Here is a 57671-nt window from a genome sequence, read left to right on the forward strand (position 1 = left end):
CACCGTTTTTCTCGAGACCTGATGCGTTAGCAAACTCTGCTGTTGCGATCTGGCCAAGGAGCTTGGTCTGTCCATTTGAATAGGTTGCGTAAATTGTTCCGTCCTTGCTGACTGTTACACCGTTCATCTCACCAACGGAACGACCTGTCTTAAGACTGTCCTTATCACCCTTTACTGCTCCAACTGTAGATGTTGCCATGGTGTTGTAGTTAGTTGTTGTGGAAAGATCCAGGTTAACATTTGTGAATCCGCCCATGAGGTCAACACCGTTTTCAATAAGGCTTTCCTTAACGAAACGAAGAGGTATCTTTTCTGTAGGAGTTTCAATAGCACCGGTCTTTTCGTTATAGGTCATGGTAATTGAGTTATTAACAACCTGTAATGTGCCGTCTTCCAAGATGTGATATGTAAGGTTCTCATAATTTGTAGCTCCGGGATCCGGTGTATAGTTGTAAACATCTGAGAAGAAATCCTTTGTCAGTGTAGCATCATAGATTTCTGATACATATCCGGTTCTCGGAATATTCTCATACAGAGTTGAATCATCGATATTATTGGTAAACGTAGCTGTGGTTGGAGTCAGAGTAAATGAAGTATCTAAATCTACTTCTCTTGTTGATTCTGTGATTGAGAAAGGCCCTGAGAAGTCTGCTGTATTTCTTGTTCCAACTGTAAGCGAGCTTCCATTTCCTGTAAGTGAATATGTAACATCATCATCTGTAGGAACAAATCCGAAAACTTCTTCCAATACAGTCTTCATTGCTGCTGTAAGAGAGCTTGTTGTTCCACTTGTCTCGATTGTGGTAGCTTTTCCTGTCTTAAGATTTATGTAGGAAATCTTACCCTGTGCAGCGCTCTTTGCATCAATAGCATATTTCTTGTCATTCTCATAAGATTCCTTATCGGCAGTGATTGGTTCCTTAACAGTAACTGTACCGCCCTCGGGATCAATTGTGTAGGTTGCGGAAGCAGAAGTTACAGTGGCAAAACCTAATGCAGTTTTCATATCAGCACTAAGGCTTGTGACCAAACCTGAGGTTGTAATTGTGTCGCTCTCACCTGTAGCAGTTGTAACTTTAACCTTGCTATTACCGGATTTTGCCAGTGTAATTCCTAAAGTAGCTGCTGTTTTAGTAGTAACCTGATATGGAGTAAAGGTAATTTTGCTAACGCCATCGTTTGAAATAGTGTAGGTTGGCTCTTTTCCACTATCAACCATTGCCTGTATGGTCGCTTCATCTATTCCAAACATGCTCACCAGCGCTGACTTCTTATCAGCATCAAGGGCATCCCAGGTTCCATTTTTAGGAACTACTATAGGTGTACCACCATCAGGCTTATAGTAAGAAATGTTCACTTCTGTTGAGCCTGATACATAGTAAGGAGCAACTGTTCCTGCTTCAGGGGTACCGGATGTAACAGGGTAAATTGTAAGATTTCCATCATTATCAATCTCATAATAATCCGTAGCGGTTGCTCCTGCAGCATCATTTCCATAAACATTTACAAGAAGTGACGGGAAGTCTTCGTTTAATGTTGAAATAACTCCGGTTGTAGGGACCTTACTATACGCTGTTGCACCTGCTGCATTCTTAAAGGTTGTATACTGTGCACCTACTACCGCTGAATAATTTACAGTTGTAATCTCTTTTGTCCAGGGCTCACGAAGCTTATATGTCTCTTCTGTATAGTCAGGATTATCTGTGAAAATAACACGGCTCATCTTATCTGCGCCTATTGTATTTCCTTTAGAATCAAGGATGTCCTCGAGAGTCATGGTGTATGCATGTTCAACATCATCGATATCGCGAACAGCAAATTTTGCTGTGTAAAGATAACCAAGATTGTCGTAGAATTCCAGCGTAACTGTTTTTCCGTTATCGCTTGTTATGTTGGTATCGTGGGCGTCAATGTTTCCGCTTACAACTGCCTCAGTTGTTCCTTCCGGAGGATATGTCATGTTTTCGGCATTCATAATCATGAGCTTGCCAATACCGCCGTTAGTATTTACTGAAATCTCTCCGGTCTCAGGATCTTCCTGAGCTGACCAGCCGTATACGAAGTATCCGGTTGACTGCATTGCGAGGTTACCTGCACCATCTACATAAAAGGAACCATCTCTTGTAAACATTGTCTGATTACCATTGTTTACAACATAGAACGCATCTCCGGTAATACGCATATCAAAGGGATTATTTGTTGTCTCTGTTGCACCCTGTTGTGTGATTGCAGTTGCAATTGCGCCTGATTTCGCACCAAGACCAATCTGACGAGAATTGGTACCACCGGTTCTCTCGGTAGCTCTGGATGCACGCTGTGTAGTCTGGTACATCAAATCACTAAAGGTGATGGACTGTGATTTGAAGGATGTAGTGTTAACGTTAGCGATATTATTACCGATAACATCCATCTTGACCTGGTGGGTCTTAAGTCCAGCTACACCGGAAAAAAGTGATCTCATCATAAGGCATGTCCTCCTGATTAAACTAGAGGGGGACGGCACACATATTCTATTCTTTTGCGGAAATAAAAAGACATTTGGAAACGTAATTTGAATTCCTTCTGTCGGTCGGGAATTCGTGACCTCCTTAGACGCTCACCTTTTTTGTGAGTTTACGGGTATTATGCGAAATACCCTCGGTCCGGTCATTTTCTCTTTTTACTTACCACTTAAGTTTAGGGCTTATGCGATTACCGCTCCGTCTATATTGGTAAAAATGTTGCTGCCAGTTTCATGGCTATCCATCGCTGTCACTACTGTATTGCTCTTTACATTAACGATGAAGGCAAGCTGATCTACCAGGATGAGTGATTCGTTTATTCCTTTCGCATTGGCCTGATTCCTTGCGTTATTCAGGCGGTTCATCTGATCCTGTGTAAGCTCAATGTTACGGTCACTTAGTCTGTTGGAAGCGTGCTTTGAAAATCTGACACCTTCCCTGCTTTCTTCGATCTGAGAGAGGATTTTGCCAAAGCTTGCATTCTGCACTCCGGCACCGCCTCTGATCTTTTCGCCCTGACCAAGATACTGGTTCTGAACCTGTTCAATTGAAAGGAATCCGCTTGTATTATCTATTCTCACGGCTTACTCCTTTTCATAAACAAACACTAAGCCTAATTGCTTTGCCGATATATATTTCGGTTGCCTAATCAAATATTTAAGCTATTTTCACATTTTTTCTAAAATTTAATAATTTGTTATTCTTTCGTTTATTCGGCGGTCTCCGGATCACCTGCATCAGGATCATTTGTAATCTCATCGATCTTTGCTTCCTGATCTGCCTCCTGCTGTTTCTCATAGTCAGCCTGATTCTGTGCTGCTTCCTGAACAAGTTCCTGTGCTCTTGCATAATACTTTTCAAGCTTATCAATATCTGCCTGTTCCAGTAGAGCAATTGCATCCGCATCCATATTCTCGTAGAAGCTGTATGCTTTATAAATTGCTTCAGCATCCGTGAATACCATGTTTTCATAAACAGGGAACTTATCCATAAGTGCCGTAAGATCATCAACCTGATCGTGGATCTCAACAAAGTGGCTGTCTGCAACTGAGCTGACATCTTCCATCTTGTAATCGGTGCCATCGATATTGAGGTATGCTTCGCCGCTCTTATAGGTCACATAATCAACCTTGCCCTGTACCTGCTGTCCTGCTTCGTTAGAAACGATAACAGTTTTTCCTACAAGATCTGATGCTCTTGACATTGAGAACGCTTCAGCCATATTGGACAGCTGCTCAACCTGTGTGAAAGTAGCATACTGATTGATATATTCCGTGTTTGAAGTCGGCTCAAGCGGATCCTGGTATTTCATCTGCGCACAGAGAATATTCATAAAAGCATTTTTATCATATCCCTGATTGGCTGCCGCTTTTGTATCGCTTGTCTTAGCTTTTGTATCAACTAGTTTACCGTTTTCAACTACTGCATTTACACTCATTTAGTTACCTCCGCCTCATGTTACGCTGAGAAGTCTACTGAGTTACCGTTTATTGCCATCATTTCAGCTGTAAGCTTATCTTCTTCCTCGATTTCGCCAAGCTCTTCAAGTGCAAGATCATCAAGTCTTATTCTTCTCATTGGCTTTCTGATGGATTCCTGTGCATCAGCATCATCTTCTCTCTGGCTCTGGCTGTCATTAAGGGCCTGATCAAAAGCTCCTGCATTAACTGTAACTTCTACTGCCGTAACCTTTACGCCCTGTTCATTTAGTTTTTCCTGAAGCTGTTGAATCTGGCTTTCAATGGCCGCTTTTACATCTTCATTCTGAGTGAGGAACTTTGCTATTACACTTCCTTCCTTAGCTGCTTCAATAATGACATTCACATTACCGAGACTTGCTGGATGAAGTTGAAGTTCCATTGTGGTTGTATCCGGCTTTACATTCATTTTGATGTACTCGGTTATCTGATCCATAATCTCTTGAGTGTTAGCCCTTGCCATCTGCCCATAGCTCTCGGTCTCCACTACTTCAAATAGGGATGAGGATATCCGGTTCATCACTTGATTGTAAATTGACCCTTCTGTGTTTTCCTGCTTCTTGTTTTCACTATGATGCTCTTCGTGCTGTTCCTCGGTCTCTACAGTAATCTTAAAATCAGGAGTTAACTCATCAGTCTCTTCAGGTATCACTTCGAAATTATTATTATCTGTGGTCTTCTGAACCTCAGTGGCTGTCTGGCTGACTTCCTTAACCAAACCATCTCCGGTAATATCAAGTCTTACTCCTTCAGTAGCTTTGTCATTCCCGGCAACACCCGGAATGTTTACAGGTGCCTTTTCATCAGCGCTTTCAATGGTGAACTCTTCCTTAGGCATTTTCTCACTTAATGCTTCATTGAAGTTCTCAAGAGCTGAGCTAAGTCCCTCTTCAGTAAGACCAAATTCCTGCATGAGATCCTGTCTTGTAGTATCTACCGCATCCTGCATGTTCTGCACATTGAGATATAGATCAGCATTGGTAACGATTGCCATTACGTCATTCGCTCCCGTAAGCTGTCCTACAATCTGTGTGAGGTTCATGGGATCAAGTATTGCTACTGTTGTAAGTCCAAGGGTTGCCATCGCGTCCTGAATATCTTCGATATCAACTCCAAGTGCATCTGCAAGTTCTTCAAGTAATTGTCTGCTGCTCTCAAGCATTGCCTCCTGAAGCGCATCATCTGCTTCCTCTGCGATAACAACTACTGCTGACTCGCCCTCAGTATTTTCTTCCGTTTCAGCTATTACCTGAGTGTTTTCCTCTGCCTCTTCCGTAGCATTTACAGAAGCTACAGCTTCCTCATTTGTCACGTTTTCTTTACCGGTATTCGTTTCAGTTGTTTCTTTGGTAACAGTGGTAGCGGCTTTCTCAGTAGCTGCGGTTTGATTATTCTGAGCATCAAGCTCTTTTGCTGCCTTTGATTTTTCGTAGGTGGCACTTACATTCTTTGTGACTGCACCAGTTGCTGAAAGGGTTTTTGCTACATCATTGGAAATCTCTGTGGAACGTTTCTGAGTATTGGCATTCAAAAGCGCCTTCTGAAAATCAGCAGTCTGATTCTGCGAAGCATCAATTCCTCTTGCTGTAGTGGTATTAACGTATGCATTTATGTTGTTAATACCCGGAATCGCGTTATTAATCAAATCCTGTTCCTCCTTTCTTTATTATTTCAGGCTGCGCCCATAGCTTTACACAAAATATATCGGCCACATAGGAAAAAAATTAACCCATGTGGCCGAGAAATATTAAAAAAATATAAACCCCTCATCCGGCACTTCGTGCCACCTTCCCCCAGAGGGGGAAGGCTTTTGTACAGCATAAAGTGTATCACTTGCCTTCCCACAAAGAGGAAGGCTTTTGTACAGCATAAAGTGTATCACTTGCCTTCCCACAAAGAGGAAGGCTTTTGTACGGCATAAAATGTATCACTTGCCTTCCCACAAAGAGGAAGGCTTTTGTACGGCATAAAACGTATCACTTGCCTTCCCACAAAGGGGAAGGCTTTTGTACGGCATAAAACGTATCACTTGCCTTCCCACAAAGAGGAAGGCTTTTGTACGGCATAAAACGTATCACTTGCCTTCCCCCTCTGGGGGAAGGTGTCGACAAAGTCGACGGATGAGGGCAAAATCAATTACTTACCCCTGACACAGTTGCCTTATGGGTTGCGGGTTCCATGTAATCGGTGACTTTTCCGGCATATTCCTCAGTCATCTTATCCAAAATCGCACCACGATTTTCAGCACTCATCTTACCAAGTATTCGCGAGATAAGTCTGACAGCATCACCTGTATCATTTTCAATCATTGCATCAAATATAGCTGCTGCTTCCTTAGCCTTCATGGACGAATAAGCCTTTACATATTGTTCAAGCTCAACGTCATCAGCCTCTCCCTGAATAATCTGGGCATAAATCTGTGCCGCTACATCAGGTTCGATCTCTTCGTAATACCTGCGATATTCCTCAACAGCAGGAGCATTATCAGCATAAACGACATTTTTATAGAAGTCCTCTTTTTCCTGCTCAAGCTTCGACTGATTCTGTTCAAATGGCTGCAGCCTTGTTATTTCTGTCTGAAGCCTCTCGTTTTCTTCCTGAAGTGTATTGTTTTCCTCCATTTCCTTTCGGAGCTCATTCTCAAGTCTCTTGATATAAAGATTCGCTTCATCAAGACTGTTTGCAAGCTGCTCATCAACAGGATTGACCAGTGGTTCTGCTGTCTCAGCCTCCTTCTTGGAAGTCGGTGTATAGCTACCCTCCGGCAGTATCCTGTTAATTCCGGGTATATCTCCAATAATCGGAGCAAGGACATGCGATCCAAAGCTTCCGAAATCAAGTTTGATCAAAAGCCCCATGATTATGAGCCAGATCAGGATTATGAAAAAGGTAACAACAAGCGTTGCCACTCCGCCTCCATCATCGCCATTCAGCTCAGCATTTCGCTCGGCAAGCTCGGCTTCCTTCAGCTTCGCAGCTTTTTTCTGCTCCTTAAGTTCCTGACGCAGCGCTTTTCTCTCTTCTTTTAATTTTTTTCTAGCCTCTTTATCGGGATCAACTGGTTTTGGTAATACTGAGGCTTCTTTTTCTTCCTTAGCTGCTTTTTCTGCCATTAATTCCCCTCTCTGGTTCGTCTGGTATATGTGAAGCTGGATCTTTCATCTACTTCCTTAGCCTCAGCTTCCTTCTCTTCTTCCATGAATTGCTCAAAGGATCTCTCTTTTAGCCTCTCCTGCATCTTTCTCTCTTGGACAGCCCTTGTCAGTTTCATTCTGGCCACTTCGGTTTTAGCTCTGTAGGCATCAACTTTGACTTCCTGATCCTTTATTATGACATCCATCTGCTTTTCATAATAATTGTTATCCATGATAGCCTGAACATCCATAATACTGGCGCTACGAAGTTCATAGCCCTCCTGAATGAAAGCATCTCTTGTTTTTATATATTGATTCAGAATGTCCAGTTGGTCATTTAGCTCCTTCATCGCCTGAGCAAATTCCATCTTGACCTGCTCCTCCTGCTGAAGGCGCAGGTTAAGAACACCCTGAAGTCTATAGTTGAATCTTGCCATAGCCCCTCATCTGGCACTTCGTGCCACCTTCCCACCCAAGGGGAAGGCTTTTTGCTTAAAGTAAATTTCATTCTCTAAACATGTTCTCAAGCTGAGCAACGACTTCCTCGTAAGTAAACTTCTCATCCGTCTCCTGCATAAGGAACGCATTTACCGCATCGATTTTTGATACGGCATAATCAATGTTTTTATTCGCACCTGCTTTATATGCACCGATATTAATAAGATCCTCGGCATCGGAATATGTAGCAAGTACATTTTTAAGCTTTCCGGCTGCTCTTTTCTGTTCAGCCGGAGCAATAGCACTCATACATCTGGAGATGCTGGCGAGAACATCTATTGCAGGATAGTGGTTTTTCTGTGCCAGTTTTCTGTTTAAAACTATATGTCCATCCAGAATACCTCTGGCAGTATCTGTGATAGGTTCATTAAAATCATCACCATCTACAAGAACGGTATATAATCCGGTAATGGAGCCCTTTCTGGACTTGCCCGCTCTCTCAAGGAGCTTTGGCATTTCAGCATAAACGCTCGGCGGATATCCTCTTGATACAGGCGGTTCACCACTTGCCAAACCTATTTCTCTTTGTGCCATTGAAAAACGTGTCAGGGAATCCATCATCAGAAGCACGTCTTTTCCCTTATCACGAAAATACTCAGCAATTGAAGTTGCCGTTTTAGCCGCTTTAAGTCTCTCAAGTGCAGGCTTATCAGATGTGGCAACAACTACTATTGACCTTTCCATACCTTCAGGTCCAAGGTCTCTTTCTATGAATTCGCGAACCTCTCTGCCTCGCTCTCCAATAAGAGCTATGACATTGATATCCGCATTGGTGTTTCTTGCAAACATTCCCATCAGAGTGGATTTACCAACACCGGAACCGGCGAATATTCCTATTCTCTGACCCTTGCCAACTGTAAGGAGTCCATCAACCGCCTTAACTCCCAGTGATAAAACATCCGATATCGGATCTCTTGTCATAGGATCCGGAGGCTGGTTCTCAACAGAATATGCTATTCCGTTTTCCAGAACAACTCCCTGTCCATAGCTGTGTCCGTCAATCCTTCCTAGTCCATCGAGAGTTTTACCAAGCAGACCTTCTCCCACATTAACACGAAGCGGCGAGTCTGTATTTTCAACAATACTGCCGCTTCCTATACCACTTATATTTTCATAAGGCATAAGAAGAACATGATTATCCTTAAAACCTACAACCTCAGCCATGGTCCCTCTTCCGGAAGGTCTTCCGGTTGATTCGCCATCCTTCTTTTTGGAATAGATATAACAGATATCCCCCATCTTAGCTTCCGGACCGGCTGATTCAATAGTAAGACCTACTACATTTACAACCTTACCACGGACCTTATAAAACACGTTGTTGGATATTCTTTTATATTTTGAATAATCAATAATTCCGTTTGCCATCAGCGTCTACTCCTGTCAAATGATAAGAGCTTTAACTTTCTTCCAAGTTCAGAGAGCTCCACGCCAAGAGAGCAGTCAAATACGCCACCCTCGGATTCTATTATGCATTCGTTTTCCTTAAGAAGCGGATCCTCAACTATTTCAAGAGTCGAATTCGGCGATGCCATTGCCTCCTCCAGATTGCTCTTTTCATCCGAAACGAGATCATAATCGTCCGAAGAAATATGCAGAATAATATCGGTACCGCTGTCCATCTTACTAAGAGTTGTTCTTATAAGATGAAGGATAATATCCTTGTTTTCCCTAAGTTCCACATTAAAAACATGTTCATATATCTGTGTGAGAACATCCACCATATCAGGCTCTATACTCGCAACAAGCTGTTGGAAATCAGACTGCTGTTTTTGCTTCTCTGCCTCAATTTCAGCTTCAGCATCAGCTCTCATTTTCTCGATTTCTTCAGCTGCCTGTCTGATTCCTTCCTCATATCCGGCTGCTCTTCCTTCTTCCATGGCCTGATTTCTGATTTCATCAGCCTGGGCTTGCGCATCATCGACAAGCTGTTTTGCCTGTTCCTCTGCCATTCTGATCTGTTCATCAATCTGGGCCTGAATCTCCTCGAGATTTATCTGAGGAACCTCCTGAGCCGGCGGCTCAGCTGAAGTCGGAATATCCATGTCAGGATTCACATCTTCTTCAGGAACGCCCATGCCCTGGTCAAAGCCTTCACCCTGATATCCCATACTATCTTCGGCAGCAACATTTTCATCATAGAGCCCTGATAGATTTTCATCCTGAGCACCATCAGGTATGCCATAGGCTTCATTCTCCGCAAAGCCCTGGTGATCCTCCATAGGAAATCCGGCGTTCTCATCGAAGCCTTCACCTATATTATCAAAAGCCTCACCAAAATTAGCGGCACCTTCATTCGATAAAAATTCGTCCTGAAAATCTTCAGAAAACTCTTGAAGCTCTCCCGGATCTCCGAAATTAGTATTGCCGATTATGTTCTGGTCATCATATGACCCTATCTGTTCAAATCCAAGGCCCTCTTCAAAGCCACTAAAAGCAGGCACTGGCTCACCTTTCTCCAATGCCTCCCTTCTTTTGGCTTCTTCAGCCTGATATTTTTCTATTTTCTTTTCAGCCAGTTCATTGTTATCTATGATGTGCTTGTCGTTCTCATCAACCTGATACCAACCGAACTTAAGCAAATTAGATTGATTAGACAACCAGGTCATCACCTCCGCCTCTGGAGATTACAATCTCACCGGCATCCTCAAGCTTACGGATGACATTAACAATCTTCTGCTGAGCTTCCTCAACATCCTTCATACGAACAGGTCCCATGAAGTCCATGTCCTCCTTGATCATCTGAGCAAGGCGCTTAGACAGGTTGTTGAAGATAGCAGTCTGTACCTGTTCGGTAGATCCCTTACATGCAAGACCAAGATCAGCATTATCAACATCACGCAGCACGCGCTGAATCGCACGGTCGTCCAAAAGCAGGATATCCTCGAACACGAACATCTTCTTTCGGATCTCATCAGCAAGCTCAGGCTGCTCGATTTCCAGAGTCTCCATGATATGTTTCTCTGTTGAACGATCAACAGCATTAAGTATTTCAACTACAGCATCTACACCACCGACAACCGTGTAATCCTGGTTAACGAGTGATGAAAGCTTAGATTCAAGTACTCTTTCAACTTCTTTGATTGTATCAGGACTTGTTCTGTCCATAGTCGCAATACGTCTGGCAACATCAGCCTGTCTCTCAGGCGGCAAAGCACCAAGTATCATAGCACTCTGAGCTGAGGACATATAGGACATAACAAGAGCAATTGTCTGCGGGTGCTCATCCTGAATGAACGTTAGGAGCTGTGAAGGATCTGCCTTTCTGATAAATTCAAAGGGCTTAACCTGCAGAGATGCTGTCAGCTTACTGATAACATCCATGGCCTTGTCTTCACCAAGAGCCTTCTCCAAAAGCTCCTTAGCATAGTTGATACCACCCTCAGCAATATACTGTTGAGCAAGACAGATTCCGTAAAACTCCTCAATAACCGCTTCCTTGATCTGAGGCGTAACACTTCTGGTATTGGCTATCTCAAGAGTAAGTTCCTCTATCTCGTCTTCCTTTAGGTGTTTAAATATTGCAGATGATTTTTCCGGTCCAAGGGCAATCAAAAGAATGGCTGCTTTCTGTGTTCCCGAAAGGTTCGCAGTAAGAGCCGGATCATAATTGCCTACAGGAGGCATCGCGGCGCCACCGGTACCACCATCTAGCTCGTCATCATCAAAATCTTCGCCATCAATAGCCATTGTAAATACTCCCCTCCGTGATTTTTAGGTAATTATAATTCATAGTCTTCCTTAAGCCAATTGCGAAGGAGTATCGCAGCCGCTTCAGGATTCTCTTCTATAAATTTCTCAATAAGCTTCATTGTCTCACTTCCCTCTTCCATGGTTATATCAGCAAGACCTTCCTCTTCCTCAATATATTCCTCGGGCTGTGATTCAAGTAGTTCTTCAACAGAAAGCTCTTCTGGGAGTTCTTCCTCCTCAGCTTCCTCAATCTCAATCTCTTCCTTCCTGGTTCTGATACTTCTCCAGATAACAAATGCAAGAAGTCCAAGGATAAGAAGAATAAGTATAGCCTGCAGTACATCCGTAAAGGTAAGACCTTTTCCCTCTGAATCAAAGAACTCAGGCTGTTCATAGGCTGTCATAGAAATATTGGCCGCTGAGATACCTGTTGCCTTCGCAACAATATTAATTGTGTCCTCGGAAACTTCCGTTTGTGTAACACCGGTATTTTCCTTGAACTCAGACCATGTCATATCATTATGATCTTCCGGCTTATAGTTATCTTCATTATAAACAACAAACTTAGTTGCAGTTACGGAAATAGTTGACTCCTCATAGTTGACCTTACCTGAAGGAGTATCAACCGTTGTGATTTCCTCGTTAGGAAGATAGTCCTTAGACTCTTCTTCAATCGTTGATGATGAATTCTCAGTATCCTGAAGCATATAAGAGGTTTCATCATCGTTGTTGGTATCCGTACCGGGAATTCCGCTGGTACCGTTTACATTATTAGCGTTATAGCTATCCTCATGACTCAAAACACCCTGTGTCTGACCTTCTGCAGGTGTATATGTATGAGTAGTCTTCTTGATATTTGAAAAATCAAGGATAAGGTTAGACGCTACCTCAATATCATTGTAAAGCTTTGTTCCCTGAAGAACTCTTATAACTTCGTTCCTGACCTGTTGCTCTGCCTTGGTCTTAGCTGTAAGCTGCGTACTTGCCAGACCTGCTGCAGAGGTTTCTTCTGCCCCTGAGAATAACAAGTTACCCTCGGTGTCCATGATAATAATCTTATCGGTAGTTGTATTACCAAGTGCATTGGCAGTTGCTCTAGCCAAAAATGCCGCATTATCTTCTGTAAATGCTTCCGGATCTTTAAGTCTTAAAAATACACTGGCTGAAGACTCTTCATTTTTTGATAAAAGAGTTCCGTCATTTACCGGTACATGAAGCTCAACCCTTGCACTTTCAATGGCATCAAAGTAATCTTCAAAATCTTTTGCAAGCTTAGTCTCTTTATAAGCAATATATTTCTTCTGCTTATCGGATTCTGTAGTTGAGAAACCACCGTCTAATACATTCTCTATGCTGTAGGTATCAGGCTGAATGTAGTTTGTTCCAAGCAAAAGAGAGGCTTTACTCTCTTCCGATTTCAAAACTTCGAATCTGAGATTATCCTCTGACTTTCGGTACTTGATTCCATTTTCATCAAATAGCTCAATAACCTGCTGAGCTTCCTTCATGGTCTCAACAGTTGCAACCTGTACATACTGAGGCTGATTATATACAGTGACCAGGATAATAATTACCAGGGCAACGCCCAGAACTCCTGCCCCAATAAGCGTCTTCTGTCTGATTGTAAAGCGATTCCACCACTCAAGGATCCTGTCCCTGAGCTCCAAAAGACGTTCTCGCATACTAAAATCCTCCCAAAACTTCTAAACCTACAACATCCCCTCATTTGTCACCTTCGGTGACACCTTCCACCCAAGGGGAAGGCATTATTATAATTACATAATCTCTATCAAATCTGCATCTGCATAATCTCTTTATATGCTGAAAGCATACGATCTCTGACAGCAACTGTGTACTGCAGCGCTGTCTCTGCCTTCTGCAGAGCAATAGCAAGATCGTGAGTATTATCCGTTTCGCCCAGAGACCATTTGATCTCCTCATTCTCGGCATCTGACAGGTATGCATTTGTCGTATTTACATTCTCTACAGCCCTTTTGAAAATATTGGAAAAGGAGCCATCATTACCAAACCTGTCCCCAAGTGGATTGGTAACCTTGGAATTAACCTTCTCTGCATTTCTGATTGCAGTTGAATGAACATTTCTTATCTGACTGATATCAATATCTGCCATTTATGCCTCCAAAATGAAGTTTAGCCCTGAGCTATTGAAAGCCCCTGTGACATTAGGTTCTTGCTTGAATTAAACGCAGTAGCATTGGCCTCGTAGCCACGCTGCGCATCTATCAGGTTTGTCATCTCTGTTACTATATCAACATTGGGATAAGTAACATATCCAAACTCATCCGCATCAGGATGTGACGGATCATATACCATCTTGTAATCTGTCCAGGTATCATCCCTTATGGAGGATACTTTTACACCTCTTCCACTGTAGTGATCCAATCTCTCATTGAGAATTTTGGAAAATGGCGTCTGCATACCCTTCTCCGAAAAGGTAACAACCTTTCTCGTATATACATCACCAGTCGCATCTCTGGTGGTATTTGCATTAGCAATATTCTGGGAAATAATGTCCATGCGGAAGCGCTCCGCTGTCATTCCCGAAGAGTTAATATTGAAGGAATCAAATAAATTACCAGTACTTATCATAGATTACTCCTTACTGCCCTCTCATGGCTGTCTGCAGATTGGAAAACTCTGACTTTATTCCAAGCATTACACCCTGATACTTAAGCTGGTTAGCTGCAAGAGTTACATTCTCGGTATCAATATCTACGTTATTGCCGTCCATTCTGTATGAAAAATTAGAATAGTCAGTATATGGTCTAGGCTTCAGTCTGTTGATCTTAAGTCCTGAAACCTTGGCATCCATGGTCTTGTACCTGGAATTGCCCAAAGCACGCTCAAGTTCCCTCTCAAATGCCACGTCCTGTCTCTTGTAATTAGGAGTATTTACATTTGCAATGTTATTAGATAAAACCTCATTCCTGATCCAGGAAGCATCTGCGGTTTTATCAAGTACATTAATGTAATCAAACGCGTTACTATTGATCATATTCTCCCCTCCGAACATAGTGAAGGCAGGTTAACCTTTTAACCCTTATTTACATATTAAGATGATTTTAATCAAATTACAAGCAATTTGCCAAAAATTATACTTGATATTGTGCTTTTCATTTCAGTCAAACACAAGAATTAGTTTTTGTATTAATGCATAAGGGATTTATCCATTAAGATAAATCCCTTCATCATCGTCCATCCTGCAAATAATATTTCGGATTAGCCATTATGTCTCATTACATCTGAGCTTTAAGTTTTTTAATTTCATCAAATACGACATCATTTAAAACTTTAATATATGTGCCCTTCATTCCGGATGATCTGGATTCGATGACACCCGCACTCTCAAATTTTCTGAGAGCATTCACGATTACGCTTCTGGTAATGCCAACTCTGTCTGCAATCTTACTTGCCACCAGAACACCCTCCATACCATTGAGCTCATCAAAGATATGAATGATTGCTTCCATCTCAGAGAATGACAATGTGCTGATGGCAGACTTAACAACCGCAAGCTTTCTGCTCTCCTCAGCGTTTTCCTCATTGACTGCTCTAAGCATCTCCAGTCCTACCACAGTAGTTCCGTATTCGCAAAGAATTATATCGTCAATATCATAGGGTTCATTGCACTTATACAAAAAGAGTGTTCCCAGTCTCTCACCCGCAATCTCAATCGGAGTTATGATAGCCTGGTATTTTCTCATATCGACATCTTCAAAGCCAAGTGTTTCCAGATTGACATTTTCTTTTGTTGATAAAACAGTAAGGAGTCTTTCATTGAGCATGGGATCTATAAAGCTTCCCACATCATCCACGAGCATTTCACCAAGGGAATCAACAGCTGAAGTTTCGCCTATTCCAAGTACCTTCCCTTTTCGGCTGATTACCAGCATGTTGGAATTTAGAATATCACAAAGAACTGTACAAATATCATTAAAAACCACCTTGCCGGAATTACTGTTGTGTAGAAGTTTCCCGATTTTTCTGGTTTTATCCAAAAGCTGTACGCTACTCATTAAAAAGTCTCCTTTTATCTGAAAATGCCCATAAGTTTACATAAATCTACTACAACTAACGTGATTGTAACACAAAATATACTTTACATCAAAGTGATTTGTGTATATTTTTATTAAAATTTAATGAATATTATCTACAAATCAAAATAAAGATAAAAATAGCGCAGACATATACAATATATCTGCGCTTAATCCCTCATCCGGCACTTCGTGCCACCTTCCTCCAGTGGAGGAAGGCTTTAGGGTATTATTCATCATCCTTATTGCGGTCGATTATGTTGCCACACTCAGGGTCGTTACATACAAGCTTGTTGTTCTTGATGAGCATGAGTCCCCCACATCTGGGACAAGTCTTCTTAGATGGCTTCTGCCATACCATAAAGTCGCAATCCGGGTTGTCTACACATCCGTAATATAGACGTCCCTTCTTCGTTCTCTTAAGAACAATATCCTTGCCACACTTAGGACAGGACACTCCGGTCTTCTCATAGTAAGGCTTTGTATTTCTGCACTCCGGGAAACCGGGACATGCAAGGAATTTACCATGAGGTCCATATTTGATAACCATGTTGCGTCCACAGTTTTCGCACACAACATCTGTTGCTTCATCCTGGATCTCAACCTTCTCTATTTCCTTCTGAGCCTTCTCTACTGCATCCGCAAGATCAGGATAGAAGTTCTCAACAATTGTCTTCCACTTAACATCACCTTCGGCAACGCCATCAAGCAGTGTCTCCATATTGGAAGTGAAGCTTACATCAACGATCTGAGGAAATGCCTCATTCATCATCTTGTTTACAGCCTCGCCAAGCTCTGTGACGTAAAGGTTTTTGTTTTCCTTGGTAATATAATGTCTTGCAAGAATTGTTGTGATCGTAGGCGCATAGGTTGAAGGTCTTCCAATGCCAAGTGCCTCAAGATCATGAACAAGTGAAGCCTCTGTATAGTGAGGAGCAGGCTGTGTGAAATGCTGCTTCTCTTCAAAGTCCTGAAGTTCAAGCTCTGATTTCTCATCAATTCTCTTAGCAAGAGTATTCTTCTCTATCTGATCATCTTCATCAGTATAAACATTCATGAAGCCGTCAAAAACAGTTCTGGAAGCAGCTACTGTAAAGCGATGTTCACCGGCATCAATTTTAACTGATGTTGTCTCATATCTTGCAGCAGCCATTCTGCTGGCCATAAATCTTCTCCAGATAAGCTGATACAGACGGAACTGATCGCGGCTGAGGAACTCCTTAACAGCCACAGGTGTGTTATTTACATCTGTAGGTCTGATAGCTTCGTGAGCATCCTGGATCTTAGCTCCCGCCTTAGCTCCCTGAACCTTCTCTGCGAGGTATTCATCGCCAAAAGCATTTGAAATATAATTAGCTGCAGAAGCCTGGGCTTCATCGGAAATTCTTGTTGAATCCGTACGAAGATATGTGATAAGACCTACTGTACCGGCCTTGCCCATATCGATTCCTTCATACAGCTGCTGCGCTGTGCGCATTGTCTTCTGAGTCGAGAAGTTAAGTGCTTTTGAAGCCTCCTGCTGAAGAGTTGATGTTGTAAAAGGAAGCGGTGCCTTCTTCGTGCGCTCACCCTTCTTAATCTCGGATATCTTAAACTTCTTACCCTTTAAATCCTTTAAAATTTCATCAAGTTCTGCCTTGGATGAAATATCTACCTTTTTGCCATCCTTACCATAATAATGTGCAACAATCGGTTTCTTCTCACCCTTAACCTTAAGATTTACATCAAGGGTCCAGTATTCCTGCGGGATAAATGAATTGATTTCATCCTCTCTGTCGCAGATGATTCTAAGAGCCACTGACTGAACTCGTCCTGCTGAAAGGCCTCTCTTAATTTTCTCCCACAAAAGAGGTGAAATCTGATATCCCACCATTCTATCAAGTACTCGTCTAGCCTGCTGAGCATCAACGAGATTCATATCTATATCTCTGGGGTGCTTCATAGCCTCTTTAACTGCCGACTGTGTTATCTCATTAAATGTCACCCTTGAAAAACGATCCTTTTCATTCTCAAGCTTAAGTGCAGTCATCAAATGCCAGGAAATAGCTTCACCCTCACGGTCAGGGTCAGTTGCGAGATAAATATGATCAGCATTTTTAGCAGCCTTACGAAGTGCTGCAAGAACATCGCCTTTTCCCCTAATAGTAATATATTTAGGCTCAAAGTCATGATCTACGTCTATTCCCATCTGACTTCTGGGAAGATCACGAACATGTCCGTTGCTTGCCACAACCTCATAACTTGATCCTAAAAATTTCTTTATTGCTTTCACCTTTGTAGGTGACTCTACAATTAGTAAGTTCTTTTTCTTCGTTGCCATTAAACGCCCCTCTTATAGTAAATAGTAGAAACTCGTCTAGAAGCTTCCATAGTTTCGTAATATACACTAAATTTTTTTGCTTTGCAACTGAAAATTTTATAACTTGTATGCATACATTGGAAAGATTCATTATATTTTTGCACAATAAAATGGGCACCGACCACAACGATCGATGCCCTCTAGTTCTGAATTTCCAATGGACTTTGTCTCCTTTTCGTAATATTTTATTTCCACGAATCCTTTAGCAAAAATCATGCTGCGCATCATGATCTTCTTGTGACCACCGGCATCCTCGTTACTCGCCGTTCATGCAGTCAACCGATTCGTTAAAAAGATAGGAATAGACCGATCGAATTGGTGAAGCACACGCCGCCGCATCTCACGTCTATTCAAAAACAGATAAATCTGTTTGTTTATTCTCCGGTAAAGCACTCGCTACCATCGCTTCTACTTTAGTATTTATCTGCTCTCTTGTTGGTAAATTGATAATATCAATATTGTACGAAAATGTCAATACATTTTGCTTATATTTTTGTATTTATTTGAAAATAATTATTTTCTTTTAAATTTGTCACTATTTTCAGACTAATATACTTAATTTGATATTATTTTTGCTTCAATTTAATTTTAATTTGAAAATCTTACTCTTTTTACTAACATTTTGTGTTTGTCATCTTTTAGATACTATATATTGTAGTTAATTATTGTCACCCTCTATCAATAATTGTAGTTGACAATATAGACAATTTATTCTATTCTCTCATTGTTACACTTATTTTTATCGATATAAGGTGACATTTTTGACATCAAAAAGAAACTGCAAGCGCTATTCTACACAGTTTCAAATTACAGGAAGAAAGAAGGATTACATCATGAACGAACAACAGGCTAACGTAAGCGCAAAAGAAATCGCAAAGAGATCAGACAAGGCACTAAAAGACTTCTGTTTCATCGGAGTATTCACTGCAATCATCTGCGTATTATCACAGATTTCCATTCCTATGCCCGCAGGTGTTCCAATGACTCTGCAAACACTCATTATTCCGATAGCCGGAATAATCCTTGACAAAAAGCGAGGTACTTACGCAACTCTTTTATATCTTTTAATCGGTGCCGTAGGACTTCCGGTCTTTTCAGGATTTTCAGGAGGTATCGGCAAACTCTTTGGTATAACCGGTGGATTTCTTATTTCATTCCCAATCCTTTCCTTTACAGCAGGACTCGGTGATGAACTTGGCATTCGTTTCTCAAAAAAGAATGGTTCCTCCATCAAACCAATTTACTTTACTATCTTGGTGCTTTGTCTCCTGATTGGTGCTACAATCAATTATGTATTTGGAACACTATGGTTTATGATCTTTTCAAAAAGCAGCTTTATCGCAGGCTTTACCGCTTGTGTACTTCCCTTTATTCCTACCGCAGTACTCAAGATTGTATTGGTAGCGCTTCTGGCACCGCAGCTTAAGAAGAGATTATCAAGCGTACTTTGAGGATATAAAATGACCGACACTAAAACACTTGTACTTAATTATCTTGAAGAAAACTCCGGACGCTACTTCTCAGGAGAAACTTTAGCAAAGGAACTTCATATATCAAGGAACAGTGTTTGGAAAGCTATAGAATCCCTGCGTAGAGAAGGCTACCGCATTTCCGCTGCCCCTCGCAGGGGTTATTCTTTGTCCGCAAAAGCCGACAACATCACCGTTTCAGGCATCTCAAAAAATCTGTCACCCTATGTAAGCTCAGAACTTATCACAGTATATGATGAGTTGGAATCCACTAATAAAACCGCAAGAAGTATGGCTACCTTTGATGCTCCCCATGGGACTGTTATAATTGCAAAGCGCCAAACCGGTGGAACAGGCAGAAAGAAAAGACACTTCACCTCTCCGGAGGGCGGCATCTACATGAGTATAATCTTGCGACCGGAAAAGCTTGAAACAGATGGCTTTTCACTTATCACGCCCTTCGCAGGTGTCTGTGTCTGCAGAGCAATTGAAGAAAATACTTCAGTATTTCCCAAAATCAAATGGCTAAATGACCTTTATATTGAGGATAAAAAAGTATGTGGAATTCTGGCAGAGGCCGGTACAGATTTTGATACAGGAGAACTCCAGTATATTGTTCTCGGAATCGGGATCAACTTTAATTCGGAATCAGAAGCTTTTCCTCCGGAGCTTAGAAAAACTGTCGGCAGTCTATTCCTTAAAGGCGAAGAATCTATTTCAAAGAATGAGCTTATTGCCGCCATATTAAATAATATTTTGAAGGGAAGCATTCCCGAAAATATAATTGATGAGTATAAATCCCGCATGAATATGCTTGGAAAGAGCATCCTGGTCATATCATCTGACAAGGAGTATGAAGCCGTTGCCCTTGATATTAATAAAAAAGGGAAGCTCATAGTTGAGCTTCCCGATAAATCAACTCGTGTTTTGTCTTCAGAAGATATCAGCATCAAGCTTACTTAGCCCTTTGCATCATTTCTTTAAGATCTGCAGGAGTAAATGAATATGCCTTTCCGCAGAAATGGCATTTAATTTCTATATCCTTTTCATCTGCAGCCAGATTCTCAAGTTCCTTTTTTCCAAGAAGGACAAGAGCTCTCTCTACTCTATCCTTATCACAGCCGCAATGAAATTTCACAGGCTTGTTATCAGTAATCTCATAATCAAAACCTGCAAGCACCAAATCCAAAAGATCTTCAGGCGTTTTGCCTTCTCTCAGGATATCCGTAACAGTCTTCATTCCCTGAATGTTACCTTCAAGCTTGGAAATAACATCTTCGGATGCTCCCGGCATGAGCTGTACAATGAATCCGCCCGCTTCCATGATTGAGAAATCTTTGTTTACAAGAACACCAAGTCCAACAGATGAAGGTATCTGTTCCGATTCAACAAAATAGCAGGTAAGGTCATCAGCAATCTCGCCTGACAAAAGCTGAATTGTACCCACATAGGGATCCTTAAGTCCAAGATCTCTTATAACAGTAAGTGTTCCGTTTCCTACAGCGCCACCTACATTAAGATGTCCTGCTTCGTTATTGGGAAGTGCTACCGCATTGTTTTTAACATAGCCCTTGACCTCACCCTTATTATTGACAGTTGCGAGAAGTCCACCGATAGGGCCATCGCCATCTACTGTTACAGTAAGAGCGTCCTTTTCATTTTTAAGCATATCGCCCATCATAAGCGCACCGCTCATAAGTCGTCCGAGAGCAGCGCTACAGATAGGACTTAAATCATGTATTTTTCTGGCTTCTTCCACCAGATTTCTTGTCGTGATGGCAAAGGCACGAATCTGCGCATCTGCAGCTGTGGCCCTTACCATGTAATCTTTATAGTCCATACGTCTCCTGTTTCCCCTCATCCGCCCTTCGGGCACCTTCCCCCTGAGGGGGAAGGCAAAATCATCATTCTAAACTTTCCATCTGCGGAAAAAGCAAAATCATCATTCTAAACTTTCCATCTACGGAAAAAGCAAAATCATCATTTTAAACTTTCCATCTGCGGAAAAAGCAAAATCATCATTCTAAACTTTCCATCTACGGAAAAAGCAAGTCATTATGCAAGGCAAGCTGTAATGATAGCCATAGAATAAACCTCTATAGCGTTGCAGCCTCTTGAAAGGTCGTTGATCTGGGCATTAAGGCCGAGAAGAATCGGGCCATATGCCTCGAAATTGCCCATACGCTGTGCAATCTTGTAACCAAGGTTACCTGCATCGATGTTAGGGAAAATGAATGTATTTGCGTGTCCTGCTACAGGTGAGTTCGGAGCCTTATTTCTTGCAACCCTTGGTGCAACTGCTGCATCAAACTGAAGCTCACCGTCGATAGGAATATTGGGATATTTCTCCTGAGCCTTCTTCGTAGCATTCTGCATCTTAGTTACTGAAGGACTCTTAGCTGAACCCTTAGTTGAGAATGAAAGGAATGCAACCTTGGGATCAACTCCGAAAGCCTTAGCACACTCTACTGTCTCACCACAGATCTCAACAAGCTCATCCTCTGTAGGATCAATGTTGATAGCGCAGTCACCCATTGCGATGACTTCATTGTCTCCGATTGCTGAAGGACGAACCAGGATGAAGCATGAAGATACAACACTGTTACCGGGCTTTGTCTTAATAATCTGAAGCGCAGGTCTTACAGTATCAGCCGTTGAATATGTAGCACCACCAAGGAGACAGTCAGCCTTCTTCATCTTAACAAGCATTGTTCCAAAGTAATTTGCATGAGAAAGTGTTTCACGTGCCTGCTCGGGAGTCATACCCTTGCTCTTACGAAGCTCAACAAACTCATCAACCATGCTCTCAAAATCCTCATAGTTCTTAGGATCTATGATCTGAGCTCCTCTGATGTTGTAGCCCTCTTCCTCTGCAACCTTGTTGATTACCTCCGGATTACCGAGAAGTATAGGCTTTAAAAAGCTTCCTGCAAGAAGTCTTGATGAAGCCTCAAGAATTCTGGGATCCTCACCCTCTGTAAAGACAATAGTCTTAGGATTAGCTTTAAGCTTGGAAATCATTTCTCCAAAACCGTACATTTTTTATTCCTCCTGAATATGTGAAAAGTATTAACTGATTGTACATGTGATGTTCATAATGTTTGTCCTAAAATTCAGGCACTATTTCATTATACATAATATGAACTGATAGATTATATACCCTATGTTAAATTTACTCAAGAAAAGATAAAAAAATATCAAAGTTTTATAAATAATGCCCCTCATCCGTCAGCTTCGCTGACACATTCCCACAATATAGGGAAGGCTTTAATCAGCAGCTATACGTCTGAGGGGCTTAATCGCTTAACATAAATAATTACAATTTATTAATCCGGAAGATCAATCTTCTTTCCATCTCTGTGCATTGAGAACTTATCCATAGGATAGTTCTTGAGATTTTCAAGCACTTTTCTGCCATCGGCTTTTGCGAGAAGGCTTGCTCTTGCCTTAGTGATTTCTGTCTCTGTCTTATGCTTTGAAGGACCACCTACGCAACCTCCGGGGCAAACCATACCCTCAATGAAGTCATCAGGGAATTTACCCATCTTAAGGAGTGTGAGTGCCTTCTTACATTCAATACCACCTGCTGCACGGTGAAGCTTAAGATCTCCGATATCTTCGCCTCTCTCCTGCATACACTCAATAACTGCGTTAGCAACGCCGCCACTTGTGGCAAATCTCTTACCCCAGATTGAAGACTCCTGATACTCATCTTCAACAGGCTCAAACTCTACGTCCTTTGATCTCATAAGAGCTCTGAGTTCACCGTAAGTTACAACGAAATCTGCATTATCCGGTACGCTCTCATCCTGCGCCTCTGACTTCTTAGCGATGCAGGGGCCAACGAATACAGTTACGCAACCGGGGCGTGTAGCCTTTAAGTATCTTGAAATAGCACACATAGGTGATATTGTTGAAGACATGTTGTTCTCAAACTGCTCAGGGAAGTGCTTCTTAAGCATATTGATGAATGCAGGACAGCATGATGTTGTCATCTTCTTGCCCTCAGCATATGCCTCAGCCCATTCCTTGGACTCGTAAGCAGCTGTCATATCTCCTCCAAGACCAACTTCAACCATATCGGAGAAGCCAATCTTTACAAGCGCATTCTTTATAGCTGCCATTGTGATGTTCTCACCAAACTGACCCTCAGTTGCAGGAGCGCACATTGCGATTACTTCCTTACCTTCCTTGATGGCGTCGATGATCTGAACAAGATATGTCTTTGATCCGATAGCTCCGAAGGGACAACTATGTATGCAGTGTCCGCACTGTATGCACTTATCCTCGTCAATCTTACAATATCCATACTCATCGTAGGTAATAGCTCCTACAGGGCAAGCCTTGTGGCAGGGACGCTCAAGATGAACGATAGCACCGTAGGGACAAGCCTTTGCACACATACCACATTCCTTACACTTTGCAGGATCGATATGCATTCTGACATCACCGGGATGAATCGCATCGAACTTACATGAGTTAAGGCACGCCTTACCTATACAAAAACGGCAGTTATCAGTTACTGAAAATGCTGAAATAGGACATTCATCACAAGCAGGATCAATAACCTGCACGATATTCTTAGAATCCCTATCGTAGGTTGTGTTCTGTCCACATGCAAGACGAATTCTCTGACGTACAATCTCACGTTCCTTATAAACGCAGCATCTGTACTCAGGCTTAGGGCCGGGAGCAAGCTTGTATGCAAGCTTATCCTTGTGATCCTCGTCAAGCTCACCCTTCCATGCCAGGCGGCAGACTTCTTCCATAATCTTGTGTTTGAAACTTACCAGTCCTTTGTCGTTTGTTACCATAAATATCTCCTACCTAAAAATATTCCCTACATCTGCCCTACGGGTACCTTCCTAATTAATCAAAAGGCATTCAGATGATTGTTACCATTATCATTACTTTCTCACAACCGGATTTCCCTGCAGAATTCAAGCCCTTCTGTATCATGTGCCGTTATAAGAAGAGGATTTCTGCCCTGTTTTTCTCTTATATAATCGATAGCCAATTTTCGATTATCGCTGTCGAGTCCGGTAAAGGGCTCATCCAGTATAAGCATATCGGATGGAATGCAGCAGGCTCGTACTATTGATACCCTTCTCTTCATCCCTCCGGAAAGCTCGGATACAGGTTTATGTATCGAGTCCTCGGGTAGCAGCCTTAGAAGTTCCTCCTCAGCTACCTTCACCGAATTTTTCTTATTTACCATTACCACATTCTGAACTGCGGTAAAGTTCTCGCAAAGCCTGTTCTCCTGGAAGACGACTCCGGCATTAAGCCAGGCATATTTGTAATCTCCCATCAGATGAACTTTTCCACTGTCGGGTTCTTCCAACCCGAGAATTATTCGAAGCAGCGTTGTCTTGCCGCTTCCTGACGGACCTGTGATCACATATGAGTGATCGTCCGCTATTTCCAGATTGAAATTATCAAGAACCTTTCTTGCTCCATAGGACTTGGAGATATTCTCAAGATCAATTGTCATCTCGCACCTCCCCGTCCACTTTTTTATCACTACTGTTTGATGATGCTGCAGGTATAAGCGCCTTTTTAAACAGAACTATAATTAACATGAAAAGCTTTTCAACAATAAATGAAGTAAGCACTATCATGAAAGTCCATGCAAATACTTCCGCAGTATCAAGATTTATCTTGGATTTATATAATCCATTACCCATTGTCAAAAGTGGCTGTCCTATTACTTCTGCAGCTGCTCCGCTCTTAAAGCCCATACCCACAGCAACTGAAAACGCGCCAAGATATGAAGGAATAAGCGCAGGCAAATAGATAAATCTCACTTTATTTGCCGTAGGCATGCGATATACATGCGCCATCTCGAGAAGCTCATCATCCGCTGCAGACATACCATTAGTCGTAGCAAGATACAGAATAGGAAACACGACCAAAGCTACTATGACAGTTGAAAGGTTCTCACTTCCTATCCAAATCAGTATAAGTACCACAAAACTTGCAACAGGTACTGATTTTATAGTGGTCACAACCGGTGAAAGAAACTCACCTAAAAGTCTGAACTTGAGTGACAATGCACCAAGAAGTATTCCAAGAACCGATCCTATCACTATCCCGAGTACTATATGAATTACAGATGAAATAACAGATGCGGTAAAATCAGATGTTTTTGCCATCTGCATAAGTGCAGAAAGTGATTCTACCGGACCCGCAAGCAATATTCTGTTGTGTACAATTATAGCAAGTAATTGCCAAATTAGCAGCCATATGACGGCAATTCCTGCTTTCTTAAAATATTTCATATGCCTTATTTATCCAATGTATAGAAATCGTCAGCAGGAAGCTTTCCGCCAACAGCCTTGGGATCCTGATCAAAGAGAACCTGAAGATAACCTGAAAGCGCTGTCTTTGCCACATCTCCTGTTATGCAGACAATATTGCAGGAAGGAAGTGCCTTAGCTGCAACCTCTTTCTTCTCGATAATCTGATACTCTTCTATAAGAGCAGCTGTACCTTCAACGTCAGATGAAGTCTTTTCTGTGCTGGCATTGTGCTCTTCAATAAATTTTTTCACTTCAGCAGAATGCTCTTTTAAGAAATCATTTCTTACAACTGTCACACCTGTTAACAGCTTGGAGCCATAAGAAACCTGATCCCACTCATCAGTTAAGTCAAATGCTACTGAAACTGCCTCATTCTTAGCTGCTGCTACAGTTGCAAAGGGCTGAGGAAGAATCGCAATCTTTGAAGCATCCTCCTGAAGAAGTGCTGCTATCTCAGTTGCCTCGGATTTAAACTCTATATTGCAGTCTGTAACTCCATTCGCATCAAGAAGGTATCTTAAAACATATTCTGGAGAAGCACCCTGTCCTGTAGTTACAACCGTTTTTCCGGAAAAATCCTTAACACTCTTTACTGATTCATCCCCTGTTACGCAGTAGAGGACTCCCAGAGTGTTGATGTCCAAAAGAGTTACATTTCCTTCAGTTTTGTTATATAAAACCGAAGCCATATTTGCAGGAACAAGAGCTATATCAATGTCTCCTGAAACCATTCCCGCCATAACCTCATCAGGCTGGGTCTTCATAGAAAACTCGTATTTACCCTCAGATTTGCCATTCTCTGAATCCTTCATCAGATTGACAAGTCCCATGGTTGTAGGTCCCTTAAGAGATCCAACTCTGACTGTCTCAGTAGCCTTAGGGCTTCCACATCCAGTCAAAACCATGGACATTACCATAATAGTTCCGTATAAAGTAATTAGTTTTTTCATAATATCCTCTCTAATTCGCCAAAAAATCAAAAGCCGTGTTATTATATCACAAAAAAGGCACTTCTCTCAACGAAAGAAAAGATATAAAATAAGAAAGTCCAATCGGACAAAAATCAAATATTTCAACTCGAAAGGATTTTTACATGAAACCAATCGCAATCATCTTATTTGTGGCAATGTACGTTGGCCTTATCGTTTTCCCAAAAAGACGTGCACTTATTGCTCTCGCTGTTGCAGCAATCTATGTTGTTACCGGTATCTTACCTTTTAACAGCGTATTTTCTGCAATCGACTGGAACGTACTTCTTATGATATTCGGAACACTGCTTCTGGTTGACTACTTCATTGAGTCCAAGATGCCCAACCTTATAGCTGATCATCTGTTAGATCTGGCTCCAAATGTAATGTGGGTTACGATTTACATGTCACTGTTTTCAGGACTTATATCCGCATTCATCGATAACGTTGCAACGCTTCTAATGGTTGCACCTGTAGGTCTGGCAATTTGTAAAAAGCTCAAGATAAACCCGGTACCAATGATAATTTCAATCGCTGTATCCTCTAATCTTCAGGGTGCCGCCACCTTGGTAGGTGATACCACCTCTATCATGCTTGGTGCCTATGCGAAGATGGACTTCAATGATTTCTTCTGGATGAACGGAAGACCTGGCATTTTCTTCGCTGTTGAGCTTGGAGCTCTTTTGACAGTTCCGATTATGATGGTTCTTTTCAGAAAGGACAAAGAGCCTGTATCAGCCACTGAAAAGACTGTGGTAACCGATTATGTTCCTACAATAATGATGGTCGCTCACGTCGTTCTTCTTATGGGCGCTTCATTCATTCAGGACAAGCCTGAAATCACAAACGGTGTTATCTGTCTTGTATGCTCCCTTATCGGAATTGCCTGGGAGTACTTAAAAGATCACGATGTAGAGCGCATTAAGAAGGTTGTTAAAAACCTTGACTATGATACCGTTCTTCTCCTTACCGGTTTGTTCATGGTAATCGGAGGTGTTACTCATGTAGGTCTTGTCGATGATCTGGCAGCTCTTATTGTAAAAGCCGGCGGCAACAACATTTTCGTTCTGTTTACAATTATTGTTTGGGGTTCAGTACTTATCTCTGCATTTATCGACAACATCCCTTATGTTGCTACAATGCTCCCTGTACTGCAGGGTGTTACTGCTTCCCTTGGAATTGCACCCTATCTTCTCTATTTCGGCCTCCTTTGCGGAGCTACTCTTGGCGGTAACATAACTCCCGTAGGAGCAAGCTGCAACATCGCAGGTGTAGGCATGCTTAGAAAGGAAGGCTATGAGGTAAGCTTTAAGGACTTCACAAGAATCGGAATTCCTTTTACTCTCGCAGCAGTTATAGGTGCTTATGTATTCCTCTGGGCATTGTGGAGATAACAAATTCACGTAAATGATTATCATTGAAAAGCTGATGACATCGTCATTGGCTTTTCTTTTTTCTGAGCTGATTTTATATTTTTTTTATAAAATGCTGTTATCTCCATGTGATATGATATTAATCGGTATAAAGTGTTTTGTGTAGTAGTTTTCCATTACTTAATTCATGAAGGGGGAAAATTCTATGAAGAGAATTCTTAAACAATTATCTGCGATTGTTCTTATTTTTGCGCTCGCATTTTCATTTGCTCCGATTAAAACTCAGGCTGCCGGAGTCAAGCTCACAAAATCAAGATCCGGCAAGATAAGTTCCGTTATGTATAAAGGTGCAAGGCCTAAAAAAGCAAGCTTCAAATTGTCTTCCACTCTCTTAAGGAGCTCTGTCAAAGCAAGCAATCAACAATTATATGATGAATACGAAGTAAGCATCTCTCTTACTTTGTCAAAGCTCTCTAAGAAGGACATAATGAAGATTGTTCAGGAAGCCAAGAAAAGAAATGGTGGCCAGATAGATGATTACACTCCAATTTATGTAGATAAGAACGGCAATAGCATTACCGATCTCATCGTTGAAAACGGTTCTTATGTCAGTCGAAGTTCTACAGCAAAGACACTTGTAGCCAGAAAAGGAAGACACGTATATCGAATTTATAACTGGAAGAAAAAGATTGCTTACTCCTATAAAGTTCTTGTACCTCTTGGGCATGATACAGTTTACCTGGGCTATGCAGGCTTACGAAATGGCCAGCTTAAAAAGGCTACAATGAACAAGCTTAACAATAAAACAATCAGTTACTATGCAGCCGGTTTTGGAAAAAATAAAAAAGGCTATGCAATGGCCGGTAGCATTCAATAACAAAGAAAGCTTTTAGCTATCAAAATATAATATCATGAAATAAAAAATGGACTGTCCATAAGATGCATATCATCTTTGGCAGTCCATTTTATTAGCTAAATAATTAATTAAAAATATTTAATCATCAGATGAGTTCAAAGTGTTTCATCGCCTTCCAAATCCCGTCGTCATCAAGAGAAGCCGTTATATAATCAGCATATTCAGAGAGATCATGGTAGGTTCCGCCCATACCGACTCCGACTCCTGCAGCAAGTAGCATTTCTTTATCATTGATACTGTCTCCAAAAGCAAAGGTATTTCTTATGTCTTCACCTAAAAGCTCACATACTTTCTCAATACCTAAGCCCTTGTTAAAGCCTCTTGGAACCATCTCAACTACTGTGTCAGAGTGAATCATATAGTCGTATAGATCCGATAATATATCGAAGCATTCGTCACGCTTTTCAACCGGTATCTCCGTAGCGCAGGATAGCTTTTGGATTTCCCATTTGCCCCAGCACTCATCAATGCCTCGAAGCTTATCTCCCATCTCCTTTATTACCTTATCTCCATACATATCTCCCTGGAAATCAGGTAATTCAAGGTATAGATGACTTGGTCCCTCCAAAATTGGTTTGAACCCATATTCGCGAACTGTAGATACAGTTCTCTCTGCATCTTCTTTAGGGATAAGACGATTATAGATCACATCGCCTTCATACTCTATCATTGTACCGCAGGCTGAAACTATGCCATCAAAGCCAATATCCAATAGTTTTTTATTGGTGACAAAGGCTCTCGCCCTGCCGGTATTTATGAAGCATTTATGCCCATTCTTCCTGGCAGTGCGTATCGCCTCGGTCGTCTTTTCATTTATTTCGTTTTTATAATTCCATAGTGTTCCGTCAATATCAAAAAATAAAACCATTAAAATACTACCTTTTTGAAGGACTTCTTACCTCTCTTAACCATAACTCCGTCACCTGCGAAGGTATCCTTTGAATAAGTGGTCTTAAGGTCAGTTACCTTATCATCTCCAAAGGTTACACCACCCTGCTGAACAGCTCTTCTTGCCTCGTTTCTTGTAGGACAAAGACCTGATGAAACAAGCACCTGAAGGATATCAATAACTCCGTCTCTAAAGTCCTCTTCTTTAAGCGAAACAGCAGGAACATTAGCAAGGTCACCGCCACCTGCAAAAAGCGCTCTGGCTCCATCCTGAGCCTTCTGTGCTTCCTCTTTACCATGTACAAGCTCTGTAAGCTCAAATGCAAGGATTTCCTTCTTCTCATTGATTCTGGAATCCTCCCACTTCTCCATCTCCTCGATCTGCTCGATAGGAAGGAATGTGAGCATCTTAAGACACTTATCTACATCATCGTCGCCTACATTTCTCCAGTACTGGTAGAAGTCATAGGGTGATGTCTTTTCAGGATCAAGCCAAACGGCATTGCCTGCTGTCTTACCCATCTTCTTGCCCTGAGAATCTGTAAGAAGAGTGATTGTCATAGCGTGTGCATCTTTTCCAAGCTTTCTTCTAATAAGCTCAGTACCACCAAGCATGTTGCTCCACTGATCGTCACCGCCAAACTCAAGATTACAGTTGTATTTCTGGAACATGTAGTAGAAATCATAGGACTGCATGATCATGTAGTTAAACTCAAGGAAGGAAAGTCCCTTCTCCATACGCTGCTTATAGCACTCAGCACGGAGCATGTTATTAACTGAAAAGCATGCGCCAACCTCTCTAAGAAGCTCGATATAATTGAGGTTCATGAGCCAGTCTGCATTGTTAACCATAATAGCCTTGTCCTCGCCAAAATCGATGAATTTCTCCATCTGGCGCTTAAAGCACTCTGCATTGTGGTCAATATCCTCTCTGGTAAGCATCTTTCTCATATCGGTTCTTCCTGAAGGATCACCGATCATTGTTGTGCCTCCACCAATAAGTGCGATAGGCTTGTTACCTGCCTGCTGCAGTCTCTTCATAAGTGTCAGCGCCATGAAATGGCCTGCTGTAAGAGAGTCTGCTGTACAGTCAAAACCAATATAAAATGTTGCCTTGCCGGCGTTCACTAATTCTCTTACCTGCTCCTCATCAGTTACCTGAGCGATAAGACCTCTTCTTTTAAGTTCCTCGTAAATCTGCATTTTGTCCTCCTAAATAAAATAGTTCTGTGCCCGGGGACAGGATTAATATAGTAAACCCCATCCCCCGCAATCTAAAATTGATTACGAAGGACGGGGTTAAATCCGTGTTACCACCTTCATTCGTATGCTGCTCACACAACACACCTCAGTAAGTACTTGGAAAACATTCCGTATACTCTTCCACACTGTCGCAGGGATCGCGTCACGGCTTACTAGATATTACTCATTCTTCCGTGCAGCTCCCGGAGGTATTCGTTTAATGCTTAATTCCGTGCCTCTCACCAACCGGCAACTCTCTGTGGTTAACTCATCAAACTACTTATTCCGTTCTCAGCCTTTAATGAATTATTATCAATATTTTTTTCTTCTTGTCAAGCAAATTAAATTCTTGTCCAGATTGAAAGCTTCTTGAGCTTCTTCTTGAAGAAGGCAGAGCTTGTAATAGGAGCATTACCATTTGCAAAGTTTGTAACAGAAGAGCTGTTTGCTGTAACCTCTTTGCCAACTCCTGCATAACCTACAAGATACTTACCATCGTTCATTGAATCATAAACAAGTGTAGTCGTCTGATCAAATGCTGTTGTAGTTGTATACCATGCGTTATAACGATTTTGCTTCTGATGGAATGTCTTTCTCTTTACATTAGACTCATCAGCACCTGTTCCCTGGTAAAGATCAGAAGGAATGCAGCCTGTATAAGAATCAAGGAAGAGACATGTACCGATAATTCTCTTATTTCTGTATTTGCTTGATCTGATGATCTTTACAACGTTATTCTTGATCTTCTTCTCTGTTGACTTAGGCATTGATACATGCATGTTAACAGTAGCCTTAGTATACATTCCCTTATAACGGCCAAAAGGCATTGCATCTTCCTTGGTTACAGATGAAAATCTAACCTTCATGTTCTGGTAACCGATACCGGGGAAATATGACTTAGCTGTGTATGTTGAGCCAGGCTTAGCTCCGGTATTAAGCTTTCCTACAGAATAACCTGCAGCGCTTGCTGTCTGAGGCATGGAAGCAAATGTAATAGCAAATGCAAGACCCATACCGACAATTGTTCTTAGAACTTTCTTCATTTCCATACTAATTTCCTCTCCTAACGCAAATCAATTGAGGCAATAAGTCCCTCTCTTATTTCTTGATTCACTTAATTTTAACGGTTTTTATGATAACATAAAATTACAAAAAATGTAACAATTTTTGTAATTTAAATTCATCCAAAAATATCCTTATTTTGCATTTATATAAATAAGGGCTGTAAAAATGAGAGATCATTTTTTACAGCCCCAAATATTTGTATATGTATTATTTCAACCATTCCCATTAGAAATAAAAGTATCTTATAATACAAAACATAACAAAAGTGATAAATTTTTAATTCCAAGAATCTGCATACATAAAGCTTGAATATTTGCCATTATTATATGAAATATAATTCATTCCTGAATTGTATCTGATTCCATTAGCATCCTTGAATGCCTGTACAAAAACATAATATTTCTTCTTAGGATTGATTTTCTTTTTCTTGAATTTCTTTATTGTGATGCTCTTAGCACCAGCCTTAAGAGTTTTAACCTTTTTGAATTTGCCGCCCTTCTTAGTAGCCACAAATACATGATAGCCTGAAATATCATCAACCTTTTCCCATGATATCTTAAGCTTGCCTTTTGAGCAGTGAACATCCAGTCCAAGACTTACATTACCATATTTCGGTGCTGCACCCGGCTGTGTAAGAAAATACGCTTCAGGAGACCATTCACCGTATATTCTCTGCTCAGGCCTATCATTGATATCAGTATATGCTCTTACCTGGCACTTATATACCTTATTGTTCTTAACGCCATCATGGTAATATCTGGAACTTGGTCTTGTAGTACTTTCGATGATATTTCCTTTTGCATCCATGAACACAGTTTCATATCCATCTGCACATGGCTGGTTATTCCATTCATAAACACAACTGTGTGCTGCTCTATACCATTCAGTCTGATGAACGTTAGTCACCTGTGAAGGAGCGCATTTAAACTTTTTGTTATAAGTAATAGGCCCTAATCGTGAAGTTGTAGTAAGAGCAATATAAGCTATTCCATTTTGAGGCACACTTAATGTATATGATGTGCCGGAAACAGGAGTTGACATTGATTCTGCCATAGCCTTAGCAGCGTTTCTTCCTTCAATATCATCAATATAGCTGTAACCCAAATATACTGTTTCATTTCCATTTTTTGTCCAAGAAATTGTTATCGAATTTGTTGTCTGTCCTATCTGTGTAACACTCCCAACAGAAGCTTTAGCAGATGTTTTGCCTGTTGAAAAGACAAGTAAAAAAGCAGCAATGACAAACATTGCCTTTGATAGTTTCATAAACTTTTCTTTCATTCCCTTTTCCTCTCTATAATAAAAAATTTCGAACATAATACTTATATCACAAAGCTATACTTTTTTTCAATAATAATTCACGCTCAGCATCGGCATTCCTCGCAGTGATTATCATATTTCATTATCAGACTAAACCTTCTACTCCTAAAATTTGAATATCGAAAAAGAGCTGGAAAAAAGATTTCTCATTTTTCACAGCCCTATGGTGTTTAATTTTTGATGTTTATTTTACCTTGAATTTGAATGTAACATACTTGCTGATTGCTGTTGATGAATTAATATAAATATATGCTGTCTCACCAGCTTCAAGATATAAAGAAGCAGACCTTTTGGTCGTAAATTCCTTATCCTTAGTCTTCCTACTTGCAAAGTACAAGCCCTTTGTAATACCTTTAGTAACGTTGGTGTCAACATCAAGAGTATCTAAATTATCAGGTGACGTCACCATTGGTTTCATAACCTGCATAAATCCGCATGCATATCTTCCATTAGCTGCTCGCAAATTTGAAAGCGTAAATGTATATGTTTTAGAAACAGGAGCCGTAAATCTAAGATATGCTCTTGCATCATAGCCTTTCTTTTTAATCTTAAAATTATAAGTCTTCTTTGCAATGTTATTTGCTACCGAATCAGCAAAAGCAGTTTCTGAGCTGTAAGATTTAAAACTCTTAAGCTTCCTGGTTTTAGCTTCTACTGTCATAGGGTTCGCAATTGTTAATGTAAGCGCGAACATCATAACCATCGCTAATAATCTAATAACTCCCCCAAATTTCTTTACTTCTTTCTTCATACCTTAATTCCCTCCAAAACTATATTTTAAACACCAAGAAAACTATATCAGAAAGGTTTAATCTTTACCATCCCTGAAGATCATTCTCGTCTTTTTTATCTCTGTTCATAAGATCTAGAACAGCTTCTCTCGCAGGCTTGTTATTAAACAGTACTTCATTAACCTGCTCTACAATAGGCATTTCAACATCAAACTTCTTAGCGAGAGCCAGAGCCGCTGCAGCACTGTTTACACCCTCTACGACCATTTTTATTTCTTTTCTGGCTTCATCAGCAGTCTTCCCCTGTCCTATGAGAATTCCGGCTCTTCTGTTCCTGGAATGCATTGAAGCACAGGTAACTACAAGATCACCAATTCCGGACAGGCCTGAGAAGGTTTCATAATCTCCACCCATTGCTGCTCCCAGCCTTGACATCTCTGCAATTCCTCTTGTGATCAGCGCCGCCTTTGCATTATCACCATATCCAAGTCCGTCGGCAACACCGGCAGCAAGAGCTATAACATTTTTAAGGGCTGCACCTATCTCTATGCCCAGCATATCAGGGCTTGTATATACACGGAAAGTATCAGCCATAAATGCGTTCTGCACAGCTCTGGCAGTATCCTTTGAAAATGCACTTACCACAATCGTGGTAGGAAGGTCTTTTCCGACTTCCTCCGCATGAGACGGTCCGGAAAGCACTGCCACATCTCTTCCCGGAAGTTCATCAAGAATCACATCCGACATAAGCATAAGCGTGTCAGCTTCTATTCCTTTAGAACAGTTTACAATTATCTGGTGACCCTCATCCTCGCTTCTGAGATAGGGCTGCATTTTCCTACAAACCTCGCGCACAGCAACCGAAGGAACTGTTATCACAATCATGTCCTTATCCTTGAGTGCGCTCTCAAGATTATCTGTAATTTTGATGCTTCCGTCCAAAATCACTCCCGGAAGCTTATCCTTATCCTCTCTGTTAAGCTTTAATTTTTCAGCAGATTCCCTGCTTCTGGCCCATATTGTTACATTTTCTCCGTTTTTCCAAAGTCTCCAGGCAAGAGCTATGCCCCAGCTTCCGGAGCCTATGACGGCGATATTGTTATCCAAGTTAGTCTCCTTTTCCCCTCATCCGGCACTTGGTGCCACCTTCCTCTAAATAGGAAGGCAGAGGTATTATTTTTTAGTCTACTTTATTCTTTTTCCAAATATAGGTCTTTCTCTCTTCGCGTCTTAAAAGTCTTCCTATGTTGGTTCTGTGCTGATAGAACGCAAGCGCTGTCATGGCGAAGGCTATAATATACATCTCTATAAGATGAGGCTGTGACATTCCGAGGAGCCCCATCTGTCCCTCAACAACAAGCTGAATGAAAAATACAGCATAAAGGCAAAGTGAACCAAGTGATACAAAGTGTGTGATATTAAAGGGTATAAGAAATGCCAAAAGTCCGCCTATTATAAAAGTCCACTTAAATGCAACTATATATCCGGCAGTACATGCAATACCTTTTCCGCCCTTAAACTTCATGTAAAAAGGAAAATCGTGTCCCAAAACGCAGCCTGCGGCTGTATAGATTTTCAACAGATATTTTATATCAGGATATCTGTTTCCGAAAACAAGAGTTGTCAGAAGTACTGCAGCAATACACTTAAGCATATCGCCAAATAGAACTGTAAACCCTGCTTTTGCCCCCAAAACGCGAAGTGTATTTGTTGTCCCCGCATTGCCGCTTCCAACGTTTCTGATATCAACCCCTTTCATTCTGCAGTAAATAACCGCAGTCTGAATAAGACCGAAAGCATAACCTGTCAGCAAACACAAAACTCTTACAACCATGTAAAATCCCCTCCTGGTCTAAATGCTCATACCGGCATTTTATTTATTTTTTTCATTTTTCCGCTCGCGTATTATGAACTTAAGCGGAGTCCCCTTAAAACCAAATGCTTCTCGTATCTGGTTTTCTATATATCTCGTATATGAGAAATGCATCAGCTTCTTATCATTTACAAATATAACAAAGGTTGGCGGTTTAACAGATGCCTGGGTGATGTAGAAAAGTTTTAATATCTTACCCTTATCTGACGGTGGCTGCTGCATAACAACTGCCTGCATCATTATCTCATTAAGAACACCTGTAGCCACACGCATCGCATGATTCTCGCTTACAGCATCTATCATATCATAGAGCTTTACAAGGCGCTGTCCTGTCTCTGCAGAAATGAAGATAATCTCTGCGTAAGGCATGAATGAAAGCACGCTCCTTATGTCTTTTGTAAACTCATTGACTGTCTTATTATCCTTTTCAATAAGATCCCACTTATTGACCGCAATTATTATTCCCTTGCCTCTGTCATGCGCAATTCCCGCAATCTTGGCATCCTGCTCGGTAACACCCTCGTCTGCATTTATTACTATAACAGCTACATCAGCACGTTCCACCGCAGTAACTGTTCTGAGGATCATGAATTCCTCGAGCTTTTCCTTTACCTTATTCTTTCTTCTAAGGCCGGCGGTATCAATAAATGTATATTTCTTACCATTGTATTTGACCTCAGTATCAATGGCATCTCTTGTTGTTCCTGCCACATCAGATACTATAAGTCTGTTCTCTCCGCAGAGTCTGTTGATGATAGAGCTCTTTCCAACGTTAGGCTTTCCGATTACGGCAACCCTGATTGAATCATCTTCCTCTTCCTCACCATCAGAAGCAGTGAAGTTTTTGGTAACCTCTTCAAGAAGATCACCTATGCCCTGCTTATTGGATGCACTGATAGGGAAAGGCTCTCCGATTCCGAGATTATAGAACTCATATACATCCATGGAATCTCTTTTGAAGCTATCCACCTTATTTACACAAAGCACTACCGGCTTGCGTGACTTCCTTAGCATATCCGCAACCTGGGAATCCGCATCCGTAAGTCCCTGCTTCACATCGCACATAAAAATGATGACATCAGCTGTCTCAATGGCAATCTCCGCCTGGGTGCGCATCTGTGAAAGAATAGTGTCTTTTGTATCAGGCTCAATTCCTCCGGTATCAACAAGTGTAAAGCTGTAATTCAGCCACTCTACATCCTGATAAATACGGTCTCTTGTTACTCCGGGAGTGTCCTCAACAATGGAAATATTCTTCCCGGCAACTGCATTGAACAGGGTACTCTTTCCCACATTCGGTCTTCCTACAACCGCAACTATGTTTTTTCTTTTCATAAACTACCGTCCTGTTTTGTAATTAGTCCCCTTATGAAATCCATACCTCCGCTTTTTATAACGCGGACCTTAACCCCCAATTCTCTCTCAATATCCGACACTCTTACATCATCTAAAAGATAATCTTCCCCTGCACGAAGTACATTCTGCGGAAGAATCAGAGCATCCCCCAATTTTTGACCCTTTAGCTGGGCTATTATATCCTGGCCGGTAAGAAGTCCGGTCACAGTTATTCTCTCACCAAAAAAGTTATTGGTGATTTCATGAACATGAACTGTCAGCTCAGGAGCAGCTTCTGTCAGTTTCTTTGCCATCTCACAGATAAACGGATAAATAAGCTTGCCGCTTGCTGTAGAAACTTCACCCTTAAAGTCCTTAAGCGGAATTCCATCTATTCCATTCTCGATGGCGCCCTTAAGTGCTTCGTCAAACTCATCCAAAAGGAGCCGCACCATACCTACTCCGTTTTCAAGCTGACCATAATCGTCATATATCTCAGGCCCCGGTATCGGAAGCTGCGCTATCATGTACCATTCATCGGATGCATGTACAAAATGATCACCGTATTCCTCAAAGGATTTGTTCTGCCAGTACTCAATCTCCTTTAAGACTTCTCTGGCATCATCCTTCTCAAAGGGTTCAAGAGGATAGAGTCCCTCCCTATATTTTGACAGTCCGACGGGAACCACCGATACACTCTTAAGATTCGGTCTGTAATTATACAGATCAGTTAAGGATCTGTGAAGCTCTGCTCCATCATTTACTCCCTTGCACAGAACTATCTGGCCGTTTAGCTCTATTCCGGTTCCGGGCTGGCATAATCTGTCAACCTTTTTTAGAGCCTCACCTGCGAATCGGTTGTTTAACATCTTACACCGAAGCTCAGGATTAGTTGTCTGAAATGATACGTTTATGGGAGATAGATGATACTTCAAAATCCTGTCAATATCATTGTCACTCATATTGGTGAGCGTGACATAATTCCCCTGTAAAAACGAGAGTCTTGCATCATCATCCTTAAAATACAATGTCTCTCTCATGCCCGGAGGCATCTGGTCTATAAAGCAGAAGATACATTTATTACAGCAGGATCTATAATTGTCCATAAGTCCGTTATCGAACTCAATCCCAAGATCCTCATCATAGTACTTTTCAATTTCAAGCTCCCATTCCTCACCATCAGGTTTCCTGATGAGAAGTGTAAGCTCTTCATCCTGTACCATGTACTGATAATCAAATATATCCTCTATTGGCTTGTCGTTTATTGCAAGCAAACAATCCCCGGCAGCAATCTCCAGTTCCTCTGCTATGCTTCCGGGTTCAACCTTTTTTATCAAATGTCCTTTGTTATCCATAGAACTGATTATACATTAAATTTCTTGACGTGTCAGTATAAGATACAATAAGATAGTAGCGTAAAAAATCAATTATTTTTTCAGTTAGGAGATAAAATGCCTGATTTTCACAAATTAGATACTTCAATGCCAGTTGCTCCCATCGCACTTATGGTGATGGATTCTGCCAAGGAACTGGGCGAACTGGTTAATTCCCATCTTGTTAATTTTAGACACAGTCTTCACGACACTCCCGGTAACGACCCCGCTTTTCAGGGCTATGTTAAGGATGATTACAGAGTAACATATTCTAACCCTCGTTTCGGAAGCGGTGAAAGCAAGGCTCAGATCTGTGAATCTGTCAGAGGTAAAGATGTTTTCATCCTTACTGATGTCATGAATCATTCAATGACCTACAAAATGTATGGCTATGAGAACTACTATTCACCTGATGATCACTATCAGGATTTAAAAAGAGTAATTGCAGCCATAAACGGAAAAGCAAGAAGAATAAACATCATAATGCCCTTCCTTTATGAAGGCAGACAGCACAATAAAAACAACCGTGAATCACTTGATGCTGCTGTTATGTTCTCTGAGCTTTATAACATGGGTATTGGCAATTTCATCACCTTCGATGCCCATGACCCCAGAATATCAAATGCAGCTCCTATTTCAGGCTTTGATAACTTCATGGCATCTCCTCAGTTCATGAAGGCTCTTATATCTGAAATCGGAGATCTTATCATCGATAAAGAACATCTTACTGTAATAAGTCCTGATGAAGGTGCTTTGGACAGAGCAGTATATTTCGCAAACGTACTTAATGTAGATACCGGTATGTTCTACAAGAGACGTGACTACAGCAAGGTTGTAAACGGGTCAAATCCTATTGTTGCTCACGAATATCTTGGCTCCGATATACATGGAAAGGATGTTATCATCATCGATGATATGATTTCTTCCGGATCAAGCATGATCGATACAGCCAGACAGCTCAAAAAGAAGGGTGCGCAGCGTGTATTTATCTGCACCACCTTCGGACTTTTCACAAACGGCGTGGAGATTTTTGATGAAGGCTATAAAAATGGTGATTTTGATGCTCTTATCACCACAAACCTGATTTATCAGAATCCTGATTACATCAAGAGAGAATATTACCACGTTGCGGATATGAGTAAGTTCCTTGCGACAGTTATAGATTTTGTTAATCATGATGGATCACTGAGCTATGTAATAACTCCTACAGAGACAATTCACAGCTTGATTGAAAAATATAATTCAAAGTCAGTAAAAACCGAGGACCTGTTTAACTAACAGGCCCCCGGCTTTTTTCTTTAATATGTTTTTTCTTAAATCTGTACCTTCTCAGACGAGGGATTTCCATTGCTGAATTTCCCCGTTTCGAATGCGACATTAACCTTAAAAAGGTCTCCGTCCAGAATAATCTCAAACTCTCCGCCCATCGCTGTTGTAAGGCTTTTTGCTATTGAAAGTCCAAGTCCGGAGCCTTCGGTACTTCTTGAAATATCGCCACGGATAAATCTCTCAGTAAGCTCATCGGCATTGATATTGAGCTCATTTTTAGAAATATTCTTAACTGAGAATAATGCCTTGCTGCCTGAATTCTCAGTTTTCACAACCACAAGGTCCATATAAACTCTTGTATTTGGAAGCGCGTATTTACAAACATTATTCAAAAGGTTCTCAATAACACGGTAAAGCTGTCTTGCATCAGCTCTTATGAAAACATCGTACTTTTCACACTTAAGAATGGGAACAAGTCCGAAGCTTTCAAATTTTTCATAGAACTCTCCCAGTATCTGATTTACAAATTCAGCAAAATTAAGCTCCTGGATATTCAGTGTGATGTTACCCGATGAGATTTTTGAGGCTTCCACAAGATCATCTGTAAGCTGTCGCAATCTCTGGGATTTATTATCCAGTATTCTGATATATTCGCTGACTTTAGGGTCATCGATATTTTCTCTCTTTAACAGATCCACATAATTGATGATAGATGTCAGAGGCGTCTTAATATCATGGGATACATTTGTTATAAGATCCGCCTTTAGCTTTTCATCACGCATACTTCGATTTACCGCCTCCTCAACAGAAACGGAAATCTTATTTAACTCTTCACCAAGATAAACATTACCGCTATGAAGCTTGTTGACATCAACCTTTACATCAAGCTCACCTTTTCCTATCCTTTTTAGCGCATCAAGGATAATAAACTTGTCATTGTTCAGGTTTATTATGTAAATTGCCACTGCCACATCAAGCACAGCAACAATTACAACTCCTACCATTCTCCATCGCAGAATAAGATACAGATTGAGGAAAGCAGAAAGTATATATGGCAGTACCGTCCTTACAAATAAGTTCTGTCTGAGTGTCATCTTTTCAAACAGCTTATGTATAAGTTCAAGACAGTATCTGAAAAGTGAAGTTTTGTAAAGCCAGCCGGCCTTTGCTCTTCTTATTATGCTAGAGACTGCATAGCATATAGCATTATCGCCCACAAAAGAAATACCGCCTGCAAGAAGTGACATATTAAGCGTATTATGTTTTACAATCTCATAATTGTTTACCGAGAATTCAAATAAACCAAACAGTATTCCAAGTACAACAACCGAAAACAGTAATACCGCTTCTATCGGAATCACATCTATTCTCTCAATACCACCGACAGTCCCATCGGGATACTCAATCCTGCCTTCGTAGATGCTAAGGTGAACAAGTACTATCAGATAAGCTATCGCAAAGAATACCATGATCATATAAAGCTGTCTGTAATATGGCATATACCTGTTGAAGGCATCCTTACCTATCTTGAAGTTATCAGTATTTGCAGTTTTATTTATATCAACAGCAAAATAAAACTTCATCTGATCAGGAAACGCATACTGATAATTCCCGATAATCTGTCTGAGCGTATCCTCGCTTATCTGAGTATTAGTGGAATATTCAATATCATATGGACAGAAATATATATATCTTCCGTAGGACTTAAATACATCCTTCATATTAAGTCCATTTGTTCCGCTCTTTAGTGAATCCACATTGGTGAATACTTCAGTTCTGGCATTTATTGTTCTGGTGATATAGTATCTGAAATTAGATTTATAGAACGAATACTTGTCCTTATAATCATCGTATCTCTCATACGCCGCTGCCATAGTCGATGCTGTCTCGGTAATATTAGCGCAGAGTTCATTATATTCATCCCAGTCTGAGACGATTTCCTCAATATTCTCTCCATTAACTGTCTTATATCTTGGAATCAAAACAGTATGGGAGCCTGCACCATCCTTTACATTTTCTTTGACATTCGTTCTGACAACATTATTAGCAAGCTGAGAGTTCAGAAATGCATTCATTCCGCCCTCAGCGTTGTTCTTTAAAAGATGTGTATAAACTGTGGTGGCTACAAAAAAATCTTTGCTCTCCCTTGTAGAATAATTCACATCATCATATTCAAATCCATTTTGGGACCATTTAATAAGATTCGAAACCGGGTATACAGCTGTAATATAATCACTTTGAAGTACGGTATTCCTGTTGATAAATGCCGTTACGTCAATGTTTTTCTCGCCGTTATACACACCATCGGTTTCAAAAAGAGTCTGATAAGCAGCCAGTTCCACTGCGTTTTTCAGATTATCAAACAATATGGTATTAAAAAGTTCCGAATCGGCATATTCTTTGCCAACATCATCCTTTTGCAGATTATAGTCAACACCATCTGTGCCCGTAAAAGATGACCCTTTGTAGATATAAAAAATCAGGGCCACTACCACAGCAAGACATATGTGCTGGAAAACTCTCAGAACATATCTGCTGATCCAGGACATGGTCTTATGCCTGAATATTTTATCAAACATTATCAATCCTCAGTATCAATTTTGTAGCCAACTCCCCAAACAACCTTCAGATATCTCGGGTTTTTGGGATCTATCTCTATTTTTTCTCTGATATGTCTGATATGAACCGCAACAGTATTATCTACTGATACAGCATTCTCATTCCAGATATTCTCGTAAATCTGACTGATTGAAAATACCTTTCCCTTATTCTTTATCAAAAACATAAGGATGTTATACTCGATTTTCGTAAGCTTGACTTCTTCTCCGTCTACCGAAACAGACTTTGAATTGTCATTTAGTACAAGTCCGCCTGCCCTGAAAATATAGTCATCATCCGCATCCCTTGAATCAGCATTGCCAAGCTCAGTATAACGTCTGAGGTTGGATTTAACTCTTGCCACAAGCTCGAGCGGATTGAAAGGCTTTGTCACATAATCATCAGCTCCGATATTGAGTCCGAGGATTTTATCCGCATCCTCTGATTTTGCGGAAAGGATAATAATCGGGATAGAACTGTGCTCTCTGATCTTCATAGTGCACTGTATTCCATCCATCACGGGCATCATTATGTCAATGATAGCGGCATGAATATCATTATCTTTGACTATCTCAAGCGCCTCTACTCCGTTATAAGCCTTAAATACGTTGATTCCTTCCTGCTTTAAATAAATCTCAATAGCCTCAACTATCTCTTTGTCGTCATCACAAACCAAAACGTTTTGCATTTTGGATAAACCCTCCTAAAAAATCACCACATTTTACCTGGAATATATGAAAATGCATTTTTATGCCATCTTATATGAATAGCAGATGTTTCGTCAACCTTTATAGCAATAACATCGTATCTTATGGCGAAGTTCTCACCGATACCGTACCGTTTCCTGTAAAAATCCGAAACCCTGCATATCACCCTCTGTTTACGGGGATCAACAGCCTCCTCCGCCTCTCCGAAGCGGGATGAGGTTCTGTATTTTACTTCTATAAAAACGAGATATTTATCATCCCTTGCTACAATATCAATCTCGCCCCTCTTACTTCTGAAATTTCTGGCAACAACCCTGGCACCGTTTTCAGCAAGATAATCACAGGCGAGATCTTCATAATAGCTTCCTGTTTGTCTTTTATTCATATGTTACTTATGGGCAGCCTCTTTTGCACGTATCTTATCCATAGCATCAACAAATACCAGGATTTCGGCCACAACCTCATAGAGCTCCGGCGGGATCATTTCACCGATCTCGAGCTTTGAAAGTGTGTCTGCCAGCTTGGAATCCTCGTGAATCGGGATATCCTTTTCCTTTGCGGCATCAATGATTTTTTCAGCCACAAGTCCTTTTCCGCTTGCTATGACACGCGGTGCCCCATCTTCAGTAGGATCATAAGCCAGTGCTATGGCCTGCTTTGGCTTTCCATCCTTTGTCTTTCCTTTTTCAATATCTTTATTATCTGCCATATTCTAGCCCTCTTATGCTCTTGCATCAAAAGATGTTGTTGATAAAAAAGCTGTTTTCTTAGCATCGATAAGGCTCTTTACCGGAGGATCTTCACTGTTTTCATCCTGATCCGTATGAAGCATCATCCTTGCCTCCATGGTATAGCCCCTTTTATTAAGACGATCGTTAAGCTCTCCTATATGCTCCTCTATAAGGTCAAGCACAGTCTCATCAGCCACATAGAAATTCGTTTTAACATTCATATCCGTCATTTTTACATAGACGTCTATCGGGCCAAGATTATCCATATCCAAATGAAGTATTGCACTGACAGTATCACCCGGTTCAAATTTCTTCTTGCCGTTTGAATATACATACAGATCCCCATGTGCATCCTGATCAGCCATCTTGAGTGGCAGCTGAACATAGTGGAACATCTGATTGATCTGGTTCATAAAATCTATATTATTCTGAAGATTCATTGCACTTTGTGCAACCTTGCTATCCTGCCCAAGGCTCATGGTAAGCTGCTGTGTCAACTGCTTTGCCTGAGCATTAAGACGTGCATACAGATTTTCAACATTCTCTTTTACGCTTACATCATCAGGTCTTAGTAGCCATTCCTCCTGCATAATGCTCTTCATCAGCTTATTATACTCATTATTACTAAAAACCTTCGTGAATGCTGCATCTGCACTCTCTGAAGAATGTGCGAGTGACTTATAGGCATCCGCAAGCTCTTTGACCAGTGCCATTTGATCAATCTCAGCACTTTTCCCGCTCTGAGCCTGAGCTATAAGCTTTTGTATTTCAGTTCCTGTAGCACCTGTATTAGAGCTAAGCTCCCTTACTATCTTTGCAAAGTCATTCCCAAAGGAAATCTTTTGCTGTATGACAGATTCATTGTCAGCCGCTTTTGGATTTGCTTTCCCACTTGTAATATCTTCAGCAGCCTTTTGCGGATCTGATATTTTCTCTGCATCAGAACCTATTGTTTCTGCTTTAGCATTTTCCGTTTTCATCGCTTCAGCTTTTGAAGCATCTGTCAGGGATGCATTTTCTGTAATACCATCCTCTAAAGCAGTATTCTGACCCGCGATATTTTCTGCACCTTGCGTAGTCTTTGACGCATCTCCGCCTTCAACAGTTATGACAGTCTCTCCCACATTTTCACTTAGGACCTCAGCTGTCTCTGCGCCGGGAGCAACGGAAGCATTCTGTCCTGCTGTCTGTTCTACGGTTTCTCCTCTGATCACGGTCTGTTCCATGTGCTCAGCGCCCTTTGAAAGCATATCAAGGATGCCGCCGTAAAGATCATTGGCCTTTAATTCTTCACCACCCTGAACAAGCTGATTATAGGCCTCAGGTAGATCATCCATAATAGATTTCATGGTCTCAACAACCTGATGCTCATAGTTCTTATAGCTCTCAAACTGACTTATATTTTGCTGTGTCACGGGAATATCAAGAGCCTTCATCTGAACCAGAGATGTGACCTCTGCTTCAGGGTGAGAATTCAGAAGCTGATGCATTTCGTTTAAAGAATTCTTATCAATCCCCATACCGTTTTCCATCATGGTCTTGACCATATTAACGGTATCCTGTGTAACCTCGATTCCTGCCGCACTAAGAGCCTTAAGAGCTGTGGGATTGATAGATGTGTTTTCATAAAGAGGTGTCAGCGTTAACTGCCCGGTGGTACCACGTACCTGAAAAGAAATATTTTGCCCTTCCTTGAGGTTCATACCATCCTGGAGCCTGGCTGAAATGACCGTGTCATCTCCAAGCCGTATCTGGGCATTCTTTACTCCATTGTCATCCGACATAGAGATAATTTTTCCGGATAATCTGTCTCCGGTCTCCAAAAAGCGCAAAGATTCCTGCGATTTAGAAGCATTCTGATTTACAATTTGACCATTGACCTGAACGACAGGTCTGTTCCCGGTCAGATTCTGAATGATACTCATGCAGGCTCGCTTTCTCTCTTAAGAAGTGAAATTTTTAATAAATGATCTTCTGTGAATCTCACAGGGACCATTTTTCTTAAGCGCCTCTATGTGATCAGCGCTTCCGTATCCCTTGTTATGAGCAAATCCATAGCCGGGATATTTTTCGTCTAATTCTGTCATAAGTCTGTCTCGTGTTACCTTCGCTATTATGCTTGCGGCAGCAATTGAGACGCTTTTCGCATCACCCTTGATTATTGATTCCTGAGGATACATATCAAGCTGAGGTATGTGAACAGCATCAACGAGCAAAATATCCGGTTTTACAGAGAGATTGTCCACTGCTTTTGCCATTGCCTCATAGGTTGCCTGGAGGATATTGATTTCATCAATCCTCTCGTGTGTACTATACCCTATTCCAACAGAGACAGCTTTCTCCATGATTTCCTGGTACAGCTCTTCTCTCTTTTTTTCGGATAATTTCTTGGAATCATTTATATACAGTATCTCTGCATCGGCAGGCAATATTACAGCTGCTGCATATACAGGTCCCGCAAGAGGTCCTCTTCCTACCTCGTCTATTCCGCAGATATACTTTTTATCCGCATGAAGTCTTTCATAACTGCGCATTTCATAAAGCCTAAGCTTCTCATTTTCTATAGCAGCTATGCGCTTTTTTGCTGTTTCAACGAGCTTTTGTACGCCGGCTCTGTTATCCTCAGCGAATTTATCACAGAACAGGCTGTACTCATCTATATTGGATGCTCTAAGCAGCTCAGCTTTAATATCTCCTATTTTCTCACTCATTTTCTGTGTTTTCCTTATTCTTATCTATAACACCAAAGGTTGAAAAAGGATAAATCCTGAGCCATGTTCTTCCAATGATATCAGAGCGTTTGATATTTCCTACGAGAGGTTCCCTTGAATCCATACTGTAATTTCTGTTATCTCCCATAACAAAATACTCATCATCTCCAAGAGTTATAGGATCTGCAGCTCTACCCGGATTCTGGATAACTTCGGCACCGAAGTGCTCATCAAGTATCTCTCCGTTTATATAAATATTACCGTCATAGTCTATCTGAACTGTCTCACCGGGCATTCCGATAATTCTTTTTATAAAATACTCACTTGGATCCTGTGGATATGGGAAAATGACAATATCAAATCTTTTTGGATCAGAAAATCTGTAGGTTATCTTATCTGCCATCAAAACATCTTTATCATGAAGCGTATACATCATTGACTCGCCATCAACATCTGTCCTCTGTGCCACAAACTTCATGAAAAGTATTGTAATAACACATACAATCAAAACAGTAAAAACTGTACTTCCAGCATTTTTTATAAAATCTTTTACTTTGTCCATATCGGTCTCTCCAATGAAATTTTTCCAAGTCTGCCGTTTCTGAAATCATCCAGAAGCTGCATGCAGGCTCTTTCAATATCAGCTTTGCCGCCCTGCTTTATAAGCTTTCTGTTGTTGGCAATTGCTGTCAAAATAGATGATTCGGGAGTCTCATACTGATCCTCCTCGTAGAGAAGCTTCTGCTCCTGTGTTATTCCATATTTGTCCGAAAGAATTCCCGGATACCAGTCCTCAAGTATTCTTATCAGACTTACCGCAAGCTCTCCCTTATCAAGGTTCTCATCATTCATTGAACCGATAAGAGCAAGATGAAGACCCACTGTCTCATCTTCAAACTTGGGCCACAATACACCGGGCGTATCAAGTAGCTGCAGATTCTTTCCAAGCATTATCCACTGCTTACCCTTTGTAACACCGGGCTTATTACCTGTTTTAGCCGCTGCTTTTCCGGAAATTCTGTTTATAAAAGTGGACTTACCAACATTTGGTATTCCGGCAACCATCGCCCTTATAGGCCTGTTTACAATGCCTCTTTTTTTATCTCTCTCTATTTTCTCTCTGCAGCTCTCCGTTACCTGGTCAAGAACTGTTCTAACCTGTGAGCCGGTCTTAGAATTCATTTCCATAACTCTGGCTCCGGTGGATGAAAAGTATTCTATCCACTCCTTACTTATTTCCGGATCTGCAAGATCTGCTTTATTCAAAATGACAAGCCTTGATTTGTTTTGTCCAAGCTTGTCTATATCAGGATTCCTCCCCGACATTGGTACTCTGGCATCTGTAAGTTCTATAATCAGATCGACCAGCTTGATGTTTTCCTGCATCATACGCATGGCCTTGGTCATATGACCCGGATACCACTGATAATTATTCATAATCTCTTCCTTTAATCCACAAGACCGGTCTTCCCTTCTTTGGTTCCATAAGAAAACCACGCCTTGCCTGCTATGGTTGAAAGCTTCACAACGCCAATATTGGCACTTCTTGAATCCTCACTGCTGTTCCTGTTATCACCAAGAACAAAGAACTCACCATTGCCTAATGTGATATCATTTTCAGCAATTCCAGCCTCTTCCATTTTATCATATTCACGGTCCTCAGTGACTACTGTTTGACCATTGACAATAAGATTGCCGCCCTCTATTCGTACGGTCTCCCCCGGTATGGCTACGACTCTCTTAATGTAATAATGTGATTTTTCATTACCATTAGGCAAGAATACTATCACATCATCTTTTTTAGGAGCTTTTAACTTATAAGCTATGGCATCCACCAAAACACTTTGAGAATTATAAAGTGATGGCTCCATAGATTCACCTATCACCCTTACTCTTTTTCCAAAGCATATAACAAGAACAAAGGCAACAAAAACAGCAGCCACCGTATAGAACAGCCACGATAGAATTTCTCTGAAAAGCTCAGGTGTTACTGTCTTTTTCTTCTCCAAATACATGGAACGATATCTTTTTTTGCGAAACATTCTCTCCTCCATCTGCCAGGGTTAATACCCCGCGCAGCGTTGTTTCTATCAGATAACAAAGAAGGGCAATTACTAAAAAGTAACTGCCCTTACCAAAGAAATCATTCTTAGCGAACCTTTTCCTTGACCTTTGCCTTCTTACCTGTGAGGCCCTTAAGGTAGTTAAGCTTAGCTCTTCTAACCTTACCCATTCTCACAACTTCAACCTTCTCTACAAGAGGAGAGTGAAGAGGCCATGTCTTCTCAACACCTACGCCGTTAGAAATCTTACGAACTGTGAATGTTGTACGGTTGCTACCGCCCTGAATCTTCTTAACAGTTCCTTCGAAAACCTGTACTCTCTCGCGGTTTCCTTCCTTGATCTTGTTGTAAACACGTACTGTGTCACCAGTGTTGAACTCGGGAGCGTTCTCGTTAAGCTGCTCCTTCTCGATCTCTGCAATGATTGTATTCATTTGCTTTCTCCTATACTATATAAATGGACGTTCTTAAATACATCTACGTACCAGAGGACCGTCATTTTCGCAACTACATGAGTTTATCACACAAAAACCATGTCCGTCAAGGTTTTTTACTTTATTCTCACGCTTTATTATTTATTCTTTTTATCCTCAGCAATAAGCTTCCTAATAGCGGATACTGCAACCCTGATGGCAGCATCTGTATCGTGTACCTGAGGGTTATCAAGACCTTCTCTTGCTCTTTCCTGATTTGCCACAGTAAGCATTATCGCTCCGGTTCTGGCTCTAAGCCACTGACCAACTATAAACAGTGTCGATGACTCCATTTCAGAGCCAAGGCAGCCACACCTTTTCCATGCTTCCCACTTATTCTGCAGCTCATAGAAAACAGGCTTCGTCTCAGGTTCATGCTGTCCATAAAAAGCATCCTTACACTGAACAACACCAACGTGATGTCTCATCCCAAGTTCCATAGCAGATTCTTTAAGGGCCTGTGTTACCTCAAAGGTAGAAACAGCAGGATACTCGATAGGTGCATATTCTTTGGAAGTACCTTCTGCTCTTATCGCACCATTCACAATAATAAGGTCACCACCCATTACTTCAAGCTGCATCCCACCACAGGTTCCGACTCTTATAAAGGTATCAGCACCACACTTATGAAGCTCCTCAATCGCAATTGAAGCCGATGCGCCTCCGATTCCTGTGGAACACACACTCACCTTCTCTCCATCAAGATAGCCGGTATAAGTGTTGTATTCACGGTTGTAAGCAACCTGTTTTGCATCATCAAAATAGGCTGCAATCTTCTCGCATCTTCCCGGATCACCCGGAAGAATAACGTATCTGCCTACATCGCCTTCCTTTAAATGCACATGATATTGATAGCCTGCGCCTTCTGTATAATCAACCATAATAAACCTCCGAAAAAACTTATAATACTCATTATATCGCAAAAAATCCCCTGTAACGATTTACAGAAGATTTTTTAGCATTTTTTAATGATTTACCAGTTGACCATAATACTTTATATCAATCAAAAAGTCCGTTCATAACATGAATTGTCATAACCATGTTCTCAACATCAATATTTTTCACACATTCTGAGATTCCGGGAATCATAACAGTATCTGATACGTCCCCTGCTTCGGAATCGATATCAGTGCGTTTCATCTCGTAAACGTCATTAGCTCCTGTCTGGATAACCTGCTGAAGAATTCCAAGCTCCTTACCATCTTCATCTACCACCTTCATGCCAACAAGGTCTGCCAGATAGTATTCGCCGGGCTCAAGTTTTATTGCATCTTCTCTGGGGATGATAAGAGGCTTTTGGCGAAGTCTCTCAACTTCATTGATATCATTAAACTCTTTGAATTTCACGATGACGAATTTGCTTCCGAGTTTAACTCGTTCGATATTGAGCTCTTTTTTACCTTCACGTCCGGTATCAACGATTACCTTTTTGAGCTTTTTAAATCTCGCAGGATCGTCTGTAGTAGGGAAAACATTAACCTCTCCCTTAAGTCCGTGAGCTTTAACAATAACACCTACTTCAAAGTATTCTGTCACTTATAATTCCTCCATGTGCCATTTATACGGCCTTTACGCCCTTCCGCAAAGAGAAGGCCATACCTCATCATTCATCTATTTTATCAAGTATCTTGTTTCTCTTCTTTATTACCTTTGCTGTAAACTGATCAGGATGCTCTTCCACATACTTTTCATAGAGCTCCGGCCTTCTCTCCTTGGTTCTCTCAAGAGATTTCTGGAATCTCCAGACTTCAACATTCTGGTGATTGCCGGAAAGAAGTACTGACGGTACCTTTTTATCATTCCATATCTCAGGCCTTGAATACTGAGGATATTCCAGAAGACCGTCATCAAAGGATTCAGTCTCAGCGGATTCATCATTATTAAGAACTCCGGGAACAAGTCTGGCCACTGCATCTATCATGACCATAGCAGGAAGCTCACCTCCTGTAAGGACATAGTCCCCAATGGAAATATAGTCAGTAACTATCTCCTCCAGGACGCGCTCGTCTATGCCTTCATAGTGACCACATAAGAAGATTATATCATTATCCGACGATAGTTCCCTTGCCTTTTCCTGACTAAAAACCGACCCTTGAGGAGTTACATAGATAACCCTGGGGTTAGCCTCAGGATCATTTTCTCTGATTTCCTTAAGAATCGCATTGTAACAATCATAAATAGGCTGTGCCTGCATAAGCATACCTGCACCGCCACCATATGTATAATCATCAACTTTATTATGCTTATTACTTGCATAATCTCTGATGTTAATTGCCTTTGCAGTTATAATTCCCTTATCCATGGCACGTTTAAGTATGCTGGTGTTTAGAACGTCCATGACCATTTCGGGAAATAATGTCATTATATAAAAATTCATTTGCCCTCATCCGTCAGCTTCGCTGACACCTTCTCCCAAAGGGCGAAGGCTTTATTTTTTTACAGCTGTCACTGAAACACAGCTCTTTTATAATACCATAAGCTGAAACACAGCCCTTTTATAATACAGTAAGCCGAAACACAGCCCTTTTATAATACAGTAAGCCGAAACACAGCCCTTTTATAATAATACCATGAACCGAAGCTCATATCCTTTTATTACTCTTAGCTAAAGCTCACTCTTTTTAAAACAATACCCGGAGCTGAAGCACAGCCCCGGGTATAGAATTTCAATCGACGATTTCAACGTCAACCTTAAGGTTTTCTCTGGTTGATGCAGCCTTGACAACAGAGCGGATTGCTTTTGCAATTCTTCCCTGTCTTCCGATTACCTTACCCATATCAGAAGGTGCAACGTGCAGCTCTAAAACTATGGTGTGGCCGTCCTTTTTTTCATTAACAACGACCTCATCCGGGTTTTCAACCAGAGCCTTTGCAATAACTTCAACCAATTCTTTCATGAATTTTCCCCTAGTTTAATTATGAAGTTCTGCTCTCGGGCCAGAGCCCTCCCCAGAACTAAGTAGCTCACTAAGCCTGGAAATATCCTGCCAAATGATTACTTAATGCCTGCCTGCTTGAAGATCTTATTAACTACGTTTGTAGGCTGAGCTCCGTTTGCAAGCCACTTCTTAGCAAGCTCCTCGTTAACCTTGCATGTGCTGGGATCTGTGTTGGGATCATATGTTCCGATCTCTTCGATGAACTTTCCGTTTACAGGGAACTTAGAATCAGAAACAACGATACGATAAAAAGGAACCTTCTTTTTACCAATTCTCTTAAGTCTAATTTTTACTGCCATTTTTAAAATCCTCCATTTAAAAATAAAAATTGTTAACTATGATAAACGAATTTCTCCGCAATCATCATGTATCTATATATGAAATCCGAAGTATACCCGGATCTACATATCAAAAGAATTTTCCAAAGCCGCCTTTTCCAAGACCTCCCAAACCGCCAAGGCCTCTCATGCCCTTTCTGCCCATAAGACCAGGCATCTGCTTCATCATCTTCTGCATCTGGTCAAATTGTTTAATGAAGCGGTTTACATCTGCGATGTCATTACCCGAACCCTTAGCAATTCTGTATTTTCTCTGAGGGTTCATAAGTTTGGGATTCTTACGCTCAGCAGGTGTCATGGAAAGCACGATTGCTTCCATTCTTGCGAGCTGCTTCTCATCAGGTAACTGATCATCTCCGATCTTGCCCATTCCGGGAAGCATTCCCATTACAGCTCCAAGTCCGCCCATCTTTCTCATCTGCTTCATGGACTCAAGGTACATCTCGAAATCGATCTTACCTTTCTTCATCTTGGAAGCCATCTCGCGATCTTTTTCTTCATCGCGCTCGCGGTTTGCTTCAACAGCCTTATCAATAAGACTGAGGACATCACCCATTCCAAGAATTCTGCTAGCCATACGGTCAGGGTAAAACTGCTCAAGATCAGAAAGCTTCTCACCCATACCTACATAGAGAATAGGCTTACCTGTTACCTGTCTTGCAGAAAGTGCTGCACCACCTCTGGTGTCACCGTCCATCTTAGAGAGAACAATTCCATCAATACCGATTCTGTCGTTAAACTGGACTGCCACGTCTACCGCAGCCTGACCTGTCATAGCATCCACAACAAGAAGTGACTGGTGGACTTCAACAGCGTTCTTGATATTGATCAGCTCCTGCATCATATCTTCATCGATCTGCAGTCGACCTGCAGTATCGAGAATTACCACATTTTCATTATTTTTCTGTGCATGCTCAATGGCCGCCTTAGCAATCTCAACAGGATTAACATCTGTGCCCATTGAGAAGAAATCAACTTCCTGCTTCTCAGCATTTATACGGAGCTGATCTATAGCAGCGGGTCTGTAAATATCACATGCGACCAAAAGAGGCTTCTTACCTTTAAGTTTAACCTTACCGGCAATCTTGGCTGCCGTAGTAGTCTTACCTGTACCCTGAAGACCACACATCATAATTACTGTGATGCTCTTACCGGGCTGGAACTGAATCTCAGTTATTTCAGATCCCATCAGGTCTGTAAGCTCTTCATTAACAATCTTGACAACCATCTGTCCGGGATTCAGACCATTTAAAACGTCTTCACCGATTGCTCTCTCCTGGACCTTGTTAACAAAGTACTTAACTACGCGGAAGTTAACGTCCGCCTCAAGAAGTGCCATCTTAACTTCCTTCATGGCAATCTTGACATCTTCCTCCGAAAGGCGACCTTTGCCTCGCAGATTCTTAAACACGTTCTGCAGTTTATCGGATAGGTTTTCAAATGCCATAAGTTATGACAGCTCCTCAGTAATTGATTCTACAGCTCTCAGGATAGTAACTCTAAGCTCTTCATCCTTAAGCTTCTTATCAGATGCAGCACCGGCTAATTTCTCAAGCTGATGTCTGATTCTCTCAGTTCTCTCGATCATATGAAGTCTTTTCTCATATCCCTCAAGAGAATTCGTGCATCTTTTTAATAAATCATGAACTCCCTGCTTGCTGATATCATATTCCTCAGCTATCTCAACAAGTGAAAGATCATTATAGACCGCATCCTCATATACTTTTCTCTGATGATCAGTCAGAAGCTCACCGTAAAAGTCATATAAGAGCCCCTGCTCAACTATTTTTTCCATCGCATCTCCAATCAGATAATAAACAATATGAAAAAAGCGATACTATACGCACGAAGCATATAATATCGCATAAGTGTCAAAGTGTCAAGTAATTTTACTTTACTTTTATATTACTCTTTAGAAGATATATAAACATTAAGATTCACATCCGTATTAACCCCATCTACTCTGCCATTTCTGGAGTACTGCCACATACGGTATTCGTATGGATAATACTGCGGAAAATCATAGTAAGCTACCCAAATCGGGTATTTGCCAAGTGATTCGGGTTCCAAAAAATCTATGAAGGTTCGGATTGCTCCCATGATTATTGGTGTATATCCTTCTTCACTTATTCTGTCGCAAAACGCTGCAGATATCGCAGAATAATCCTTTTTGGTAAGCTTCGATGTTCTGGCATCTGTTGAAGTTGTCTGTTCAAGATCAATAGCAACAGGATAAGTAATATCATAATTAGCTATCTGTTTTATCACATACTCAGCTTCTTCAACAGCTTCTTCAGTATTTATGGCCTGTGAATAGAAATAAACTCCAACCTTCAGATCGGCCTTTAAAGCATCGGTAACATTCGTTTTAAAGTAGTCATCCTCAAGAATTCTGCCTTCAACAGAACCTCTTAAGCCTACACGTATCATAACAAAATCGATACCTTCGGATTTCACCTTATAAAAATCTATATCACCCTGGGTTCTTGATATATCGATTCCTCTGGTGATCTTAATGTCACCATTTTCACCGATATATTTAATTCGCCCTTCATCCGAAAGCTCCAGATCTTCGCCAGAGACCAAACTTTCCGGTATATTCTCATCGATGGGAGTAAAAAAATATTGTCCGGCATACTCAGTGACGATCTCATCAGGATAAAGAGACCTTATGGCGCCTAATCTGTCACCTTCAGTAATCTTTTCCCTAAAGCTCTCCCGAAGCCTTTCTCCCTCTTCCTTACGCGCCTTGGCATCAGCCTTTTCAATAAGCTGATTGGCCTGAGCAGTGGTATAATACCCCTCACTCTCAAGAGCATCCAATTCACTTTGCGACGCATCTGCCTGCCTTCTGGTAGCTGCATTATTAAGCAAAAGCCCTATGCATGTAGATAGCGCAAGAAGACTCACCAGGCTAAGAAAGATTACCGATATCAGATTTTTGGTATTCTTAACCATTTTGCTGTTTTTTTTGGGATTATTAGTATTCTTCATAGATTATTATATCCGCTCATCAAAATAGCTCTTATAGCCTTCGCCAAAAATCTCGGAAGCACTTGTAACGATCATAAATGCATCCGGATCCTCCTCGCGGACAATATCTTCTGCCGCAGGAGACATTCTCTTTTTAATTGCACAGAGTATAACTTTTTTATCTTCGCCGCTGTAAGCACCCTTGCCGAAAACATGCGTAACGCCAACATCAAGCTCATCCAAAAGTCTTGCAGTGATCTTGTCAGTGTTATTAGAGATTATATATATCAGCTTTGCCTCATCTCTACCATACAGAACGAAGTCGATAACATAAGAGGTTATCATAACCGCAAGGAATGAATAAAGAACTACTTTGATGTCCTTAAGAACCACTCCCGCAAAACTTACAACGAAAACATCCAACATCATAAATAAGACACCTGTCTTGATATGTGGATATTTCAATCTGAGTACCTTTATTATAACATCAGTGCCACCTGTCGTAGCATGACATTTAAAAGTGATACCAATTCCGAAAGCCACAAACACACTTCCGAAAATAACGCCAAGAATTACATCCTTAACTATAAAGCCAGTCGCATACCTGGCAAGAATATCCGTAAAAATGGAGTTGATTACTGTCGCATATACTGTCGAAATCGTAAACCTTATACCGAATTTGTAAATCGCCAGAAAAAGAATCGGAATATTCATTATCATGAACCAGACACCTGTTCCGATTGGAATAATCCTATTCACAACAATAGCAGCACCCGTAATACCACCGGGCGCTATATTATTGGGATCATTGAACATACTGGTTCCTATAGCATATAAAAATGCTCCAACCGTTATAAGAAAATAATCTGTTCCCTTTTTGGTAATCTTTTCTACATAGGTCATAATTTAAATAATTGTGCGAACAATCCTGGGCTTATAATTATGCTCTTCAAGTGTCTTAAGAATCTGATCCTTATGCTCGCTACCAAATGCCTCCAACGTAATTCTAAGTTCAACAGCTGCACTTCTGTTTATTGACACAAACTGGTTGTGCTCAAGCTTAATTACATTTCCGCCTGTCTTTGCAATTACATCTGCTACTGCAGCAAGCTGTCCGGGCTTGTCAGGAAGAAGGACAGAAACGGTAAAGATACGGTTTCTCATAATGAGTCCCTGCTGAACCACTGAGCTCATGGTAATAATATCCATATTACCGCCTGAAAGAACGCAGACAATTCTTTTATTCTTAACATCGAGCTGCTTTAAAGCGGCTACTGACAAAAGTCCGGAGTTCTCAACAACCATCTTGTGATTCTCAACCATATCAAGGAAAGAAACTACAAGATCCTCATCCGGAACTGCAATAATGTCATCAATGTTCTGCTGAATATAAGGGAATATCTTTTCACCAGGAGTCTTAACAGCTGTGCCGTCTGCAATTGTGTTTACAGTGGGCAGTGTTGTTACCTTGCCATTCTTAAGGCTCTCCTGCATACAGTTAGCTCCTGCAGGCTCAACACCAATTACCTTTATCTTAGGATTAAGGAGCTTTGCTAAAGTGCCTACGCCAGTAGCAAGTCCGCCTCCACCGATGGGAACAAGTATCATATCTACTGTAGGAAGCTCTTTGATTATTTCCATTGCTATTGTTCCCTGACCTGTAGCTACATCCAGATCATCAAAGGGATGAACAAAAGTATAGCCATGCTCATCAGCAAGCTTTAGCGCATGCTCACATGCCTCGTCATAAACATCCCCATGAAGTATTACTTCCGCACCAAGTGCCTTGGTTCTGTTAACTTTAATAAGCGGAGTAGAAGTAGGCATAACGATTGTAGCTTTAACACCATAGCTCTTTGCCGCATAGGCAACACCCTGAGCATGATTTCCCGCTGATGCAGTGATAAGTCCCTTATCTCTTTCTTCCTCAGACATAGTGGAAATCTTATAATACGCACCTCTAACCTTATAAGCACCGGTTCTCTGAAGGTTCTCAGGCTTTAAATAAACCTTACAGCCTGTAGCAGCACTCCAGTAATCGCTGTAAATAAGCTTGGTTTCAAGGGTTACTTTTTTCACATCCTCATATGCTTCCTCAAAAGCAGGAAGCGTAAGACTCTTCTTCTCCTCAGACATTTATGTCTCCTCCGCAAATAAACTGTTATTTATGAAAACAATGCATCTACAAATTGGTCGGAATTAAACCTCTCAAGATCCTCAAGGCCTTCACCGACACCTATATATTTCACAGGAATATTGAGCTCTGAAACGATTGCTACTGCAATTCCTCCCTTGGCTG

At 41.1% G+C, this 57671-nt stretch carries 56 protein-coding genes and 1 other annotated feature (2 of these 57 running past the window's edge); of the genes, 5 read left to right on the forward strand and 51 right to left on the reverse strand.

What is annotated here, in order from left to right:
- The 15 genes from G586_RS27330 to topA form a co-directional block, all read right to left on the reverse strand.
- Nucleotides 1-2464: the 5' portion of a flagellar hook-basal body complex protein gene (locus G586_RS27330; protein ID WP_051204480.1), read on the reverse strand. It extends 221 nt beyond the left edge of the window; the window shows 2464 of its 2685 coding nt (coding positions 1-2464); its start codon is at nucleotides 2462-2464; its stop codon lies off the left edge, out of view.
- Between the two features lie 219 nt (nucleotides 2465-2683).
- Nucleotides 2684-3082 (reverse strand): TIGR02530 family flagellar biosynthesis protein, encoded by a 399-nt coding sequence (locus tag G586_RS0103545; RefSeq protein ID WP_026526606.1) that lies wholly within the window; start codon nucleotides 3080-3082, stop codon nucleotides 2684-2686.
- Between the two features lie 128 nt (nucleotides 3083-3210).
- On the reverse strand, nucleotides 3211-3939 hold the full coding sequence (locus G586_RS24595; protein WP_051204482.1) for a flagellar hook capping FlgD N-terminal domain-containing protein: 729 nt from the start codon (nucleotides 3937-3939) through the stop codon (nucleotides 3211-3213).
- A 20-nt stretch (nucleotides 3940-3959) separates the two neighbouring features.
- Nucleotides 3960-5624 (reverse strand): flagellar hook-length control protein FliK, encoded by a 1665-nt coding sequence (locus G586_RS0103555; RefSeq protein ID WP_026526607.1) that lies wholly within the window; start codon nucleotides 5622-5624, stop codon nucleotides 3960-3962.
- Between the two features lie 487 nt (nucleotides 5625-6111).
- Nucleotides 6112-7092, reverse strand: coding sequence for a hypothetical protein (locus tag G586_RS21645; RefSeq protein WP_051204484.1), 981 nt, complete (start codon nucleotides 7090-7092; stop codon nucleotides 6112-6114).
- A complete protein-coding gene (fliJ, locus tag G586_RS0103565) occupies nucleotides 7092-7550 on the reverse strand; it encodes a flagellar export protein FliJ (protein ID WP_026526608.1) in 459 nt (152 codons plus the stop codon). The genes G586_RS21645 and fliJ overlap by 1 nt, the downstream gene beginning before the upstream one ends.
- A 67-nt stretch (nucleotides 7551-7617) precedes the next feature.
- On the reverse strand, nucleotides 7618-8976 hold the full coding sequence (gene fliI / locus G586_RS0103570) for a flagellar protein export ATPase FliI (protein WP_035772367.1): 1359 nt from the start codon (nucleotides 8974-8976) through the stop codon (nucleotides 7618-7620).
- Nucleotides 8976-10217: a FliH/SctL family protein gene (locus tag G586_RS0103575; protein ID WP_081674171.1), complete on the reverse strand. Its 1242-nt coding sequence runs from the start codon at nucleotides 10215-10217 to the stop codon at nucleotides 8976-8978. Before G586_RS0103575 ends, fliI begins: the two co-directional genes overlap by 1 nt.
- A complete protein-coding gene (gene fliG, locus G586_RS0103580) occupies nucleotides 10201-11235 on the reverse strand; it encodes a flagellar motor switch protein FliG (RefSeq protein WP_026526611.1) in 1035 nt (344 codons plus the stop codon). The genes G586_RS0103575 and fliG overlap by 17 nt, the downstream gene beginning before the upstream one ends.
- A 95-nt stretch (nucleotides 11236-11330) precedes the next feature.
- Nucleotides 11331-12983 carry a flagellar M-ring protein FliF C-terminal domain-containing protein gene (locus G586_RS0103585; RefSeq protein ID WP_026526612.1) on the reverse strand — a complete coding sequence of 551 codons (1653 nt, stop codon included), beginning with the start codon at nucleotides 12981-12983 and terminating at the stop codon, nucleotides 11331-11333.
- A gap of 107 nt (nucleotides 12984-13090) precedes the next feature.
- Entirely contained in the window at nucleotides 13091-13432 is a 342-nt protein-coding gene (fliE, locus tag G586_RS0103590) for a flagellar hook-basal body complex protein FliE (protein ID WP_051204486.1), read from the reverse strand.
- Nucleotides 13433-13452: 20 nt separating this feature from the next.
- Nucleotides 13453-13911, reverse strand: coding sequence for a flagellar basal body rod protein FlgC (gene flgC / locus G586_RS0103595; RefSeq protein WP_026526614.1), 459 nt, complete (start codon nucleotides 13909-13911; stop codon nucleotides 13453-13455).
- A gap of 10 nt (nucleotides 13912-13921) precedes the next feature.
- A complete protein-coding gene (gene flgB, locus G586_RS0103600; RefSeq protein WP_026526615.1) occupies nucleotides 13922-14317 on the reverse strand; it encodes a flagellar basal body rod protein FlgB in 396 nt (131 codons plus the stop codon).
- A 241-nt stretch (nucleotides 14318-14558) separates the two neighbouring features.
- The gene (gene codY / locus G586_RS0103605; protein WP_022760178.1) at nucleotides 14559-15338 is read right to left on the reverse strand and encodes a GTP-sensing pleiotropic transcriptional regulator CodY; all 780 of its coding nucleotides are present in this window, start codon (nucleotides 15336-15338) and stop codon (nucleotides 14559-14561) included.
- Nucleotides 15339-15585: 247 nt separating this feature from the next.
- Nucleotides 15586-17676: a type I DNA topoisomerase gene (gene topA, locus G586_RS0103610; RefSeq protein ID WP_026526616.1), complete on the reverse strand. Its 2091-nt coding sequence runs from the start codon at nucleotides 17674-17676 to the stop codon at nucleotides 15586-15588.
- An 872-nt stretch (nucleotides 17677-18548) separates the two neighbouring features.
- Between topA and G586_RS0103615 the strand changes: the two genes are divergently transcribed.
- Together G586_RS0103615 and G586_RS0103620 are read left to right on the forward strand one after the other, a co-directional pair.
- Nucleotides 18549-19166, forward strand: a complete 618-nt coding sequence (locus tag G586_RS0103615; protein ID WP_051204497.1) for a biotin transporter BioY — start codon at nucleotides 18549-18551, stop codon at nucleotides 19164-19166.
- A gap of 9 nt (nucleotides 19167-19175) precedes the next feature.
- Nucleotides 19176-20147, forward strand: coding sequence for a biotin--[acetyl-CoA-carboxylase] ligase (locus G586_RS0103620; protein ID WP_026526618.1), 972 nt, complete (start codon nucleotides 19176-19178; stop codon nucleotides 20145-20147).
- Here G586_RS0103620 and hslO read toward each other — a convergent pair.
- The 6 genes from hslO to G586_RS0103650 form a co-directional block, all read right to left on the reverse strand.
- Complete coding sequence (gene hslO / locus G586_RS0103625; protein WP_026526619.1) at nucleotides 20140-21024, reverse strand: Hsp33 family molecular chaperone HslO; 885 nt, start codon at nucleotides 21022-21024, stop codon at nucleotides 20140-20142. The two genes, G586_RS0103620 and hslO, sit on opposite strands and share 8 nt — an antisense overlap.
- A gap of 215 nt (nucleotides 21025-21239) precedes the next feature.
- Nucleotides 21240-22223, reverse strand: a complete 984-nt coding sequence (gene pta, locus G586_RS0103630) for a phosphate acetyltransferase (protein ID WP_026526620.1) — start codon at nucleotides 22221-22223, stop codon at nucleotides 21240-21242.
- A 287-nt stretch (nucleotides 22224-22510) separates the two neighbouring features.
- Nucleotides 22511-23998: a 4Fe-4S dicluster domain-containing protein gene (locus G586_RS0103635; RefSeq protein WP_026526621.1), complete on the reverse strand. Its 1488-nt coding sequence runs from the start codon at nucleotides 23996-23998 to the stop codon at nucleotides 22511-22513.
- Nucleotides 23999-24099: 101 nt separating this feature from the next.
- Nucleotides 24100-24678 carry an ABC transporter ATP-binding protein gene (locus G586_RS0103640; RefSeq protein ID WP_026526622.1) on the reverse strand — a complete coding sequence of 193 codons (579 nt, stop codon included), beginning with the start codon at nucleotides 24676-24678 and terminating at the stop codon, nucleotides 24100-24102.
- Nucleotides 24668-25465: an ABC transporter permease gene (locus G586_RS21650; RefSeq protein WP_051204488.1), complete on the reverse strand. Its 798-nt coding sequence runs from the start codon at nucleotides 25463-25465 to the stop codon at nucleotides 24668-24670. Before G586_RS21650 ends, G586_RS0103640 begins: the two co-directional genes overlap by 11 nt.
- A 5-nt stretch (nucleotides 25466-25470) precedes the next feature.
- The gene (locus G586_RS0103650; protein WP_026526623.1) at nucleotides 25471-26436 is read right to left on the reverse strand and encodes an ABC transporter substrate-binding protein; all 966 of its coding nucleotides are present in this window, start codon (nucleotides 26434-26436) and stop codon (nucleotides 25471-25473) included.
- 143 nt (nucleotides 26437-26579) lie between these two features.
- On the opposite strand from G586_RS0103650, the gene G586_RS0103655 reads away from it, so the two are divergent.
- Both G586_RS0103655 and G586_RS0103660 read left to right on the forward strand, forming a co-directional pair.
- Nucleotides 26580-27848, forward strand: a complete 1269-nt coding sequence (locus G586_RS0103655; RefSeq protein ID WP_026526624.1) for an SLC13 family permease — start codon at nucleotides 26580-26582, stop codon at nucleotides 27846-27848.
- A gap of 184 nt (nucleotides 27849-28032) precedes the next feature.
- A complete protein-coding gene (locus G586_RS0103660; protein ID WP_026526625.1) occupies nucleotides 28033-28704 on the forward strand; it encodes a hypothetical protein in 672 nt (223 codons plus the stop codon).
- A gap of 124 nt (nucleotides 28705-28828) precedes the next feature.
- Here the strand turns inward: G586_RS0103660 and G586_RS0103665 are convergent, their stop codons facing one another.
- The 9 genes from G586_RS0103665 to G586_RS0103705 all read right to left on the reverse strand — a co-directional run bounded on the left by G586_RS0103665 (nucleotide 28829) and on the right by G586_RS0103705 (nucleotide 38552).
- Nucleotides 28829-29611: an HAD-IIB family hydrolase gene (locus tag G586_RS0103665; protein ID WP_035772371.1), complete on the reverse strand. Its 783-nt coding sequence runs from the start codon at nucleotides 29609-29611 to the stop codon at nucleotides 28829-28831.
- Complete coding sequence (gene tyrS / locus G586_RS0103670; RefSeq protein ID WP_026526627.1) at nucleotides 29611-30834, reverse strand: tyrosine--tRNA ligase; 1224 nt, start codon at nucleotides 30832-30834, stop codon at nucleotides 29611-29613. The genes G586_RS0103665 and tyrS overlap by 1 nt, the downstream gene beginning before the upstream one ends.
- A gap of 83 nt (nucleotides 30835-30917) precedes the next feature.
- Nucleotides 30918-31175: a binding site (T-box leader), on the reverse strand.
- Between the two features lie 39 nt (nucleotides 31176-31214).
- Nucleotides 31215-31922 (reverse strand): hypothetical protein, encoded by a 708-nt coding sequence (locus tag G586_RS0103675; RefSeq protein WP_026526628.1) that lies wholly within the window; start codon nucleotides 31920-31922, stop codon nucleotides 31215-31217.
- Nucleotides 31923-32214: 292 nt separating this feature from the next.
- On the reverse strand, nucleotides 32215-33219 hold the full coding sequence (locus G586_RS0103680; RefSeq protein ID WP_026526629.1) for a hypothetical protein: 1005 nt from the start codon (nucleotides 33217-33219) through the stop codon (nucleotides 32215-32217).
- A 223-nt stretch (nucleotides 33220-33442) separates the two neighbouring features.
- On the reverse strand, nucleotides 33443-34009 hold the full coding sequence (locus G586_RS0103685; RefSeq protein WP_026526630.1) for a hypothetical protein: 567 nt from the start codon (nucleotides 34007-34009) through the stop codon (nucleotides 33443-33445).
- A gap of 64 nt (nucleotides 34010-34073) precedes the next feature.
- Nucleotides 34074-35096, reverse strand: coding sequence for an NAD(P)H-dependent glycerol-3-phosphate dehydrogenase (locus G586_RS0103690; protein WP_026526631.1), 1023 nt, complete (start codon nucleotides 35094-35096; stop codon nucleotides 34074-34076).
- A gap of 73 nt (nucleotides 35097-35169) precedes the next feature.
- Nucleotides 35170-35823 (reverse strand): glycerol-3-phosphate 1-O-acyltransferase PlsY, encoded by a 654-nt coding sequence (gene plsY, locus G586_RS0103695; RefSeq protein ID WP_026526632.1) that lies wholly within the window; start codon nucleotides 35821-35823, stop codon nucleotides 35170-35172.
- A 39-nt stretch (nucleotides 35824-35862) separates the two neighbouring features.
- Nucleotides 35863-37197 carry a ribosome biogenesis GTPase Der gene (gene der / locus G586_RS0103700; RefSeq protein WP_026526633.1) on the reverse strand — a complete coding sequence of 445 codons (1335 nt, stop codon included), beginning with the start codon at nucleotides 37195-37197 and terminating at the stop codon, nucleotides 35863-35865.
- The gene (locus G586_RS0103705) at nucleotides 37194-38552 is read right to left on the reverse strand and encodes a DUF512 domain-containing protein (RefSeq protein ID WP_026526634.1); all 1359 of its coding nucleotides are present in this window, start codon (nucleotides 38550-38552) and stop codon (nucleotides 37194-37196) included. Before G586_RS0103705 ends, der begins: the two co-directional genes overlap by 4 nt.
- 96 nt (nucleotides 38553-38648) lie before the next feature.
- Here G586_RS0103705 and G586_RS0103710 point away from each other — a divergent pair, with 96 nt between their 5' ends.
- Nucleotides 38649-39848 carry a ribose-phosphate pyrophosphokinase gene (locus G586_RS0103710; RefSeq protein ID WP_026526635.1) on the forward strand — a complete coding sequence of 400 codons (1200 nt, stop codon included), beginning with the start codon at nucleotides 38649-38651 and terminating at the stop codon, nucleotides 39846-39848.
- A gap of 35 nt (nucleotides 39849-39883) precedes the next feature.
- Here the strand turns inward: G586_RS0103710 and G586_RS24600 are convergent, their stop codons facing one another.
- The 21 genes from G586_RS24600 to ftsY form a co-directional block, all read right to left on the reverse strand.
- Complete coding sequence (locus tag G586_RS24600) at nucleotides 39884-42418, reverse strand: sensor histidine kinase (protein WP_051204490.1); 2535 nt, start codon at nucleotides 42416-42418, stop codon at nucleotides 39884-39886.
- Nucleotides 42419-42420: 2 nt separating this feature from the next.
- The gene (locus tag G586_RS0103720; protein WP_026526636.1) at nucleotides 42421-43125 is read right to left on the reverse strand and encodes a response regulator transcription factor; all 705 of its coding nucleotides are present in this window, start codon (nucleotides 43123-43125) and stop codon (nucleotides 42421-42423) included.
- Nucleotides 43126-43148: 23 nt separating this feature from the next.
- Nucleotides 43149-43529 (reverse strand): YraN family protein, encoded by a 381-nt coding sequence (locus G586_RS0103725; protein ID WP_026526637.1) that lies wholly within the window; start codon nucleotides 43527-43529, stop codon nucleotides 43149-43151.
- Nucleotides 43530-43532: 3 nt separating this feature from the next.
- On the reverse strand, nucleotides 43533-43853 hold the full coding sequence (locus G586_RS0103730; RefSeq protein ID WP_026526638.1) for an EscU/YscU/HrcU family type III secretion system export apparatus switch protein: 321 nt from the start codon (nucleotides 43851-43853) through the stop codon (nucleotides 43533-43535).
- A 12-nt stretch (nucleotides 43854-43865) separates the two neighbouring features.
- Nucleotides 43866-45800, reverse strand: a complete 1935-nt coding sequence (gene fliK / locus G586_RS0103735) for a flagellar hook-length control protein FliK (RefSeq protein ID WP_026526639.1) — start codon at nucleotides 45798-45800, stop codon at nucleotides 43866-43868.
- An 18-nt stretch (nucleotides 45801-45818) separates the two neighbouring features.
- Nucleotides 45819-46586: a ribonuclease HII gene (locus G586_RS0103740; protein ID WP_026526640.1), complete on the reverse strand. Its 768-nt coding sequence runs from the start codon at nucleotides 46584-46586 to the stop codon at nucleotides 45819-45821.
- Nucleotides 46579-47148 carry a signal peptidase I gene (gene lepB, locus G586_RS0103745; protein WP_026526641.1) on the reverse strand — a complete coding sequence of 190 codons (570 nt, stop codon included), beginning with the start codon at nucleotides 47146-47148 and terminating at the stop codon, nucleotides 46579-46581. The genes G586_RS0103740 and lepB (G586_RS0103745) overlap by 8 nt, the downstream gene beginning before the upstream one ends.
- The gene (gene ylqF, locus G586_RS0103750) at nucleotides 47136-48023 is read right to left on the reverse strand and encodes a ribosome biogenesis GTPase YlqF (RefSeq protein WP_026526642.1); all 888 of its coding nucleotides are present in this window, start codon (nucleotides 48021-48023) and stop codon (nucleotides 47136-47138) included. The genes lepB (G586_RS0103745) and ylqF overlap by 13 nt, the downstream gene beginning before the upstream one ends.
- 11 nt (nucleotides 48024-48034) lie before the next feature.
- Nucleotides 48035-48628 carry a signal peptidase I gene (lepB, locus tag G586_RS0103755; protein WP_026526643.1) on the reverse strand — a complete coding sequence of 198 codons (594 nt, stop codon included), beginning with the start codon at nucleotides 48626-48628 and terminating at the stop codon, nucleotides 48035-48037.
- Between the two features lie 107 nt (nucleotides 48629-48735).
- Nucleotides 48736-49083, reverse strand: a complete 348-nt coding sequence (gene rplS, locus G586_RS0103760; RefSeq protein WP_022760209.1) for a 50S ribosomal protein L19 — start codon at nucleotides 49081-49083, stop codon at nucleotides 48736-48738.
- 137 nt (nucleotides 49084-49220) lie between these two features.
- Entirely contained in the window at nucleotides 49221-50003 is a 783-nt protein-coding gene (udp, locus tag G586_RS0103765; RefSeq protein ID WP_026526644.1) for a uridine phosphorylase, read from the reverse strand.
- A 118-nt stretch (nucleotides 50004-50121) separates the two neighbouring features.
- Nucleotides 50122-50658: a ribosome maturation factor RimM gene (gene rimM / locus G586_RS0103770; protein WP_026526645.1), complete on the reverse strand. Its 537-nt coding sequence runs from the start codon at nucleotides 50656-50658 to the stop codon at nucleotides 50122-50124.
- Between the two features lie 67 nt (nucleotides 50659-50725).
- The gene (gene trmD, locus G586_RS0103775) at nucleotides 50726-51499 is read right to left on the reverse strand and encodes a tRNA (guanosine(37)-N1)-methyltransferase TrmD (RefSeq protein WP_026526646.1); all 774 of its coding nucleotides are present in this window, start codon (nucleotides 51497-51499) and stop codon (nucleotides 50726-50728) included.
- A 289-nt stretch (nucleotides 51500-51788) separates the two neighbouring features.
- Nucleotides 51789-52019 carry a KH domain-containing protein gene (locus tag G586_RS0103780; protein ID WP_026526647.1) on the reverse strand — a complete coding sequence of 77 codons (231 nt, stop codon included), beginning with the start codon at nucleotides 52017-52019 and terminating at the stop codon, nucleotides 51789-51791.
- Between the two features lie 98 nt (nucleotides 52020-52117).
- The gene (gene rpsP, locus G586_RS0103785; protein WP_026526648.1) at nucleotides 52118-52360 is read right to left on the reverse strand and encodes a 30S ribosomal protein S16; all 243 of its coding nucleotides are present in this window, start codon (nucleotides 52358-52360) and stop codon (nucleotides 52118-52120) included.
- A 109-nt stretch (nucleotides 52361-52469) separates the two neighbouring features.
- Nucleotides 52470-53846 carry a signal recognition particle protein gene (ffh, locus tag G586_RS0103790; RefSeq protein WP_026526649.1) on the reverse strand — a complete coding sequence of 459 codons (1377 nt, stop codon included), beginning with the start codon at nucleotides 53844-53846 and terminating at the stop codon, nucleotides 52470-52472.
- 3 nt (nucleotides 53847-53849) lie between these two features.
- A complete protein-coding gene (ylxM, locus tag G586_RS0103795) occupies nucleotides 53850-54194 on the reverse strand; it encodes a YlxM family DNA-binding protein (protein ID WP_026526650.1) in 345 nt (114 codons plus the stop codon).
- Nucleotides 54195-54304: 110 nt separating this feature from the next.
- The gene (locus G586_RS24605; protein ID WP_051204492.1) at nucleotides 54305-55393 is read right to left on the reverse strand and encodes a GH25 family lysozyme; all 1089 of its coding nucleotides are present in this window, start codon (nucleotides 55391-55393) and stop codon (nucleotides 54305-54307) included.
- A gap of 6 nt (nucleotides 55394-55399) precedes the next feature.
- Nucleotides 55400-56275, reverse strand: coding sequence for a YitT family protein (locus G586_RS0103805; protein WP_026526651.1), 876 nt, complete (start codon nucleotides 56273-56275; stop codon nucleotides 55400-55402).
- A 3-nt stretch (nucleotides 56276-56278) separates the two neighbouring features.
- The gene (ilvA, locus tag G586_RS0103810) at nucleotides 56279-57508 is read right to left on the reverse strand and encodes a threonine ammonia-lyase (protein ID WP_026526652.1); all 1230 of its coding nucleotides are present in this window, start codon (nucleotides 57506-57508) and stop codon (nucleotides 56279-56281) included.
- A 29-nt stretch (nucleotides 57509-57537) separates the two neighbouring features.
- Nucleotides 57538-57671: the 3' portion of a signal recognition particle-docking protein FtsY gene (ftsY, locus tag G586_RS0103815; RefSeq protein ID WP_026526653.1), read on the reverse strand. The gene runs 781 nt beyond the window's last position; the window shows 134 of its 915 coding nt (coding positions 782-915); the start codon falls outside the window, past its right edge; the stop codon is at nucleotides 57538-57540.

The organism is Butyrivibrio sp. VCD2006 (assembly GCF_000423925.1).
Lineage (GTDB): Bacteria > Bacillota > Clostridia > Lachnospirales > Lachnospiraceae > Butyrivibrio.

What these genes read in the sequence shown, in the direction of transcription:
- rplS (WP_022760209.1), bottom strand. Translation starts at nt 49,083, where the DNA reads ATGAATACAATCATTGCAGAGATCGAGAAGGAGCAGCTTAACGAGAAC.
- fliE (WP_051204486.1), bottom strand. Translation starts at nt 13,432, where the DNA reads ATGGCAGATATTGATATCAGTCAGATAAGAAATGTTCATTCAACTGCA.
- G586_RS0103725 (WP_026526637.1), bottom strand. Translation starts at nt 43,529, where the DNA reads ATGAATAAAAGACAAACAGGAAGCTATTATGAAGATCTCGCCTGTGAT.
- G586_RS0103655 (WP_026526624.1), top strand. Translation starts at nt 26,580, where the DNA reads ATGAAACCAATCGCAATCATCTTATTTGTGGCAATGTACGTTGGCCTT.
- G586_RS0103680 (WP_026526629.1), bottom strand. Translation starts at nt 33,219, where the DNA reads ATGAAAGAAAAGTTTATGAAACTATCAAAGGCAATGTTTGTCATTGCT.
- G586_RS0103805 (WP_026526651.1), bottom strand. Translation starts at nt 56,275, where the DNA reads ATGACCTATGTAGAAAAGATTACCAAAAAGGGAACAGATTATTTTCTT.
- trmD (WP_026526646.1), bottom strand. Translation starts at nt 51,499, where the DNA reads ATGAATTTTTATATAATGACATTATTTCCCGAAATGGTCATGGACGTT.
- ffh (WP_026526649.1), bottom strand. Translation starts at nt 53,846, where the DNA reads ATGGCATTTGAAAACCTATCCGATAAACTGCAGAACGTGTTTAAGAAT.
- G586_RS0103705 (WP_026526634.1), bottom strand. Translation starts at nt 38,552, where the DNA reads ATGGATAACAAAGGACATTTGATAAAAAAGGTTGAACCCGGAAGCATA.
- der (WP_026526633.1), bottom strand. Translation starts at nt 37,197, where the DNA reads ATGAAAAGAAAAAACATAGTTGCGGTTGTAGGAAGACCGAATGTGGGA.
- G586_RS24600 (WP_051204490.1), bottom strand. Translation starts at nt 42,418, where the DNA reads ATGTTTGATAAAATATTCAGGCATAAGACCATGTCCTGGATCAGCAGA.
- G586_RS0103585 (WP_026526612.1), bottom strand. Translation starts at nt 12,983, where the DNA reads ATGCGAGAACGTCTTTTGGAGCTCAGGGACAGGATCCTTGAGTGGTGG.
- topA (WP_026526616.1), bottom strand. Translation starts at nt 17,676, where the DNA reads ATGGCAACGAAGAAAAAGAACTTACTAATTGTAGAGTCACCTACAAAG.
- flgB (WP_026526615.1), bottom strand. Translation starts at nt 14,317, where the DNA reads ATGATCAATAGTAACGCGTTTGATTACATTAATGTACTTGATAAAACC.
- G586_RS0103640 (WP_026526622.1), bottom strand. Translation starts at nt 24,678, where the DNA reads ATGACAATTGATCTTGAGAATATCTCCAAGTCCTATGGAGCAAGAAAG.
- rpsP (WP_026526648.1), bottom strand. Translation starts at nt 52,360, where the DNA reads ATGGCAGTAAAAATTAGACTTAAGAGAATTGGTAAAAAGAAGGTTCCT.
- G586_RS0103620 (WP_026526618.1), top strand. Translation starts at nt 19,176, where the DNA reads ATGACCGACACTAAAACACTTGTACTTAATTATCTTGAAGAAAACTCC.
- G586_RS0103575 (WP_081674171.1), bottom strand. Translation starts at nt 10,217, where the DNA reads ATGACCTGGTTGTCTAATCAATCTAATTTGCTTAAGTTCGGTTGGTAT.
- G586_RS0103675 (WP_026526628.1), bottom strand. Translation starts at nt 31,922, where the DNA reads ATGGAAATGAAGAAAGTTCTAAGAACAATTGTCGGTATGGGTCTTGCA.
- lepB (WP_026526643.1), bottom strand. Translation starts at nt 48,628, where the DNA reads ATGTTTCGCAAAAAAAGATATCGTTCCATGTATTTGGAGAAGAAAAAG.
- G586_RS24595 (WP_051204482.1), bottom strand. Translation starts at nt 3,939, where the DNA reads ATGAGTGTAAATGCAGTAGTTGAAAACGGTAAACTAGTTGATACAAAA.
- G586_RS0103635 (WP_026526621.1), bottom strand. Translation starts at nt 23,998, where the DNA reads ATGGTAACAAACGACAAAGGACTGGTAAGTTTCAAACACAAGATTATG.
- codY (WP_022760178.1), bottom strand. Translation starts at nt 15,338, where the DNA reads ATGAGTAGCGTACAGCTTTTGGATAAAACCAGAAAAATCGGGAAACTT.
- G586_RS21645 (WP_051204484.1), bottom strand. Translation starts at nt 7,092, where the DNA reads ATGGCAGAAAAAGCAGCTAAGGAAGAAAAAGAAGCCTCAGTATTACCA.
- G586_RS0103615 (WP_051204497.1), top strand. Translation starts at nt 18,549, where the DNA reads ATGAACGAACAACAGGCTAACGTAAGCGCAAAAGAAATCGCAAAGAGA.
- pta (WP_026526620.1), bottom strand. Translation starts at nt 22,223, where the DNA reads ATGTACGGTTTTGGAGAAATGATTTCCAAGCTTAAAGCTAATCCTAAG.
- fliK (WP_026526639.1), bottom strand. Translation starts at nt 45,800, where the DNA reads ATGAGTATCATTCAGAATCTGACCGGGAACAGACCTGTCGTTCAGGTC.
- G586_RS0103660 (WP_026526625.1), top strand. Translation starts at nt 28,033, where the DNA reads ATGAAGAGAATTCTTAAACAATTATCTGCGATTGTTCTTATTTTTGCG.
- plsY (WP_026526632.1), bottom strand. Translation starts at nt 35,823, where the DNA reads ATGGTTGTAAGAGTTTTGTGTTTGCTGACAGGTTATGCTTTCGGTCTT.
- G586_RS0103720 (WP_026526636.1), bottom strand. Translation starts at nt 43,125, where the DNA reads ATGCAAAACGTTTTGGTTTGTGATGACGACAAAGAGATAGTTGAGGCT.
- G586_RS0103650 (WP_026526623.1), bottom strand. Translation starts at nt 26,436, where the DNA reads ATGAAAAAACTAATTACTTTATACGGAACTATTATGGTAATGTCCATG.
- G586_RS24605 (WP_051204492.1), bottom strand. Translation starts at nt 55,393, where the DNA reads ATGAAGAATACTAATAATCCCAAAAAAAACAGCAAAATGGTTAAGAAT.
- ilvA (WP_026526652.1), bottom strand. Translation starts at nt 57,508, where the DNA reads ATGTCTGAGGAGAAGAAGAGTCTTACGCTTCCTGCTTTTGAGGAAGCA.
- G586_RS0103685 (WP_026526630.1), bottom strand. Translation starts at nt 34,009, where the DNA reads ATGAAGAAAGAAGTAAAGAAATTTGGGGGAGTTATTAGATTATTAGCG.
- lepB (WP_026526641.1), bottom strand. Translation starts at nt 47,148, where the DNA reads ATGGACAAAGTAAAAGATTTTATAAAAAATGCTGGAAGTACAGTTTTT.
- fliI (WP_035772367.1), bottom strand. Translation starts at nt 8,976, where the DNA reads ATGGCAAACGGAATTATTGATTATTCAAAATATAAAAGAATATCCAAC.
- fliG (WP_026526611.1), bottom strand. Translation starts at nt 11,235, where the DNA reads ATGCCTCCTGTAGGCAATTATGATCCGGCTCTTACTGCGAACCTTTCG.
- G586_RS0103710 (WP_026526635.1), top strand. Translation starts at nt 38,649, where the DNA reads ATGCCTGATTTTCACAAATTAGATACTTCAATGCCAGTTGCTCCCATC.
- G586_RS0103780 (WP_026526647.1), bottom strand. Translation starts at nt 52,019, where the DNA reads ATGAAAGAATTGGTTGAAGTTATTGCAAAGGCTCTGGTTGAAAACCCG.
- flgC (WP_026526614.1), bottom strand. Translation starts at nt 13,911, where the DNA reads ATGATAAGTACTGGTAATTTATTTGATTCCTTCAATATTAACTCTTCG.
- ylqF (WP_026526642.1), bottom strand. Translation starts at nt 48,023, where the DNA reads ATGAATAATTATCAGTGGTATCCGGGTCATATGACCAAGGCCATGCGT.
- G586_RS21650 (WP_051204488.1), bottom strand. Translation starts at nt 25,465, where the DNA reads ATGAAATATTTTAAGAAAGCAGGAATTGCCGTCATATGGCTGCTAATT.
- ylxM (WP_026526650.1), bottom strand. Translation starts at nt 54,194, where the DNA reads ATGGAAAAAATAGTTGAGCAGGGGCTCTTATATGACTTTTACGGTGAG.
- tyrS (WP_026526627.1), bottom strand. Translation starts at nt 30,834, where the DNA reads ATGCAGATTTACGAGGAACTTAAAAGAAGAGGTCTTATCGCTCAGGTA.
- G586_RS0103740 (WP_026526640.1), bottom strand. Translation starts at nt 46,586, where the DNA reads ATGAGTGAGAAAATAGGAGATATTAAAGCTGAGCTGCTTAGAGCATCC.
- G586_RS0103730 (WP_026526638.1), bottom strand. Translation starts at nt 43,853, where the DNA reads ATGGCAGATAATAAAGATATTGAAAAAGGAAAGACAAAGGATGGAAAG.
- hslO (WP_026526619.1), bottom strand. Translation starts at nt 21,024, where the DNA reads ATGGACTATAAAGATTACATGGTAAGGGCCACAGCTGCAGATGCGCAG.
- udp (WP_026526644.1), bottom strand. Translation starts at nt 50,003, where the DNA reads ATGGTTGATTATACAGAAGGCGCAGGCTATCAATATCATGTGCATTTA.
- G586_RS0103665 (WP_035772371.1), bottom strand. Translation starts at nt 29,611, where the DNA reads ATGGTTTTATTTTTTGATATTGACGGAACACTATGGAATTATAAAAAC.
- fliJ (WP_026526608.1), bottom strand. Translation starts at nt 7,550, where the DNA reads ATGGCAAGATTCAACTATAGACTTCAGGGTGTTCTTAACCTGCGCCTT.